Source organism: Ruegeria sp., assembly GCF_040830605.1.
Taxonomy (GTDB): domain Bacteria; phylum Pseudomonadota; class Alphaproteobacteria; order Rhodobacterales; family Rhodobacteraceae; genus Ruegeria.
In genome coordinates, this window is record NZ_JBFOMD010000017.1 from 55,908 (window position 1) to 105,317 (window position 49,410).

The 49,410-nt window shown below is 61.9% G+C and carries 45 protein-coding genes and 1 pseudogene (1 of these 46 cut by a window edge); 30 read left to right on the forward strand and 16 right to left on the reverse strand.

What is annotated here, in order from left to right; genetic code table 11:
• The 3 genes from AB3N21_RS20840 to AB3N21_RS20850 all read right to left on the reverse strand — a co-directional run.
• Positions 1 to 658, reverse strand: partial view of a Re/Si-specific NAD(P)(+) transhydrogenase subunit alpha gene (locus AB3N21_RS20840; protein WP_367937007.1) — the start only. 914 nt of this gene lie to the left of the window's left edge; 658 of the gene's 1,572 nt are visible here — the first part of the coding sequence; it begins with the start codon at positions 656 to 658; the stop codon falls past the left edge of the window.
• A 131-nt stretch (positions 659 to 789) separates the two neighbouring features.
• Positions 790 to 1,239 (reverse strand): isoprenylcysteine carboxylmethyltransferase family protein, encoded by a 450-nt coding sequence (locus AB3N21_RS20845; RefSeq protein ID WP_367937008.1) that lies wholly within the window; start codon positions 1,237 to 1,239, stop codon positions 790 to 792.
• Between the two features lie 193 nt (positions 1,240 to 1,432).
• Complete coding sequence (locus AB3N21_RS20850) at positions 1,433 to 2,383, reverse strand: MBL fold metallo-hydrolase (protein ID WP_367937009.1); 951 nt, start codon at positions 2,381 to 2,383, stop codon at positions 1,433 to 1,435.
• Positions 2,384 to 2,506: 123 nt separating this feature from the next.
• Here AB3N21_RS20850 and AB3N21_RS20855 point away from each other — a divergent pair, with 123 nt between their 5' ends.
• The 3 genes from AB3N21_RS20855 (at position 2,507) to kynU (ending at position 5,165) form a co-directional block, all read left to right on the forward strand.
• Positions 2,507 to 3,259, forward strand: a complete 753-nt coding sequence (locus tag AB3N21_RS20855) for an SDR family NAD(P)-dependent oxidoreductase (protein ID WP_367937010.1) — start codon at positions 2,507 to 2,509, stop codon at positions 3,257 to 3,259.
• Complete coding sequence (locus AB3N21_RS20860) at positions 3,259 to 3,891, forward strand: LysE family translocator (protein ID WP_367937011.1); 633 nt, start codon at positions 3,259 to 3,261, stop codon at positions 3,889 to 3,891. The genes AB3N21_RS20855 and AB3N21_RS20860 overlap by 1 nt, the downstream gene beginning before the upstream one ends.
• Positions 3,892 to 3,971: 80 nt before the next feature.
• Complete coding sequence (gene kynU, locus AB3N21_RS20865) at positions 3,972 to 5,165, forward strand: kynureninase (protein ID WP_367937012.1); 1,194 nt, start codon at positions 3,972 to 3,974, stop codon at positions 5,163 to 5,165.
• Here the strand turns inward: kynU and AB3N21_RS20870 are convergent.
• Positions 5,158 to 5,739, reverse strand: a complete 582-nt coding sequence (locus AB3N21_RS20870) for a TetR/AcrR family transcriptional regulator (RefSeq protein ID WP_367937013.1) — start codon at positions 5,737 to 5,739, stop codon at positions 5,158 to 5,160. The genes kynU and AB3N21_RS20870 overlap by 8 nt on opposite strands.
• A 101-nt stretch (positions 5,740 to 5,840) precedes the next feature.
• Here AB3N21_RS20870 and AB3N21_RS20875 point away from each other — a divergent pair, with 101 nt between their 5' ends.
• The 3 genes from AB3N21_RS20875 to AB3N21_RS20885 all read left to right on the forward strand — a co-directional run bounded on the left by AB3N21_RS20875 (position 5,841) and on the right by AB3N21_RS20885 (position 9,563).
• Positions 5,841 to 6,305: a (2Fe-2S)-binding protein gene (locus AB3N21_RS20875; protein ID WP_367937014.1), complete on the forward strand. Its 465-nt coding sequence runs from the start codon at positions 5,841 to 5,843 to the stop codon at positions 6,303 to 6,305.
• Positions 6,306 to 6,308: 3 nt separating this feature from the next.
• On the forward strand, positions 6,309 to 8,549 hold the full coding sequence (locus tag AB3N21_RS20880) for a molybdopterin cofactor-binding domain-containing protein (protein WP_367937015.1): 2,241 nt from the start codon (positions 6,309 to 6,311) through the stop codon (positions 8,547 to 8,549).
• Between the two features lie 231 nt (positions 8,550 to 8,780).
• Entirely contained in the window at positions 8,781 to 9,563 is a 783-nt protein-coding gene (locus AB3N21_RS20885) for a prephenate dehydrogenase/arogenate dehydrogenase family protein (RefSeq protein WP_367937016.1), read from the forward strand.
• A gap of 64 nt (positions 9,564 to 9,627) precedes the next feature.
• On the opposite strand, the gene AB3N21_RS20890 is transcribed toward AB3N21_RS20885, so the two are convergent.
• Complete coding sequence (locus AB3N21_RS20890) at positions 9,628 to 10,407, reverse strand: gamma-glutamyl-gamma-aminobutyrate hydrolase family protein (RefSeq protein ID WP_367937017.1); 780 nt, start codon at positions 10,405 to 10,407, stop codon at positions 9,628 to 9,630.
• 172 nt (positions 10,408 to 10,579) lie between these two features.
• Between AB3N21_RS20890 and AB3N21_RS20895 the strand changes: the two genes are divergently transcribed.
• Positions 10,580 to 11,536 carry a phosphatase PAP2 family protein gene (locus tag AB3N21_RS20895; protein ID WP_367937018.1) on the forward strand — a complete coding sequence of 319 codons (957 nt, stop codon included), beginning with the start codon at positions 10,580 to 10,582 and terminating at the stop codon, positions 11,534 to 11,536.
• A 3-nt stretch (positions 11,537 to 11,539) separates the two neighbouring features.
• Here AB3N21_RS20895 and AB3N21_RS20900 read toward each other — a convergent pair whose 3' ends face one another.
• Complete coding sequence (locus AB3N21_RS20900) at positions 11,540 to 11,965, reverse strand: heme-binding protein (protein WP_367937019.1); 426 nt, start codon at positions 11,963 to 11,965, stop codon at positions 11,540 to 11,542.
• Positions 11,966 to 12,047: 82 nt separating this feature from the next.
• A complete protein-coding gene (locus tag AB3N21_RS20905; protein WP_367937020.1) occupies positions 12,048 to 14,183 on the reverse strand; it encodes a malate synthase G in 2,136 nt (711 codons plus the stop codon).
• 198 nt (positions 14,184 to 14,381) lie between these two features.
• Here AB3N21_RS20905 and pepN point away from each other — a divergent pair, with 198 nt between their 5' ends.
• The 7 genes from pepN to AB3N21_RS20940 all read left to right on the forward strand — a co-directional run bounded on the left by pepN (position 14,382) and on the right by AB3N21_RS20940 (position 22,415).
• Complete coding sequence (gene pepN, locus AB3N21_RS20910; RefSeq protein ID WP_367937021.1) at positions 14,382 to 16,934, forward strand: aminopeptidase N; 2,553 nt, start codon at positions 14,382 to 14,384, stop codon at positions 16,932 to 16,934.
• 78 nt (positions 16,935 to 17,012) lie between these two features.
• Positions 17,013 to 17,444: a hypothetical protein gene (locus AB3N21_RS20915; protein WP_367937022.1), complete on the forward strand. Its 432-nt coding sequence runs from the start codon at positions 17,013 to 17,015 to the stop codon at positions 17,442 to 17,444.
• Between the two features lie 134 nt (positions 17,445 to 17,578).
• Positions 17,579 to 18,793 carry a hypothetical protein gene (locus AB3N21_RS20920; protein ID WP_367937023.1) on the forward strand — a complete coding sequence of 405 codons (1,215 nt, stop codon included), beginning with the start codon at positions 17,579 to 17,581 and terminating at the stop codon, positions 18,791 to 18,793.
• A gap of 108 nt (positions 18,794 to 18,901) precedes the next feature.
• On the forward strand, positions 18,902 to 20,413 hold the full coding sequence (gene gatB, locus AB3N21_RS20925; protein ID WP_367937024.1) for an Asp-tRNA(Asn)/Glu-tRNA(Gln) amidotransferase subunit GatB: 1,512 nt from the start codon (positions 18,902 to 18,904) through the stop codon (positions 20,411 to 20,413).
• A gap of 291 nt (positions 20,414 to 20,704) precedes the next feature.
• Positions 20,705 to 21,373 carry a hypothetical protein gene (locus AB3N21_RS20930; RefSeq protein ID WP_367937025.1) on the forward strand — a complete coding sequence of 223 codons (669 nt, stop codon included), beginning with the start codon at positions 20,705 to 20,707 and terminating at the stop codon, positions 21,371 to 21,373.
• Positions 21,370 to 21,768, forward strand: coding sequence for a hypothetical protein (locus tag AB3N21_RS20935; RefSeq protein ID WP_367937026.1), 399 nt, complete (start codon positions 21,370 to 21,372; stop codon positions 21,766 to 21,768). The genes AB3N21_RS20930 and AB3N21_RS20935 overlap by 4 nt, the downstream gene beginning before the upstream one ends.
• A 197-nt stretch (positions 21,769 to 21,965) precedes the next feature.
• Complete coding sequence (locus AB3N21_RS20940; RefSeq protein ID WP_171178406.1) at positions 21,966 to 22,415, forward strand: DUF4177 domain-containing protein; 450 nt, start codon at positions 21,966 to 21,968, stop codon at positions 22,413 to 22,415.
• Between the two features lie 230 nt (positions 22,416 to 22,645).
• Here the strand turns inward: AB3N21_RS20940 and AB3N21_RS20945 are convergent, their stop codons facing one another.
• Positions 22,646 to 22,900 (reverse strand): BolA family protein, encoded by a 255-nt coding sequence (locus AB3N21_RS20945; protein WP_367937027.1) that lies wholly within the window; start codon positions 22,898 to 22,900, stop codon positions 22,646 to 22,648.
• Between the two features lie 106 nt (positions 22,901 to 23,006).
• On the opposite strand from AB3N21_RS20945, the gene AB3N21_RS20950 reads away from it, so the two are divergent.
• The 5 genes from AB3N21_RS20950 to AB3N21_RS20970 all read left to right on the forward strand — a co-directional run bounded on the left by AB3N21_RS20950 (position 23,007) and on the right by AB3N21_RS20970 (position 29,184).
• Positions 23,007 to 23,630: a DnaJ domain-containing protein gene (locus tag AB3N21_RS20950; protein WP_171178409.1), complete on the forward strand. Its 624-nt coding sequence runs from the start codon at positions 23,007 to 23,009 to the stop codon at positions 23,628 to 23,630.
• A 508-nt stretch (positions 23,631 to 24,138) separates the two neighbouring features.
• Positions 24,139 to 25,125 (forward strand): cobaltochelatase subunit CobS, encoded by a 987-nt coding sequence (cobS, locus tag AB3N21_RS20955; RefSeq protein WP_367937028.1) that lies wholly within the window; start codon positions 24,139 to 24,141, stop codon positions 25,123 to 25,125.
• A 13-nt stretch (positions 25,126 to 25,138) separates the two neighbouring features.
• A complete protein-coding gene (locus tag AB3N21_RS20960; RefSeq protein ID WP_367937029.1) occupies positions 25,139 to 25,840 on the forward strand; it encodes an aspartate/glutamate racemase family protein in 702 nt (233 codons plus the stop codon).
• A complete protein-coding gene (cobT, locus tag AB3N21_RS20965; protein ID WP_367937030.1) occupies positions 25,837 to 27,714 on the forward strand; it encodes a cobaltochelatase subunit CobT in 1,878 nt (625 codons plus the stop codon). Before AB3N21_RS20960 ends, cobT begins: the two co-directional genes overlap by 4 nt.
• A gap of 303 nt (positions 27,715 to 28,017) precedes the next feature.
• Positions 28,018 to 29,184, forward strand: coding sequence for a winged helix-turn-helix domain-containing protein (locus AB3N21_RS20970; protein ID WP_367937031.1), 1,167 nt, complete (start codon positions 28,018 to 28,020; stop codon positions 29,182 to 29,184).
• A 292-nt stretch (positions 29,185 to 29,476) separates the two neighbouring features.
• Here the strand turns inward: AB3N21_RS20970 and AB3N21_RS20975 are convergent, their stop codons facing one another.
• The gene (locus AB3N21_RS20975) at positions 29,477 to 29,995 is read right to left on the reverse strand and encodes a MarR family winged helix-turn-helix transcriptional regulator (protein ID WP_367937032.1); all 519 of its coding nucleotides are present in this window, start codon (positions 29,993 to 29,995) and stop codon (positions 29,477 to 29,479) included.
• Between the two features lie 79 nt (positions 29,996 to 30,074).
• On the opposite strand from AB3N21_RS20975, the gene AB3N21_RS20980 reads away from it, so the two are divergent.
• The 9 genes from AB3N21_RS20980 to AB3N21_RS21020 all read left to right on the forward strand — a co-directional run bounded on the left by AB3N21_RS20980 (position 30,075) and on the right by AB3N21_RS21020 (position 41,810).
• Entirely contained in the window at positions 30,075 to 30,560 is a 486-nt protein-coding gene (locus AB3N21_RS20980) for a signal transduction protein (RefSeq protein WP_367937033.1), read from the forward strand.
• 30 nt (positions 30,561 to 30,590) lie between these two features.
• The gene (locus tag AB3N21_RS20985) at positions 30,591 to 31,850 is read left to right on the forward strand and encodes a ferric reductase-like transmembrane domain-containing protein (RefSeq protein WP_367937034.1); all 1,260 of its coding nucleotides are present in this window, start codon (positions 30,591 to 30,593) and stop codon (positions 31,848 to 31,850) included.
• A gap of 26 nt (positions 31,851 to 31,876) precedes the next feature.
• A complete protein-coding gene (locus tag AB3N21_RS20990) occupies positions 31,877 to 32,368 on the forward strand; it encodes an enoyl-CoA hydratase (RefSeq protein WP_367937035.1) in 492 nt (163 codons plus the stop codon).
• Positions 32,369 to 32,442: 74 nt separating this feature from the next.
• On the forward strand, positions 32,443 to 33,789 hold the full coding sequence (locus AB3N21_RS20995) for an efflux RND transporter periplasmic adaptor subunit (protein ID WP_367937036.1): 1,347 nt from the start codon (positions 32,443 to 32,445) through the stop codon (positions 33,787 to 33,789).
• Between the two features lie 44 nt (positions 33,790 to 33,833).
• Complete coding sequence (locus AB3N21_RS21000) at positions 33,834 to 36,911, forward strand: efflux RND transporter permease subunit (protein ID WP_367937037.1); 3,078 nt, start codon at positions 33,834 to 33,836, stop codon at positions 36,909 to 36,911.
• Positions 36,848 to 37,264 (forward strand): potassium channel family protein, encoded by a 417-nt coding sequence (locus tag AB3N21_RS21005; protein ID WP_367937038.1) that lies wholly within the window; start codon positions 36,848 to 36,850, stop codon positions 37,262 to 37,264. Before AB3N21_RS21000 ends, AB3N21_RS21005 begins: the two co-directional genes overlap by 64 nt.
• Before the next feature lie 205 nt (positions 37,265 to 37,469).
• Positions 37,470 to 39,254 carry an aminopeptidase P family protein gene (locus tag AB3N21_RS21010; protein ID WP_367937039.1) on the forward strand — a complete coding sequence of 595 codons (1,785 nt, stop codon included), beginning with the start codon at positions 37,470 to 37,472 and terminating at the stop codon, positions 39,252 to 39,254.
• A 78-nt stretch (positions 39,255 to 39,332) separates the two neighbouring features.
• Entirely contained in the window at positions 39,333 to 39,677 is a 345-nt protein-coding gene (locus AB3N21_RS21015; protein WP_367937040.1) for a DUF427 domain-containing protein, read from the forward strand.
• Positions 39,678 to 39,947: 270 nt separating this feature from the next.
• Positions 39,948 to 41,810: an adenylate/guanylate cyclase domain-containing protein gene (locus AB3N21_RS21020; RefSeq protein ID WP_367937046.1), complete on the forward strand. Its 1,863-nt coding sequence runs from the start codon at positions 39,948 to 39,950 to the stop codon at positions 41,808 to 41,810.
• Positions 41,811 to 42,065: 255 nt separating this feature from the next.
• Here AB3N21_RS21020 and AB3N21_RS21025 read toward each other — a convergent pair whose 3' ends face one another.
• Together AB3N21_RS21025 and AB3N21_RS21030 are read right to left on the reverse strand one after the other, a co-directional pair.
• Positions 42,066 to 42,512: a phasin family protein gene (locus AB3N21_RS21025; protein WP_171178440.1), complete on the reverse strand. Its 447-nt coding sequence runs from the start codon at positions 42,510 to 42,512 to the stop codon at positions 42,066 to 42,068.
• A gap of 131 nt (positions 42,513 to 42,643) precedes the next feature.
• Complete coding sequence (locus AB3N21_RS21030; protein WP_367937041.1) at positions 42,644 to 44,446, reverse strand: PHA/PHB synthase family protein; 1,803 nt, start codon at positions 44,444 to 44,446, stop codon at positions 42,644 to 42,646.
• 111 nt (positions 44,447 to 44,557) lie between these two features.
• Between AB3N21_RS21030 and phaZ the strand changes: the two genes are divergently transcribed.
• Together phaZ and AB3N21_RS21040 are read left to right on the forward strand one after the other, a co-directional pair.
• On the forward strand, positions 44,558 to 45,835 hold the full coding sequence (phaZ, locus tag AB3N21_RS21035) for a polyhydroxyalkanoate depolymerase (RefSeq protein WP_171178445.1): 1,278 nt from the start codon (positions 44,558 to 44,560) through the stop codon (positions 45,833 to 45,835).
• 3 nt (positions 45,836 to 45,838) lie between these two features.
• Positions 45,839 to 46,420: a DUF6151 family protein gene (locus tag AB3N21_RS21040; RefSeq protein WP_367937042.1), complete on the forward strand. Its 582-nt coding sequence runs from the start codon at positions 45,839 to 45,841 to the stop codon at positions 46,418 to 46,420.
• Here AB3N21_RS21040 and AB3N21_RS21045 read toward each other — a convergent pair.
• From AB3N21_RS21045 to AB3N21_RS21065, 5 genes and pseudogenes are all read right to left on the reverse strand, one after another.
• A complete protein-coding gene (locus tag AB3N21_RS21045) occupies positions 46,417 to 47,118 on the reverse strand; it encodes an alpha/beta fold hydrolase (protein WP_367937043.1) in 702 nt (233 codons plus the stop codon). The genes AB3N21_RS21040 and AB3N21_RS21045 overlap by 4 nt on opposite strands.
• 69 nt (positions 47,119 to 47,187) lie before the next feature.
• Positions 47,188 to 47,802, reverse strand: coding sequence for a hypothetical protein (locus AB3N21_RS21050; protein ID WP_367937047.1), 615 nt, complete (start codon positions 47,800 to 47,802; stop codon positions 47,188 to 47,190).
• A 17-nt stretch (positions 47,803 to 47,819) separates the two neighbouring features.
• Positions 47,820 to 48,248, reverse strand: coding sequence for a VOC family protein (locus AB3N21_RS21055; RefSeq protein WP_367937048.1), 429 nt, complete (start codon positions 48,246 to 48,248; stop codon positions 47,820 to 47,822).
• Positions 48,248 to 49,240 (reverse strand): alpha/beta hydrolase, encoded by a 993-nt coding sequence (locus AB3N21_RS21060; protein WP_367937044.1) that lies wholly within the window; start codon positions 49,238 to 49,240, stop codon positions 48,248 to 48,250. Before AB3N21_RS21060 ends, AB3N21_RS21055 begins: the two co-directional genes overlap by 1 nt.
• Positions 49,240 to 49,410 (reverse strand): annotated as a pseudogene (locus AB3N21_RS21065) (alpha/beta hydrolase); the annotation flags it as partial. The gene AB3N21_RS21060 and the pseudogene AB3N21_RS21065, both read right to left, overlap by 1 nt.

The following is a 49,410-nucleotide window of genomic DNA, read 5'->3' on the forward strand; positions in this document are numbered from 1 at the left end:
CCTCGAAATCCAGATAGACGAATTCGGCGCCCATGGATTCGACCTGCTCGGCCACTTCGGGGCGCACGTCGAAGGCGTAGGTGATTGCACCCAGCGAGGTCGAGGTGCCGATGGCGGCCAGACCGGCCACACCCGCGCCCACGACCAGAACCTTGGCGGGCGGCACTTTACCCGCGGCGGTCACCTGACCGGTGAAGAAACGGCCAAAGTTGTTGCCCGCCTCGATCACCGCGCGGTAGCCTGCGATATTGGCCATGGACGAAAGCGCGTCCATCTTTTGCGCGCGCGAGATACGCGGCACCATTTCCATGGCGATCACGTTGGCGCCCTTGGCTTTGGCGGCCTCCATGCCCTCTTCGTTTCCGGCCGGATTGAAGAAGGAAATCAGCGTCTTGCCCTTGGTCAGGCGTTTCAGCTCGGTGGCGTTCGGCTGGCGCACCTTGGCGACGATATCGGCCGTCTTCCACAGGCTTGCCGCCGTCTTGACGACCTCGACACCGGCGGCCTTGTACGCCTCGTCCGAGAACCCGGCAGCCGCACCGGCCCCGGTCTCGATGGCGCAGTCATAGCCCAGTTTTTGCAGCTGCAGCGCACTGTCCGGGGTCATCGCCACCCGGTTCTCGCCGTCAAAGATTTCTTTCGGTGTCCCTATCTTCACCAGTCGGGTCCCCCTAATTTTCAGTCAGGCCAAGCAGAAGGTCAGTATTGTTTGCCAAGCAAACATGTATCTCGCGCAAGATTATTTCGCAAGTGCAGCATTCGGAACGTCAGATCATGGTCCGATTTCCCCTACACCCAGCGCCGCGTCTTGCGTTCATAGCGGGCGAAATCGGCCCGGAAACTGCGGCGCAGACGGTCCTCTTCAGGGAGGATAAAGCGGCGTTCCAGCACCCAGGCAAAAACCGGAATCAGTACCAGCGACAGCACCGCGTCAAAGCGCAGGACAAGGCCGGTCAGGATCAGCACGTCCCCCAGATAGATCGGGTTTCGGCTGCGCTTGTAGATGCCGGTCTGCACCATGGCCGACGGTGTTTCATGCGGGATGATGGTGGTGCGGTGGCGGCGGAACTCGACCACGGCAAGGACCATCAGCAGCACTCCGCCGCCGATCAGCAGACCACTGATCAGGTCAGTGAACCCGCCCTCAAGCGACAAACCGGACGGCAGGTGACGTGACTGGAGCCAGGCCAGAACGGCAAAGCCAACCAGCCAGACCGGCGGCAGATCAATTCGGCGCATACGTGGTCTCCGTTGCCCGGATTACGAATGTCTTCAAACCGTTCATGCGGGCCTTCTTATCTGTTTCAGTGGGGGAAGTGCATGTCGCGCGCCGGGGACCGCCAAGAAAAGAACGGTTTTGCCGGACCGGTGGGACAAGCAGGATGATCTCCCGCCGTTGACATAACGGCAGAACACCGGTTTGCCCGTGGGCCTATTCCCACTCCATCTCTTCAAAAACACGCCCCGCATTCTTGGTCGCCAGTTCTTCGAACGTGTCCAGATGGGCCCAGTTGGACTGATCCACATAATAGGCCTCGGCCAGATCACCGCCCGCATCGATATGCGCGCCCACTTTTGCACGCAGGTCCTTGAGATACGCGAGGGTATAGCGCCGCACCTGTGCGAAATTGGTCGGGTGGCCGTGGCCGGGGATGATGTAGGTGGGGGCGATGGGCTCCAGCCGGGTCTCCCAGGTCTCTATCCAGCAACTGGTGCAAGTGTGCTCGAAGATCGGCAGCATGCGCTCGTGAAAGGCGATGTCGCCGGTGATCATGATCTCCCACTGCGGGATCCAGACCTGCGTATCCCCGGGATCATGCGCGGGGCCAAGGTGCAGTGCCTTGATCTCGACCCCGCCCAGAGTGACCACGTACTCATCCTCAAATGTCAGGTTGGCATGTTCGATCCGCGTGCCCTCGGCCCGTTCCTTGTTGTAGCGCTGCATTCCCTGCAGGATGAAATCACCGTTCTCGCGCGTCTCGGCCACCGCGTCCGCATGGGCCAGAACATCCACCCCCTGATCGCGCCAATAGCCGTTGCCCAGCATGGCATGGCCCTGCCCGTTCTCGTTGATGACCAGAACCACCGGCTGATCGGTGACCTGCCGGATCTCGTCATGCAACGCGGCGGCAAGACGGTCAGAGGCGCCGGAATTGATCACCACGACCCCCTCGCCCGTCACGATGAACGAGAGGTTGTTGTTATGCCCGGCATTCTCGTAGGTCGGCGGCGCGGTCGCGCCAATGGCGGAATAGACATGCGGGATCACCTCGACCGGTTTCGAGTACAGCTCGGATTGCGGGTACTGGTCGGCAATGTCTTCGCTGGCAAAGGCCGGAGCGGCGAGTGCGGCCACCAACAGGGCGGACAAGGTTTTGGTCATCTGACCTCCTAAGGGATTCACAATTACATTCGCATCTTTGCATTTAATATGCGCCTGCGGGACGGCGCGTCTTGTCACAGGCGGCGCAACCTATAGGGTGCGGGTCAGCAGAGAGGAGCACAGATGACACTCGACGGGAAACACGCGCTGGTGACCGGTGGCGGCACCGGGATCGGTCTGGCCATCGCACGGGCGCTGGCAGGCGAAGGCGCGACCGTGACCATCACCGGGCGGCGGCAGGAGGTGCTGGATCAGGTCGCAACCGACAGCATCACCGGCATGGCGATGGATGTGCGTGACGAAGAGGGTGTGGTCAAAGGCATCGCCTCGGCGGTTGAGGCGCGCGGGCCGATCCAGATCTGTGTCGCCAATGCGGGCATCGCTGTCGGCAAGACGCTGCAAAAGACCGACATGACGTTCTGGCGCGACATCATGGCTACCAATCTGGACGGCGCGTTCCTGACCATCCGTGAAAGCCTACGCTCGATGCTTGAGACCGACTGGGGCCGGGTGATCTCGGTCGCCTCGATTGCCGGGCTGCGCGGCACCCCTGGGGCCGGCGCTTACGCGGCCTCGAAACATGGGCTGATCGGGCTGACCCGCAGCTATTCCGAGGAATTCCTCGGCTCCTCCTACACGTTCAACGCGCTCTGCCCCGGTTACGTGGACACCCCGATTGTCGAACGCAACATCACCTCGATCTCACAACGGGCGGGGCTGTCACAGGACGATGCGCTCAAGGTCATGACCGATCAGAACCGCCACAAGCGTCTGATCCTTCCGGAAGAGGTCGCGGCGGCGGCCCTTTGGCTGGTCCGCCCCGGCTCGCAGAGCATCAACGGGCAGTGTATCGAGATCGCGGGCGGGCAGACCTGATGGGCACGACCGAGGCCATCTTAGCGTTTCTTGTCGTGAACGTACTGGCCTGGATAACGCCCGGGCCTAACATGATCGCGGTGATCAGCGCCTCGCTCAGCGGCGGTCTGCGGGCGGGACTGGCGACGGCAGCCGGGCTGGCGCTGGCCTCGGTGATCTGGGCGGCGCTGGCGGTTCTGGGCGTTTCGGTCCTGTTCGAGCTTTTTCCCTGGGCGGTGCAGGCGCTGCGGCTGGCAGGTGCCGCCTATCTGCTCTGGCTCGGGGTCCGGTCCCTGCGGTCTGCCTTGCAGGATACGCCGCTGGACGCGCCGGACCGTGCACACCTGTCCGGGCGCAAGGCCTTTCGGCGCGGGCTGCTCGTCAGCATGGGCAATCCCAAGGCGGCGCTGTTTTATGGATCGATCCTGACCGCCTTTGTTCCCGCCCACGCCTCGGCCCCGGTTCTGACCGGCGTGGTGGTGGTCTGCGGCGTGCTGGCCATGCTGCTGCACACGATCACCGCGACGCTGTTTTCGACGCCGCAGGCCATGGCGGCGTTCGCGCGCGGACGGCGGGCCATCGATGCGCTCCTTGGCCTGATCCTGACAGGGCTGGGCGGCGTGGTAATCTGGTCGGTCCTGCGCCGGAGCTGAGGCCACGAGAGTGGACAGACGGCGCCCAATCGGCTAGGTCAGAGAAAATTACTTCAAGCTTAAAATATCACGAGGCCACCATGACCGATTTTGCCGCCACCAAGGCGATGTTCGATCTGCCCGAGGGCGTGCTCTATCTGGACGGCAACTCGCTTGGCCCCCTGCCCCGCGCGGCGCAGGCGAGGGTGCAGGAGATGATGGCGGACGAATGGGGCCAGATGCTGATCACCGGCTGGAACAAGGCCGGATGGATGGCGCTGCCCACAGGGCTGGGCGACCGGATCGGACGGCTGATCGGGGCCGAGCCGGGCCATGTGGTGATGGGCGACACGCTGTCGATCAAGGTCTATCAAGCACTCGCCTCGGCACTGGAGCTGAACCCGGGCCGCAAGGTGGTGCTGTCGGACAATGGCAACTTTCCCACCGATCTCTACATGGCCGACGGGCTGCTGCGCTCGCTGGGCGGCGATTACGAGTTGCGGGTGGTCGACCCGGAGGCTGTCGAGGACGCCATCACCGATGAGATTGCGGTGCTGATGCTGACCGAGGTCGACTACCGCACCGGTCGCCTGCACGACATGAAGCACCTGACCGAAAAGGCACATGCGCACAGGGCTCTCACGGTCTGGGATCTGGCCCATTCCGCCGGGGCCTTTCCGGTGGATCTAGCGGGCTGCAACGCCGATTTCGCCGTGGGCTGTACCTATAAATATCTCAATGGCGGCCCCGGCGCCCCCGCCTTCATCTATGTCGCACCCCGCCACGCGGACAAAGCGCGCCCGGCGCTCTCGGGCTGGCTGGGGCATGAGGCGCCCTTTGCCTTCGACCTCGATTACCGCCCCGGCGCGGGGATCGAGAGGATGCGGGTCGGCACACCGCCGGTGATTCAACTGACCGCGCTGGCCTCGGCCATGGATGTCTGGGACATGGCGGATATCGCCGATGTGCGCGCGAAATCCGTTGAACTCACCGAACTGTTCATCGCCGGGGTCGAGGTCACCTGCCCTGAGCTGCAACTAGCCAGCCCGCGCGATCCGGCGCAGCGCGGCAGTCAGGTCTCGTTCCGCTTTGAAGAGGGATACGCCGCCATGCAGGCCCTGATCGCGCGCAGTGTGATCGGCGATTTCCGCGCGCCGGACATCATGCGCTTCGGCTTCACACCGCTCTATATCGACGAGAGCGACGTGCAGGGCGCCGTCGACATCCTTGCCGACATCATGACCAACCGCCTGTGGGACAAGCCGGAATACAAGATCCGGCAAAAGGTCACCTGACCTCTAACCCCGCCCCGATCAGCGCCGCCAACTGGGCCACGCGTGTCGTGTAGTCGTCATAGCTCGGCACCGCGGCCTTGATCCCCTTGAGCGCGGCGGTGATCGTCGCGGCCACATCCTGCGCCTCGCCGGTCAGCCGCACCCGACCTTGCGCCGCTTCACGCTCCAGCCAGTCCGCATAAAGATCGCGCAGCCGCGCCTCGCCCGTGTCGGAGATATCCGAGGATGTCGCGTTGCTCGCGTCCAGCAACTCCATCCCGTGCGGAGAGCTGAGCATCGCCGCAATTACCTCGCCGCCCTGCGCCGCAAAGGCACGGGCGATCAGATCCCGTATGGTTCCCTCCCCGCCCAACGCCTCGGCCACATCCGCCGCCGCCATGTCGTAATAGTGCTGCGCCAGACTGCGAAAGATCGCCTCTTTGTTCTTGTAATGCAGATACACCGCCGGGCGGGACATCCCCGCCCCGCGCGCTATGTCATCCATCGAGGTCTTGCGGAATCCGTATGCCGCAAAGGCCTGCCAGGCTGACATCAGAATCGCCTTCTGTTTGGGATCGACATCCAGATCTTTCATGATCCGACCTCTGACAGTTCAAACACTATTTGTCAATTGACATGATGACACTTTCAATTAATTATGTCAGCAACCCTAGCTTCAGCGGAGACAAACGCGCCATGGCAACCTCGCTCACCATCAACGGCACAGCGCATCAAGTGGACCTGCCTGACGACGTGCCCCTTTTGTGGGTCCTGCGGGACGAGATCGGACTGACCGGCACCAAATTCGGCTGCGGTGTATCCTCGTGCGGGGCCTGCACCGTGCATATCGACGGCGAGGCGGTGAGGTCCTGCCAGATCGCGCTGTCGGATGTGTGGGGCGAGGTGACCACCATCGAGGGCGTCGGCTCCCCCGACGCCATGTCCGCGATCCAACAGGCCTGGGTCGCGCATCAGGTGGCGCAATGTGGCTATTGCCAGTCGGGCCAGATCATGCAGGCGGCCTCGCTGCTGGCACAGAACCCGGCGCCGACGGATGCCGAGATCGACGAGGCGATGCAGGGCAACCTGTGCCGTTGTGGCACCTATCCCCGCATCCGCGCCGCGATTCATGACGCGGCCGCCAGGATGAAGGAGGCGTAAGAGATGGCAAGCATCGGTAAAATCGTCCGCCGCACCTTCCTGATCGGCTCGGCCGCCATCGTCGGCGGCGTGGCCTTCGGCGCCTACTACGTCACCCGCCCCGCCGCCAACCCGCTGAAACCGGGCGAAGGTGAGGCCGCGTTGAACCCCTTTGTCCTGATCGACCAGAACGGCGTCACCCTGTTCGCGCCGCGTGCCGAAATGGGTCAGGGGGTCAAGACCACCTGGGCCGCGCTGATCGCCGAGGAACTGGATGTAGACCTCGATCAGATCACGGTCCTGCACGGACCGGCGGCGGCGGCCTATTACAACACCGCCATGATCGGCGAGGGCCTGCCCAACAAGGGCTATGACATCTCGAACTTCCAGCATAACCTGGCCGAGGCGCTGGGGGTGATCGGCAAGGTGCTCAGCCTGCAGGTCACCGGCGGCTCGACCTCGATGAAGGACGGGTTCGTGCGCATGCGCGAGGCCGGCGCCTCGGCCCGCGAGACGCTGAAACAGGCCGCAGCCAAGCGGCTGGGCGTGGACCGGTCGCAACTGACGACCGAGGCCGGGCACGTAATCGCACCGGACGGCAGCAAGATCCCCTATCCCGAACTGGCGATGGATGCCGCCAAGCTCGACCCCGTCGAGGCGCATCTGCGCGACCCCAGCGAGTGGCGTTATCTGGGTAAGAACCTGCCCCGGCTCGACATGGTGGGCAAATCCACCGGCACCGCCGAGTTCGGCGTTGACGTGCGCCTGCCAGGGATGAAATTCGCCTCTGTCCGCATCAACCCCAAGCTGGGCGGCGGCATGAAAAGCTTTGACGACAGCGCCGCCAAGTCCATGCCCGGCGTGGAAAAAGTGGTCGATCTGGGTAATGGCGTGGCCGTGGTCGCCTCGAACACATGGCTGGCCATTCAAGCGGTTGAAGCGATTGACGTGGAGTGGGAGGACGCGCCTTATCCGCCCGAGACCAACGCGATCTTTGCCAAGATCGCCGAGGCCTTCGACAAAAGCCCCAACTCGACCATGCGCGACGATGGCGATGTCAGCGTGATGCCCGAGGGCGCTACCGAGATCACCGCCGAATACACTGTACCCTATCTGGCCCACGCCACGATGGAGCCGATGAACGCCACCGCGCTGTTCTCGGGCCGCAAGCTTGAGTTCTGGGGCGGCAATCAGGCGCCCACCTTCATGCAGATGAAGATCGCCTCCGCCGCCAATCTGGACAGCGAACAGGTCGAGGTGCACACCACCTATCTGGGCGGCGGTTTCGGCCGCCGGGGCGAGTTCGACTTCGGCGTCATCACCACCAAGGTCGCCATGGCCATGCCCAACGTGCCGGTTCAGACGACCTGGAGCCGGGAAGAGGACATGCGCCACGACTTCTACCGCCCCGGCGCGATGGCGCGAATGCGCGGTGCAGTCAAAGACGGCAAGGCGGTGCTGATCGACGGTCAGGTGGCCTCGCAATCCTGCACTCACCAGGCAGTGGAGCGGATCACCGGCTTCGCGGGCGGCGGCCCTGACAAGGTGCTGGTCGAAGGCCTGTTCAACCAGCCCTATGCGGTTCCCAACTACCGCATCAGCGGTCATATCGCGGATCTCAACATCCCCGTGGGCTTCTGGCGCTCGGTCGGCAACAGCCATAACGGCTTCTTCCACGAAACCTTCATGGATGAGATGGCCCATGCCGCAGGCCGCGACCCGCTGGAGTTCCGGCTGGAGCTGATGAAGAACGAACACGCCCCCTCGGCAGGCTGTCTTGAAGCGGTGCGCGAGATGTCCGGCTGGACTGGCAAGACACCCGACGGCGTGGGCCGCGGCGTGGCCTTCACCTACAGTTTCGGCACGCCGGTCGCACAGATCGTCGAGGTTGTGGACGAGTCTGGCACCATCCGCATCAACAAGGCCTGGATCGCCTGCGACATGGGGCTGGCGCTGGACCCGGAAACGGTCAAGGCGCAGATGTTCGGCGGCATGATCTATGGCCTGTCGGCGGCCTGCTATGGCGCCATCACCTTTGCGGATGGCGAGGTGGAACAGTTCAACTTCCCCGACTACGACGCGATCCGGATGCATACATCGCCGCAGGTCGAGGTCCGGGTGCTTGAAGCCAACCGCCACATGGGCGGCGCGGGCGAGCCGGGCACCCCACCCTCGATGCCTGCATTGGGCAATGCGCTGTACGATCTGACCGGCAAGCGTGTGCGCACACTGCCCTTTGCCGATCACTTCGACCTGCTGGTCTGACGATGCACACAGGCCTCACCCGGCAACGGGCGGGGCCGCCCCTTTTCTCCGGCTGTTGACTTCGCATGCCCCGATCCGCTATCGGGCAGCCATGAGCAACCGGACCTTCATCCGTAATTTCTATTATACCCCGTCCAGATAACGGCGGGCGCTCACTCATGTTCAACCGCCGCGACAGGCGGTTCGAACGAAACACATCCCTGCATCGCGGCTTTCTCCCGGAGTATCCCGATGCAATCCCGACCCCTCATTCGTTCTGTTGGCCTGATCGGCTTTGGCGCCTTTGGCCGCCTCATCGCCCAGCACCTCGCGCCGCTGACACCGCTGGTGGTGCATGATCCCCGCCCGGTCCCGGGGGATATGTCAGGAGTGTCCTTTGGCACCCTGCCCCAAACCGCCACCTGCGATCTGGTCATCCTCGCGGTACCGGTGGCTCAACTGGAACCCGTCCTGACCTTTCTCGCCCCGCATCTGCGTCCCGGTGCGGTGGTTGCGGATGTCAGCTCGGTCAAGGTCACACCCGTACAGCTCATGGAGCGCCTGCTGCCCGCGCATGTGAGCATCGTCGGCACCCACCCCCTGTTTGGCCCGCAAAGCGCCTCTGACGGGATCGCGGGCCGCAAGATCGCCCTCAGCCGGGTACGCGGAGACGCCTGCCTGACACTCGCCGCCCTCTGCCGCACGCTGCTGGGCCTGCGCCCGCATCTGGTCTCGCCCGAGGATCATGACCGCGAGGCGGCTGTGGTGCAGGGCCTGACACACTTCATCGCTCAGATCGTCGCGCGCATCGACCCTTTGCCCGACCGCCTGACCACGGTCAGCTTCGACAAGCTGCGCGAGGCCATCGACATGGTCCGCCACGACCCGCCCGGCGTGTTCCAAGCCATCGAGCGCGACAATCCGTTCGCCGCCCCGGTCAGGGACCGTTTTCTAAGGGAAGCGCTGGAACTGGCAGGTGACCTGGACCGGCCCATAGCACTTCGCGAAATACCTGAATCACCTGACGCTGCCTGAAATCAAGGATTTCGGGCGCGTCAGGCGATGCCGGATGTATCAAGTTCTTTGCGAAGTTCCGTAATCAGGCAGATTTCTGGAACAACCCGGGGCGCTTGCCCTCGACCCAACCGCGCGCCGCATCGCCAAAGGCCTGAAACAGCGGGCGCGAAACCGGATCGTTGGCCGCATCCCATTCAGGATGCCACTGCACCGATAACGTAAAGCCCGGCGCATCCTTGACATAGGTGGCCTCGGGCGTGCCGTCCTGGGCGTGTCCGTCGATCACGATCCCCTGCCCCGGCACCTTGATCCCTTGCCCGTGCAGCGTGTTGGTCATCACTTCGGGCGCGCCGAACAGACGATGGAACACCCCGCCCTCAGTCAACGTCACCACATGGCGCAGGGCAAATTTCTCTTCCAGCGTGCCATCGGGCGGCATCCGGTGGTTCATCCGACCCGGAAGCTCGCGGATCTCAGGGTAAAGCGTGCCGCCCAGCGCCACGTTGACCTCCTGAAACCCGCGGCAGATGCCCAGAAACGGCTGGCCGCGCTCAACGCAGGCCCGGATCAGCGGAAGGGTTATGGCATCGCGCGCACGGTCGAACTCGCCATGCGCCTCGGTCGCGGCCTCGCCATATTCCTCAGGGTGCACATTCGGCCGTCCGCCGGTCAGCAGGAACCCGTCGCAGATCTCCATCAGTTCGGCAACCGAGACAAAACGCGGATCGGCGGGCACCAGCAGCGGCAGACATCCCGATACATTGGCCACCGCGTCCGAGTTCATCGTCCCCCCCGCATGGGTAGGGTACTGGTCGTTCATCAGGTAGGAGTTGCCGATGATGCCAACAACCGGACGCGCCATTCAATCCTCGTACACAATCAAACCGTTCAGACCTTCATGCCAAAACCAGCCCGGGTTTCAAAGTGCGGTTTCGCAGCCTCGACTGTGAATTTCTCAACAATCCCGCAAAAGTAACAAAGATTGGACACAAAGCCGGTGGAAATTGCGCCAAACAGCAGGAGTGTGGCATCACATGACCGAGGTGTCGGTTCAGCCCAACGTGACATCCCCCGCGCAAGGCGGGCGTATCGTTTTTGACCGGAATGAGCGCGTCCTGCTCGGACTTTTGGCGTGCATGGTTATCCTGTGCGTCGGCCTATCCGTCCTCAAAGAGCAGGCAGTAGCTTGGGGAGCCTTCGGGCTCTCCGTTTTTCCAGCTATGGGTTTGTTGGCTGCCGGCATCTACATACGTCGGAAGAAAAATCAGCCCAACCTTGCCCATCTCGCGATTGGCAACAGCCTTTATCTCGGCTTCACAGGTGCTGCGACCGTGCTGATTTACCTGCGCTTTCCGGTCACTACGGGCTTGTTTGACCAGCAATTGATGCGGATGGATTCCGCGCTCGGCTACTCCTGGCCGGACTTCGTTGAAACAGTAGCAACTTATCCAGAATTTGCCCGAATTCTGGGACTTGTTTACCATAGCTCTTTGCCGCAACTCTTTGCTCTAATTGCATTTCTTGCTCTTACTGGCCGGATCTTAAAACTGCACCGCGCCTTGTTGGCCGGTAGCCTGGGCCTGCTCCTCACCACCCTGATCTGGTGGCTGGCCCCCAGCATTGGCCCCTCGGCGTTCCACAATATCCCGACCGAGACGGCCGAAGCCATGAACCTGGTCACAAATATGCAATATGGCGCGTATCTGAGACAGTTGTTGGATCATGGCCTGCCAGTGATTTCACCGAACGACATCGTCGGCACCATTGCCTTCCCGTCTTATCACACGGTCATGGCGCTGCTGATGATCTGGTATCTGCGGGGCACGGTGCTGTTTCTGCCGGCGCTCGCCCTCAACCTCGCTATGGTGCCTGCGATCCTGTCACATGGCGGCCATTACCTGACGGACATGGCGGGCGGGATCGCGACCTTTGCCATCGCCGCCTGGCTGGCCGGAAAACTGGCCACCGATCCCCGCCCGGCGACGCGTTGATAATCAGATTTCGCCGCTCAGCCCAGCGCCTTGAATCCCGGCCAGAGCAGCAGCCGCATCGTTGTCCGAGGTGTCGCCCGTCACACCAACAGCCCCGATCACGGCGCCCTTCTTGTCGCGCACCAGCACGCCGCCCGGCACCGGCACCACCTGCCCACCATAGACGCCGTTCACCGCAGCCATGAAATACCCCTGCGCCTCGGCACGCTGCATCTGAGCGGTGCCAGCCATGCCCAGCATCACCGAGCCATAGGCCTTTCCATGCGCGATCGCGAACCGCCCCGGCGCCGCGCCATCCTCGCGCTCGAAGGCAATGACATGCCCGCCCGCATCCAGCACCACGACCGAGAGCGGCTTCAACTCCATCTCCCGCCCCTTGTCCAGCGACTTGCGAATGATCGTACGCGCCTTGCGCAAAGAAATCACCATCCCTGCTTCCTTCTTCTGTTCCAAAATATCCTCGGGGGCGCGCGAGGGGGCAGACAGCCCCCTCGTTCCCGTCCCCTGCCACTCAGCCCAAACTGGCCTTCAGTTCCAGACGCCGCCCATGCAAAACCGGCTCGGTATAGCCCGAAGGCTGCACCCGCCCCTTGAACACCAGATCGCAGGCCGCCTGGAACGCGATCCCGTCAAACCCCGGCGCCATCGGCCTGTACGCCGGATCATCCGCATTCTGCCGGTCCACCACGGCGGCCATCTTCTGCATCGCCGCCATCACCTGCGCTTCATCGACCACGCCGTGATGCAGCCAGTTGGCCAGCGCCTGGGACGAAATCCGGCAGGTCGCGCGATCCTCCATCAACCCGATATCGTGGATATCCGGCACTTTCGAACAGCCAACTCCCTGGTCCACCCAGCGCACCACATAGCCGAGGATGCCCTGGGCGTTGTTCTCCACCTCGCGGGTGATTTCATCCGCACTCAGGTTGCGTCCACCCAGCAGCGGTACGGTCAGCAGATCGGCCAGCGTCCCACGAGGACCACCGGCGGCGATCTCCTCCTGCCGGGCCAGCACAGCCACCTTGTGGTAATGGGTTGCGTGCAGCGTCGCGGCGGTGGGCGACGGCACCCAGGCGCAGGTCGCACCCGACATCGGATGGCCGATCTTGGCCTTCAGCATATCTCCCATCCGGTCCGGCATCGCCCACATGCCCTTGCCTATCTGCGCCCGGCCCTTCAGCCCGCAGGCCAGCCCGACATCGACGTTGCGATCCTCGTAGGACGCAATCCAAGGCGTGTCCTTGATCTCACCCTTGGGCAGCATCGGCCCGGCCTCCATCGAGGTATGGATTTCGTCGCCGGTGCGATCCAAAAAGCCAGTATTGATAAAGGCCACCCGCGACTTCGCAGCGCGGATGCACTCCTTGAGGTTCACCGAAGTCCGCCGCTCCTCATCCATGATGCCCAGCTTCACCGTGTTGCGCGGCAGGCCCAGAATGTCCTCGACCATGTCGAAGATCTCGCCCGAGAACGCCACCTCCTCCGGCCCGTGCATCTTGGGCTTGACCACATAGACCGAACCATGGTCCGAGTTGCCGCCCTCACGCCGCAGATCGTGCATCGCGATCATGGTGGTGCAGAGCGCATCTAGCAGCCCCTCACCGATCTCGTTGCCCTCGCCGTCCAGCACCGCCGGGTTGGTCATCAGGTGGCCCACATTGCGCACCAGCATCAGCGAACGGCCCTTGAGCACGCCTGCCGAACCATCGGCGGCGGTGTAGGCCAGATCGCCGGCCAGTTTTCGGGTGAAGGTGGCTCCGCCCTTGGTCACCTCTTCGGTCAGGTCGCCCTTCATCAGGCCCAGCCAGTTGCTGTAGGCCAGCACCTTGTCCTCGGCATCAACAGCGGCCACGGAATCCTCGCAATCCATGATGGTTGAGAGCGCCGATTCCAGCCGCATATCGGCGATACCCGCCGGGTCCGAAGCGCCGATGTTGCTACCTGCGTCGATCGCGATCTGAATGTGTAGACCGTTGTTCTTGAGCAGGACGAAGTCCGGAGCCGATGCCTCTCCGCCGAAACCCGCGAATTTCGCCGGATCGGCCAAGGCAGGTTCCAACACACCGTTCTCGACACGCAGTAGAGTGACATCCGACCAGAACCCGCTGGCCAGCGGCACGACCTCATCGAGGAAGCCTTTCGCCCAAGCGATTACCTGTGCGCCACGGGCCGCATCATAGCCCTTGCCCGCCGGCAGATCGCCCATCGCATCGGTGCCGTAGAGCGCATCATAGAGGCTGCCCCAGCGCGCATTGGCGGCGTTCAACGCAAAACGGGCGTTGGTGATCGGCACCACCAGTTGCGGGCCGGGGATCGCGGCAATCTCGGGGTCGGTATTGGCGGTGTCGATGGCAAAATCCGACCCCTCGTCGACCAGATAGCCAATCTCGCGCAGGAAGGCTTCATAGGCAACAGGGTCATGCGCCTCGCTCCGGCGCGCCACGTGCCAGGCGTCGAGCCGGCTTTGCATCTCCGCACGTTTGGCCAGAAGCGCGCGGTTCTTCGGCGCCAGTTCGGTCACCATGCGCGCCATGCCAGTCCAGAAATCCCCGGCTTCAACCCCGGTCCCGGGCAAGGCATGATTTTCGATGAAATCCACCAGTTCCGAGGCCACCTGCAACCCGCTCCGGTTCTCTCTGCCGCTCATATCCGCCGTCCCTCTTGCCATTGTGTGCGACTGCATGCAGGCCCAATTAGAGCGAAAGTTTCCGATAGGCAACGTGCTCCGCTGCGTCTTGTCCGCCGGAACCCGGGATCCGCGCGCCGACGGCACACCCCCACCCGCTTGCAGCCACCGGGCGAACTCCATAACGTCGCGCCTGAGATCAACGCCAAGAGGCCCCCGATGCGCGACGCTGCCCCCACCACGATCTATCTCAAGGACTACACCCCGTTCGGCTATATCGTGGACAGCGTCCACCTGACCTTCGACCTTGCGCCGAATGCCACCCGCGTCACCTCGCGCATCGCGTTCCGCCCGAACCCGGAGGCCGAAGACAAGGCCTTCTTCCTGCATGGCGAAGAGCTGAAACTGATCCGCGCCACCATCGACGGGCAAGAGGTCGCGCCCGAGATCACCGACAAGGGCCTGACCTGCCCCGCCCCCGACGCGCCTTTCACGTGGGAAGCCGAGGTCGAGATCGACCCGGGCAACAACACCGCGCTCGAAGGGCTCTACATGTCCAACGGCATGTACTGCACGCAGTGCGAGGCCGAAGGGTTCCGCAAGATCACCTATTACCCCGACCGCCCCGACGTGATGTCCACCTTCACCGTGCGCATCAACGGCCCCCACCCGGTGCTGCTGTCGAACGGCAACCCGACCAGATCGGGTGACGGCTGGGCCGAGTGGACCGACCCCTGGCCGAAACCGGCCTATCTGTTCGCCTTGGTCGCCGGAGAGTTGGTCGCGCATTCCGACCGCTTCACCACCCGTTCGGGCCGCGACGTGGCGCTGAACCTCTATGTCCGCCCGGGTGACGAAAGCAAATGCGCCTTCGGCATGGAAGCGCTGAAAAAGTCGATGACCTGGGACGAGAACGTCTATGGCCGCGAATACGATCTGGACGTGTTCAACATTGTTGCGGTGGACGATTTCAACATGGGCGCGATGGAGAACAAGGGGCTTAACATCTTCAACTCGTCGGCCGTTCTGGCAAGCCCCGAAACCTCGACGGACGCCAATTTCGAACGTATCGAAGCCATCATCGCGCATGAGTATTTTCACAACTGGACCGGCAATCGCATCACCTGCCGCGACTGGTTCCAGCTGTGCCTTAAAGAGGGGCTGACGGTGTTCCGGGACGCCCAGTTCACCTCCGACATGCGCTCGGCCTCGGTCAAACGCATCCACGACGTGATCGACCTGCGCGCGCGGCAATTCCCCGAGGATCAGGGGCCGCTCTCGCACCCCGTCCGCCCGGAGAGCTTTCAGGAGATCAACAACTTCTACACCGCCACCGTCTACGAGAAAGGCGCCGAGGTGATCGGCATGCTCAAGCGGCTGGTGGGGGATGAGGCCTATGCCAAGGCGCTGGATCTCTATTTCGACCGCCACGACGGGCAGGCCTGCACCATCGAGGATTGGCTGCAGGTGTTCGAGGATGCCACAGGCCGCGACCTGAGCCAGTTCAAGCGCTGGTATTCGCAGGCTGGCACCCCCCGCATTCAGGTTGAGGAGGGCTGGGCCGACGGCACCTATACCCTGACCCTCAGCCAGAGCACCGCCCCCACGCCGGAGCAGCCCGAGAAGCTGCCGCAGGTGATCCCGGTCGCGGTCGGCCTGGTGGGCCCGAACGGGGACGAGGTGCAGGGCACAAAAATGCTGGAACTGACCGAGGAAAGTCAAAGCTTCACCTTTGATGGGCTGGCCGCCAAACCGGTGCCCTCGATTCTACGCGGCTTCTCGGCGCCGGTGATCCTCGACCGCGAGACCACGGCTACCGAACGCGCCTTTCTGCTGGCCCACGACACCGATCCCTTCAACCGGTGGGAGGCCGGGCGTTCGCTGGCGCAGGACACGCTGTTGCGCATGATCACCGAGGATGCGGCCCCGAATGCCGACTATCTCGACGGCCTGCTCGCCGTGTTGCGGGATGACAGCCTCGACCCGGCCTATCGCGCCCTGATGTTGGGCCTGCCCACCCAGTCGGAACTGGCCGCCGCCCTGCACGAGCGCGGCACAACGCCCGACCCGATGGCGATCTGGACCGCGGTCGAGACCTTGCGGCAGGCCACCGCCCAGCACATGCAGGACCTGCTGCCACGCCTGCACGGCCAATCGCTGTTCGACGCCCCCTACCGGCCCGATGCCGAACAATCCGGCAAACGCGCCCTTGGCAGCGCCGCCTTGGCCCTGATCTCACGCCTCGACGGCGGAGCGCAGGCGGCGGGAGAATACGCCCGCGCCGACAACATGACGCTGCAACTGAGCGCGCTCTCCTGCCTGTTGAAGTCCGGCAAGGGTGAGACGGAACTGGCCGCCTTCTACGACCAGTGGCAAAACGACCGGCTGGTGATCGACAAGTGGTTCGGCCTGCAGGTCGCGCTGGCGGCGCCGGACAAGACGCCGGGGTTGACCAAGACGCTGACCGAACATGCGGATTTCAACTGGAAGAACCCCAACCGCTTCCGCGCGGTGATGGGGGCGCTGGCGATGAACCACGCAGGCTTTCACCATGAAAGCGGCGCGGGGTACGAGTTGCTGACCGACTGGCTGATCCGCCTCGACCCTGTCAACCCGCAAACCACCGCCCGCATGTGCACCGCCTTCCAGACCTGGAAGCGCTACGATGCGGACCGGCAGGACCTGATCCGGGCGCAGCTGACGCGGATTGCTGACACCCCCGATCTGTCTCGGGACACGACCGAGATGATCTCGCGCATTCTTGGTGCCTGAACCGGTGCGCCAGCAAACCCTGATTTCCCGGGCCAGGGCGGGCATCATCGAACCTGCGCCTACCACTGTAACCAGCCGATGACAGAGCCCTTTCGCTTTACCCGCCATAACCGTGCCCCGCGCACAGTAGCGATCCTGATACTGGTCTATGCCGCGCTCATTGCCGCGATCATCCTGTTCGACGCCGCTTGGTGGCTGATGGCGCTGTTGGCGCTGCCCACGCTGCCCGCGCTCTGGGATCTCTATGCCGATACCAGCGCCGGGCTCTCGGTCGAGGACGGAGAGTTGCGCTGGTTCACCGGCAGCCGCAGTGGCGCGGTGCGGCTGGAGGAAATCGAATACATGCGGTTCGACACCCGCTGGGACTTCTCGGTGCGGGTCTCGGCCTGTCTGCACTCGGGCAAACGTATCCGGCTGCCGGATGAAGCCCTGCCGCCACACCGCGCGTTTGAGCAGACGCTGACCGATCTGGGCCTGCGAGTGGTGCGCCATCATTTCAGGGTGTTCTGACCCGAATTCGAACCGCAATTTCACCAAATCCCCCGGTCCCGGCCATCATTCCGCCCTAAAGCCCGGCCACAAATGCCCGCAAGTTGCGAGTGACCTTCCATGCGGGTTTCATGATGATCGGTTTTGCCAGAGACATGCTTGCCAGGCTGACGGCACGGCCTGACCCGCACCCCGCTCTGCCCCCTTCTCCCCTGATCCGCGCCGAAGACCGCCTCTCGATCCCTGTTGCCGAGCGCAATGCCGAGGAACTGGCCGGTCTCGACGCCCTGAAGCGCGGGCGTCATCTGGCCCGGCAAGAGATGTGGGCGGAACTCTCGGTCGAGATGCGGGCCGCCGATCAGACCCGGGCCACCGCCCACGGAGGTATGCCGGTTGCCGAGCTTCTGGCCCTTGGCGCGCACTCGGATGTGACGCTGGCGGTGGACCATGCGCTGGCCGAGGATGTTGACCCCGATGACCCGCGCCTGGTCGCAGGTATAAGGGCGCTGGAAGCGGTGCTCGACGAACATGACGGCGATCCGATGATCGCGCTGGTTGTGGCGCAGGCGCATATGGAGATCGGCGGGGCATGGCGGGGTACCGGCTGGGACACCACCCTGTCACAGCTCAACCGCGAGCGCTGCGCCGCCCATTTCGAACGCGCGGCCGAGATCCTGACCCCTCTGCTTCACGCCGAACCGGACAGCACCGCGCTCGCCTCGGCGCGCTGTACGCTTCTGGCTGGGCGCCCTGCCCCCGACACCAATCTGGCCGACGCATATGAGGCCCTGATCGACCTCGATCCTGAGAACCCCCGGCACATGCGCGCCCTGGGCACGCATCTGCTGCCCCGCCGGTCCGGCAACTATGACGCGTTGGAGCTTGAGGCTCGCCGCACTGCCGCCCGCACGCAGGAGACCTGGGGCGCTGCAGGTTATACCTGGGTGTATTTCGATGCGATCACTCAGGATGAAGAGGCCTGCGCCCGCGTCGATGTGGCGTTCTTTTTGGACGGCCTGCGCGACATTCTGCAACGGCGCCCCGGGCAGGAAACGGTCAACCTGCTTGCAGCCTATTGCGCGATTGCCCTACCCGCCGGGCTGGGCCTGCATGAAGAGGCCGATCTGGTCCGGGTCCAGCTGTGCGAGGCGGAGGACTGGCTGATCCGCAATCACCTGACCGAGCTGCATCCGCTGATCTGGGCCCATGCCACCGAGGGCTTCGACACCACCGCGCGCCTCACCTCGCCCCGCCGCTTTGCCGCGCGCGGGCGGACCGATGCGCTGCAGGCCCTCGCCGCGCATTTCCGCGCCGAGCTGCGCCGGGGACAGCACATCACCTTTACTCCGACCGGTCTGCACTGCGCGTAACCGGCGGCGGGTTGGCCGGGAACCAATGCAAAGCGCCTTTGCCCCTTGCCCCTGTCGCGCGCCGGGCCTAATACGCAGGCTTAGACTTCTGCGGACAAGAGGCGCGCCATGCTCGACCTGACCTATGAAATGCCCAAACCCAAAACCATCGCCGGTGCCAAGCACGATTGGGAACTGGTGATCGGGATGGAGGTGCATGCGCAGGTATCCTCGAACGCCAAACTGTTCTCGGGCGCATCGACGCAGTTCGGGGCCGAGCCGAATTCGAACGTGGCCTTCGTGGACGCGGCGATGCCGGGGATGCTGCCGGTGATCAACGAATATTGCGTGGAACAGGCGGTGCGGACCGGGCTGGGTCTGAAGGCGGATATCAACCTGAAATCGGCCTTTGACCGCAAGAACTATTTCTACCCCGACCTGCCGCAGGGCTACCAGATTTCCCAGCTTTATCAACCCATTGTGGGCGAAGGCGAAGTGCTGGTCGAAATGGGCGACGGCACCGCGCGCAAGGTGCGGATCGAGCGTATCCACATGGAGCAGGACGCCGGAAAATCGATCCACGACATGGATCCGAACATGTCTTTTGTCGACCTGAACCGGACCGGTGTGTGCCTGATGGAGATCGTCTCGCGCCCCGATATTCGTGGGCCGGAAGAGGCTGCGGCCTATATCGCCAAGTTGCGCCAGATCATGCGGTACCTGGGCACCTGTGACGGCAACATGCAGAACGGCAACCTGCGGGCGGATGTGAACGTGTCGATCTGCCGCCCGGGTGATTACGAGAAGTATCAAGAAACACAGGATTTTTCGCATCTGGGCACGCGCTGTGAAATCAAGAACATGAACTCGATGCGCTTCATCCAGCAGGCGATCGAGGTCGAGGCGCGGCGCCAGATCGCTATCGTCGAAGCCGGTGGTACCATCGACCAAGAGACCCGTCTTTATGATCCCGACAAGGGCGAGACCCGCTCGATGCGGTCCAAGGAAGAGGCGCATGATTACCGCTATTTCCCGGACCCCGACCTGCTGCCGCTGGAGATCGAACAAGCCTGGGTGGACGATATTGCCACGCGCCTGCCGGAGCTTCCGGATGAGAAAAAAGCACGTTTCATCAATGACTTCGGACTGACCGACTATGACGCTTCCGTGCTGACCGCCGAGGTGGAATCGGCGGCGTATTTCGAAGAGGTGGCCAAGGGGCGCAGCGGGAAACTGGCGGCGAACTGGGTGATCAATGAGCTGTTCGGACGCCTGAAGAAGGAAGATCACGACATCACCGAAAGCCCCGTGAGCCCGGCGCAGCTGGGCGGCATAATCGACCTGATTTCCTCGGACGCCATTTCCGGCAAGATCGCCAAGGATCTCTTTGAGATCGTCTATACCGAAGGCGGCGATCCTGCTGAAATCGTTGAGAAACGTGGCATGAAACAGGTGACCGACACCGGCGCCATCGAGGCCGCGCTGGACGAGATCATCGCCGCCAATCCAGCACAGGTCGAGAAGGCCAAGGTAAACCCGAAACTGGCCGGCTGGTTCGTCGGTCAGGTGATGAAGGCGACCGGCGGCAAGGCCAACCCGAAGGCAGTGAACCAGTTGGTGAGCCAGAAGCTGGGCCTCTGACCGACCCGAAATCTTCCGTTTTGTACACGCCCGGCAGGCCCCCCTGTCGGGTTTGTACGTTTCGTACATGAGCCGGTTCGGCACCTGAACCGCCGTCGATCCGCTGCCTTCCAGCGCGGGGAAGGCACCCGTCGCAATGGTGGAAAGCCATAGTTGTGACAGAACCGGTTCTGTGGTACCTCAAGGCGTTTTTGAACAGATTTTTATCACTTGGGCGGCCCGCTATTCGCATTTCGACCCGCCCGAAACAAACATTTGAAACCGGTTCCTCTGCAGCCGGGGAGATTGATTATGGGCGACAAAGCCATTGACCTTGTTCACAAGAAGAAAACCAAGCGCATGGATTTCCGCATCGACGGGAAAAAGGGACAGGTCTGGGTCCGGCAGACCTGGAACTACGTCTATGTGACCAAGAAGAAAGCCTCGAAATGGACGCCGAAGGAAAAGAAGGATTTCCACGTCGCGATTGAAAAGACGATCCGGAAAGCCTGGAACGGAAAATTCGTTCTGACGGTCAAGGGCAAGTCCGAGTTTGCCGCGCATTACAAGGGCAAGACCCTGACGGTTCACTTCGACGTGGACCCGGTATCCTCGGGTGCGCATTGGACGGTGACCGCCGCCAAGATCCCGAAGGGCGATTTCCACGGCAGCAAGGTGAACTGGGGCAAGCAGACGATCGAGCTGGATACCGAGGACATGAATCCCGCCAAAAAGAAAGGCGCGCCCAAGGGCGTGACCCAGGACCCGGCGGCGCATGAGTTCGGGCACGCGATCGGCAACGCGACAGGCTCACCGGCCGGGCATGCCGACGAATACAAGAAAACCAGCGCCTACAAGCATCACAAGAAGAGCATCATGAATGTCGGCATGAAGGTGAAGAAACGCCATGCCGACTATCTGGTCATCGAACTCAACAAGATCATTCCCGACACCACCTTTGTTGTGAAGAGCGTCAAGTGACGCCTACCAATCGAGCCATTGCGATGGTGGCCTTGGCCGCCATCACCGCCGGGTGCACCCAGGCGCAAACGACACAGCAGGACAACGGAGACGACACCATGACCGAGCCAGAGATCGTGATGGAGTTGATTACGCAAGACTATGAGGCGGCGGTCGCCAAGCTGGGCCCGCCCGCAACGCAGGAGGATTTCAGACTGTCGCGGGGCGAGACCGAGTTTCGCATCGAGTTGCTGAACTATTACACCGAAGGTCAGTTGAGGGACGCACCGCCCCTGATGCGGGAGGCGACCTGGACCCTGTCGCCCGACAACAACCTGACCATCTGGTTTGCGCAGCGGAACGGGGCTTGGCCGTTCCTGCATTATCAGTCCTGGCATCCCGATGATGACTTTTGATGCCTTGGGCCGGGAGGCCCTGCCTTGGCGGCGCCTGCCCTCTCTGACCCCTGTGCTTCCTGATCCGTTGAGCCATGTGAATGACCGCGAACCGTCGTCCCTCGCGGGTCATTGCTGGTTTCGCGGCGCACAAGACGGCCTCTGGTCTTTGCATCGCAGGTTGCTATAAGCTGCGCGCAAATAACAGAGGCCCGAGCATGACCCTTTACGAATACAAGGTTGTTCCCGCTCCGCAAAAAGGAACCAAGGCCAAGGGCATCAAGACGCCCGAGGCGCGGTTTGCGTTGTCGATCGAGCAGGTGTTGAACCAGTTGGGGCTGGAGGGCTGGGAGTATCTGCGGGCCGAGTTGCTGCCGAGCGAGGAGCGTACCGGGTTGACCGGGTCGACCGTGAACTGGCGCAATGTTCTGGTGTTCCGCAGAACCGCCGAGGACGCCGCCGAGGCCCACGCGCATCCGGTCGAAATGCCCAGCCACACGCCCGAGGGCGTACCGCTGGCCCGGCCGGTGCCCGGGCCTGACGCGGTAGAGGCCCCTGCCCCGATTTCCGAGGAGGCGGAAGACCCGCCATTGTCCTTCAAGAGCGCTCAGGACCCTGAAGCAGCCGACACCGAGACGGACGCAAAGCCCGGGGACAAACCGGAATAGCAGGCCCGGTTGCGCTGCGCGCGGCAATCTTCGAGATCCGTGGTGCACGGCAGAACTGCGTGAGACGCGCTGCGGTGCGGGCGCTGCCTCGCCGATGCCGTCGGGGTCACAACTCCGGCTAATCAGGCCCACTTTGTCGCGTTTCGCCTGACTCACCCAACGTTGCCTGAAATCAAAGATTTTGGGCGCGTCAGGAGATGCTGCGTGTGTGAAGTTTCTCTCGCGGTGCCCTAGTCGCCGATATCCAGCGCCAGCGCGTGGATGCGGGGCACGATGTCGCCCAGCGCCTTGTGCACCGCCCGGTGGCGCGCCACCCGCGATTGCCCTTGGAACGCGTCGGCGCGGATGCGGACGTTGAAATGGCTCTCGCCGCCTTCGCGGTAGCCGGCATGGCCCCGGTGGCTTTCGCTGTCGTCCACCACGTCGAGTTCACGCGGGTTGAAGGCGGAATTCAGCCGGTTGCGGATGTCTTCGGTCAGGCTCATGTCAAAAATGGCGGCAAATAATTTGCCGCCCCCTCTTCTATCTGTCGCCACATAGATTAAACTGCTGCCTCCGAGTCGAAAAGCCGAGTTCGTAAGGATCAGTGCGATGACGAAACCAGACCCGTTCGGGTTCGATATGTCGGTCTCAAGCGCCAAGAAGAAAAACCCGCGCGGGCGGCGGGGCATGTCGGGCGCGTCCGAGACCTCGGTCCGTGTCTGCGATCACGAGGGCTGCCAGGAGGCGGGCAAGTTCCGCGCGCCCAAGGCGCCGGACGTGCTGGATGATTTCTACTGGTTCTGCCAGCAGCATGTGCGCGAGTACAATCAGAAATGGAACTTCTTCGACGGCACCACCGAGGCCGAGCTGAATGCGCAGCGCTCGAAGGACAAGGTGTGGGAGCGCGAGACCAAGCCGATGGGCGATCCCGAGGCGCGCGCCTGGGCGCGGCTGGGCATCGAGGACCCGCATCAGGTGTTGGGCGAGAACGCCACCAAGAATCCGGGCCGCAGCGCCGGCGGCGGGCGGCGGCTGCCTCCGACCGAGCGCCGGGCGGTCGAGATCCTGGAGGCCAAGGACACTTGGACCAAGGCCGAGGTGCGCAAGGCGTACAAGAAGCTGATCAAGGTGCTGCACCCGGACATGAATGGCGGCGACCGCAGCCAGGAAGAACAGCTGCAGGAAGTGGTTTGGGCCTGGGACCAAATCAAGGACAGCAAGAACTTCAAGTAGGGTTTGTCTGCAGGGGCAGGGAAATTGCTCAACGCACCGGCTGAATGGGTGCGACAAGGGCCGCGCCCGACCCTGGGTGGGCGCTTGCGAAACGCAGAAATAGTGCGGATCGTTCAAAACCTGAGCCCTTGTCGGAGATTTACACGACATCGCAAATGCGCCCTCCCGGGGGGAGGGTCGGGCGCGGCCCGGGCTGACGCCCGCGCCAAACAGATGGGACATAGAGTTCTCGAATTGTGCCCCGAGTTTTAAGGCCGGGTTGCAGGCGTCGGAGTTTGTCCACGCTCTGGAGAGCCGCAAGCGGCGTCTTTTTCATGGCCAGGTCTGTTTCGTCCCGGGACCGGACGGCCCTGCATCAGGGCCCGCATGCCGGCTGTGAGTCCAGTTCCCGCTGATTTGCAGGATCAGTTGTGCAGGCGGCGCACTTCCCCTTGCTCTCCCCGGCTATATGTTGCACCACACACGGGTTCAAACCCGGTGAACGGGGCAAAGGATAAGGACGAAACCCATGGCCGACGGATCGATTGATATCAATGCAAAACCCACCGAGGATATCTCGGTCCGCGAAGTGTTTGGCATCGACTCGGACATGGCGGTCAAGGGCTTTGCCGAGCGCAGCGACCGGGTGCCGGTGATCGACCACACCTACAAGTTCGACCCCGAGACCACGCTGGCGATTCTGGCGGGTTTTGCCCATAACCGGCGGGTGATGATCCAAGGCTATCACGGCACCGGTAAATCGACCCATATCGAGCAGGTGGCCGCGCGTCTGAACTGGCCCGCCGTCCGGGTGAACCTGGACAGCCATATCAGCCGGATCGACCTGATCGGCAAGGACGCGATCAAGCTGCGCGACGGCAAGCAGGTGACCGAGTTCCACGAGGGCATCCTGCCCTGGGCGCTGCGCAATCCGGTGGCCATCGTGTTCGACGAATATGACGCGGGCCGCGCGGATGTGATGTTCGTGATCCAGCGGGTGCTGGAGCATGACGGCAAGCTGACCCTGCTGGACCAGAACGAGATCATCACGCCGAACCCGAACTTCCGCCTGTTCGCCACCGCCAACACCGTGGGTCTGGGGGATACGACCGGCCTCTATCACGGGGTGCAGCAGATCAACCAGGCGCAGATGGACCGCTGGTCGCTGGTCTCGACCCTGAACTATCTGAGCCATGATGCCGAGACGATGATCGTGCTGTCGAAGGCGCCGCATTACAACACCGCGCAGGGGCGCAAGACCGTGAGCCATATGGTGACGGTGGCCGACTTGACCCGGACGGCGTTCATGAATGGCGATCTGTCCACGGTGATGAGCCCGCGGACCGTGATCAACTGGGCCCAGAACGCCGAGATCTTCCGCAATGTGGGCTATGCGTTCCGCCTGTCGTTCCTGAACAAGTGCGACGAGTTGGAGCGGCAGACCGTGGCCGAGTTCTATCAACGCTGCTTTGACGAAGAGCTGCCGGAGAGTGCGGCGAGTGCGAGCCTGGGGTGACAGGAGGTCCGCCATGCATATCGGCTTGATTGGCGGGATCGGAGTTGCGGCGACGGTGGTTTATTATCAGCGGCTGAGTGCGGCTGTGGCTGCGCGCGGCAAGCCGCTGGAGCTGACCATCGTGCAGGCGGATGTGCAGGAGCTGATCCGCAACAATCTGGCGGATGAGCGGGAGGCGCAGGCGCAGGTCTATGCGGGGCTAATCGACCGGCTGAAAGCGGCCGGGGCGGATTGCGCGGCGATCACCTCTCTGGGCGGGCATTTCTGTTACGCAGAAACCGTTGCGCGGTCGTCTTTGCCGATGGTCTCGGCGGTCAAACCGCTGGATGCATATTTCGCGTCGCAAGGGTACGGGACCGTGGGGCTGCTGGGCACGCGGGTGGTGATGCGGACGAAGCTCTACGGGCAGTTGGTGCAGACCCGGGCGGTGGCGCTTGAGGACGAGATCGAGACCCTGGGGCAGACCTATCTGGATATGGCCGTGACGGGCGCCTGCTCTGACGCGGACCGGGCGACGTTTCTGAGCGCGGGACAGCGCATGGTGGATGATCTGGGCGCGGATGCCATCGTGCTGGCGGGCACCGATCTGAATCTGGCCTTTGACGGGCAGAGCCCGGGGTATACTGTGGTTGACGCGCTGGATGTGCATGTGGATGTGCTGGCGCGGCTGGCAACCCGTGAGATGACGCTTGAGCAAGCAGGGGCAGACAGATGAGCAAACCCTCCGACAACCCTGCCGATCCGTTCAAGAAGGCGCTGGCCGAAGCCACCAAGGTGATGGCCGACGATCCTGAACTGTCCGTCAGCTATACGGTCGATCCGTCGGGCATGTCGGGCGACTCGATGCGCCTGCCGCAGGTCTCGCGCCGGATGAGCCGCGAAGAGGTGCTGCTGGCGCGCGGGACGGCGGATGCGCTGGCGTTGCAGCGCAAGTATCACGACGATGCGACGCACAACCGCTATGCGCCCCCCGGTGATATGGCGCGCGATCTTTATGAGGCGATGGAGACGGCCCGGTGCGAGGCGATGGGTGCGCGGGACATGCCGGGGACCGCGTCCAATATCGACGTCAAGATCAGCCACGAGGCGATCCGGCGCGGCTATGACCAGTGCAAGCAGCCGTCCGAGGCGCCGCTGCCGGTGGCGGCGGGTTATCTGATCCGGCATCTGGCCACGGGGCGCGATCTGCCGCCAGCCGCCGAAAACGTGATGAACCTGTGGCGCGGCTTCATCGAGGAGCAGGCGGGCGGGACGCTGGAGAACCTGCAGGAGATCCTGTCGGACCAGACCGAGTTCGCCCGGTTCGCCCGGCAGGTGATCGACGATCTGGGCTATGGCGACCAGTTGGGCGAGGACCCCGACGAGCTGGACGAGGATCAGGAGGATCAGGCCGAGGACGACGCCGACGAACAGCCCGATCCCGACAGCACCGGGCAGGACGATCAGGACGAACAGGACGCCGACGCAAACCCCGAGCAGACGCAGGAAGAGCAGCAGGACCAGTCTCAGGCCCAGGTCTCGATGGACGAGATGGCCGAGGACGAGATGGGCGATGAGGCCGAGATGCCCGAGGGCGAGGCGCCGCTGGAGCCGCCTGCCCCGCCGCCCGCCTCCGAGGCCGATCCGGATTACAAGGTGTATCTGAACACCCATGACGAGGAGATCGACGCCGAGGATCTGGCGGAGCCTGCCGAGCTGGAGCGGTTGCGGGCCTATCTGGACCAGCAGCTGGAGCCTTTGAAAGGCGCTGTCAGCCGTTTGGCCAACAAGCTGCAGCGCCGGTTGCAGGCGCAGCAAAACCGGAGTTGGGAGTTTGATCGGGAAGAGGGCATTCTGGATGCAGGCCGTCTGGCGCGGGTGGTAGCGAACCCGACGACGCCGCTGAGCTTCAAGGTCGAGAAGGATACCGAGTTCCGCGATACGGTGGTGACGCTGCTGCTGGACAACTCGGGGTCCATGCGCGGGCGTCCGATTTCCATCGCCGCGATCTGTGCCGATGTTCTGGCGCGGACGCTGGAACGCTGCAATGTGAAGGTCGAGATTCTGGGCTTTACCACCCGGGCGTGGAAAGGCGGTCAGGCACGCGAGGCGTGGCTGAACGATGGCAGACCGCAGCAGCCCGGGCGGCTGAACGATCTGCGCCACATCGTCTACAAGGGCGCGGATGCGCCTTGGCGGCGGGCGCGGCCCAATCTGGGTCTGATGATGAAAGAGGGCCTGCTGAAGGAAAACATCGACGGCGAGGCGCTGGAATGGGCGCATCGGCGGATGCTGGCGCGGCGCGAGCAGCGCAAGATCCTCATGGTGATCTCCGATGGCGCGCCGGTCGACGATTCAACTTTGAGCGTCAACCCCGCGAATTACCTGGAAAAACACCTGCGCGACGTGATCGCCATGGTCGAAAAGCGCAAGATGGTCGAACTTCTGGCCATCGGCATCGGCCACGATGTGACGCGATACTACGACCGGGCGGTGACGATCACGGATGTGGAGCAACTGGCCGGTGCGATGACCGAACAGCTGGCGGCCCTGTTCGACAGCGACCCGCGGGCGCGTGCCCGGGTGATGGGGATGAAAAAGGCCAGCTAGGTTTGCTGGCCCTGCCGTGTCGGGTGGAGCACGAAACTTGAGAGCCATCTGAGCGCGATCTGCATGATCCGGTTGTCCGGTTTGAATTGTAGACCGGCGCGCTTGGGTTTGTGCCTGACGGCGGGATGTCGCAGTAATGCGGTATCGAATGGGGGCATCATTTGGGGGTCTCCTGTCTGGTTGCCTCCAATGTGGCGATCCCCAGGCCTGCCCGCTTGAAGGCGGCCCTGAGAAACGCCCGAGAAACCCTTGGGAAAGCTATTCAACCTTGTGACCCCGGATGAAACGGAGTGTATTCGGCCCATGCGCTATGAATTTGCAGATTGTGTGCTGGACGTCGACCGCCACGTGCTGCTGCGCGGCGGCAAGACGGTTCCGGTAGAGCCGCAGGTGTTCGACCTGCTGGAACTGCTGGCCGAGAGCCCGGGCAAGCTGGTCGCGCGGGACCAGATCATCGAACGGGTCTGGAACGGCCGCTTTGTCTCGGACTCGACGATCAGCGCCCGGATCGCGGCGGCCCGCAAGGCGGTGGGCGATGACGGCAAGGCGCAGCGGATCATCAAGACGGTTGTGCGGCGCGGTCTGCAAATGGCGGCGGAGGTCAGGAACGATGCCGGTCCGGCGCGTGACAGCAACCGGAGCGCCCAGCAACTGAGATATGCGCGCGGCAGTGCCGGTCAGGCGATTGCATTTGCCCTGTCGGGAGACGGCCCGCCGGTCCTTCGGGTCGGCTCGATCGTGTATGATCTGGAGGCCGAATGGCGGCTGACCTCGGAACGCGCCTATCTCAGGGCGATGGAGGCCAGGTTCACCATGCTGCGCTACAACAAGCGCGACCAGACCCATTGGGACGATCCCTGTCACACCAATTACGAAGGCGTGGCCGAGGATATTCTTGCGGTGACCCGGGCTGCGGGGTTTGACCGTTTTGCCATCGTGTCCGAGTTCGGGGGCATATTCTCGGCGCTTCGGTTTGCGACCCAGTATCCGGATCGCGTCAGCAGGCTGGCCATCGTCGGCGGCTGGGCCGAGGGCCGTGACCACCGCGAGGATGTGGAGGGGCCGGATTCGATCCGCACCCTCATCATCGAAGGCTGGAAGGACCCCGGCAGCGGATATGCCGTCGGCTCGTTGCTGAGCTATTTCCCCGAGGGGCCGCTGGACACCGTGCGCGAGATCGTGCGCGAGATGCAGGCGCTCTATTCCGTCGAGCAAAAGCTGTATCAGCGGGACAGCGGGAACACGGCTTCGGTCCTGCATCTGCTGCCTCAGGTGCAATGCCCGACCCTGGTTCTGCACGGGCGCAACAGTGCGGTGCATCCGCTGTCCGAGGCGCGGAAGCTAGCGGCGGGCATTCCCGACGCCTCGCTGGTCATTCTGGAAACCGCAAATCACATTCCGCTGCCGGGCAACGACGTCTACGACACGTATATCGAGACCCTGCAGGAGTTCCTCGGGGGTGGGGAATAGCTTGGTGCCTGGGTTGTGGACTGTTGACGGTCGCGCCAATGAGCCGACGAAGCTGGGTTCTGGATACAGCTACACCGGCTCGTCAGGCAAGCTTGCCCCAAACGTCGAGCTTTTCTGAGCCAATGACCCCTGTAGGGACCATTTGCAAACTGCAGGCGAGTGTCAGGTTCTTTGCTTCTAGCTATCTGGCCGATGCCGTCAAGGTGGCGCCAACCAAGTAACATGATCCACCACGCGTTCCGCTTGACCCCTCATTTCGCGGTTCAAATGATCGCCCTGAAGTTTCGACGCCCTACTCAGGTCTAATGCCGGCGGCCTTTTGGAGCAGTTTCACCACCCTCTGTCGCTCTGCCGTTGTCAGGTCGGATAGCACGTCATCGTTCACCCGCTTGACGATCCTGGGAAGCTCAGAGGCTTTTTGGCGCCCCGCTTCGGTCAGGTAAATCAAAAACGACCGGCGGCTGTTGGGATCAGGTCGTCGCTCGGCGAATCCGGCCTCTACCAGCGCATCGACATTTCGGCTGGTGAAATACTCAGGAAAATTCAGTTTCTCGCCCAAGGACCGCTGGTTGATGCCATCTTCATCCGCCAACAGCATCAAGTTGGCGAAAATCTTGACGTCAACGTCCACTTCTTTCAGCGCCAACTTCATCTTTGCGTCGATGTCGCGGGCAAGCGTCTGGATGAGGAACCCGAAGCTTCCCTCACGAATGTGCTTTGTACTTTTGATTTGCGTCATCAGGAATGCACTCCTGATCATGGCATTAACCCCAATGCTTGCAACGAGCAAGTGTTGCAGTAGATTTTGCATTTACAATTCTTGTAGATGCAAGTATTGCGAAAACAAGTCAAGCACACCTTTGAGTCGAACCATTCGAAAGGCACTGTTCATGAGCAAGAAGATCATCTCCCTGTCCCTGGGCGTATTGCTGGCTGCGCCAACGATACTTGCCGCAGATGAGAATGAAGGGCGCAGGCTGGCAGAGCTGGCCTTTGCATCCGTCGACAGCGCGGAACGCGGTTTCATCGATATGGGCGAATTCACGACTTTCGGGACGGATGTGTTTGCCTCGATGGACGGCGATGAAAGCGGAAAGATCTCGTTCGACGAGTACATGGGGTGGGATTACGGCATGGTTTCGGTCGCCGAAGAGCGTGATCGGATGGATGCCTACGTGACCGCGCTGAGGGTCGTCTTTGCCTTCCGCGATCGTGACGGAGACGGCGAGATCAACAAAACCGAGCATCGCCAATCGATGAACTTCGATTTCCAGCGAGCGGATCTGAATGGGGATGCGGTCCTGACAGAGCGTGAGTTCCTAAATGGGTTCCCCGTCATGGTGGCGTTGAGGGCCGCCCTGGACCCCGATCTTTGATGTGTCGATCAAACAAGAGGAAATGGAGCGATGCTGAGAAGGCAAGGTATTTTTGCAATCATTGGCCTGATTGCACTATTCACGGTTTTGCATCTGGGCTTTGCCCCCGAAACCCATGACCCACGTACGACGGGCACGACCCTTTTGGGCGGGATCGCGTTTCTGCTGATGACATGTGCCATCATCCTGTCCACCCGGGCCGCCATATTTGAGGACTGGCTTGGAGGCCTGGATCGAATGTACCAGGTGCACCGTGTCATCGGCGTTCTGGCGGCCTTGTTTGCACTGGTTCATTTCTTTGGCGTGCCGAAGGCGTTGCCGGCCGGTGCCGATCCGGCGCTCAATGCCATGGTTCCATCAGCACCGTTGGGCATGCTGGGGCTGATCTTTCTGGTGATTGGGCTGTTCATCGCCCTGAACCGAAAAATCCGCTATTCCTTTTGGCGCCCGACGCACAAGATCATGGGGCTGGTCTACCTGCTGATCTTTGGCCATTTCTTCACAGCTCCCCCCGTTTTTGTCCTACAGTTCAGCCCCTCGGGCCTGTTGCTGCTGGCTGCTGCAATCATGGGTATCGTTTGCCTGTTCTACTCGGTGTTTGGAATGAACCGACGTACAGCCATTCCGTTCACCATCGAAGCCGTAAACGCTTTGGAACGGGCGACTGAGGTTGTTTTGAAGCCCTCCGATCGCACGCTGGACTTCAAACCGGGGCAGTTTGCCTTTGTTGAGATATCCGGGAAAGGCTGGAACGAACCGCACCCGTTCACCATTTCCAGCGCGCCGGGAGATGACCGGCTGAAGTTCACCATGAAGGTGCTGGGCGACTGGACCCGCAAGGTACGTGAAGAGTTGCAGACCGGAGGAGAGGTCATGGTGCGCGGACCTTATGGGCGCTTCGACGCCGAAGGCGCTGGTCAGAAACAGATCTGGCTGGCCGGTGGGATCGGATTGACCCCGTTTCTGTCCAAGCTCCGGGCGATGCAACCCGGTGACAAGCGGCAGATTCATCTGGTCTACGCCGCGCGCGAGGAACAGGACGCCATCTTTCTGGATGAGTTAAGGGACCGCGCAGCCCAGCTTGGCAGTGTCACCCTGGTGCCTCTCTTCTCGGACGAAGGCAACTTTGCGCGTGTCGACATGATGAAGCAGAAGCTGCCCGATCCGCTGAACAGCTACGAGTATTTCATGTGCGGCCCCAAGCCGATGGTTGATGGTCTCATGAAAGACCTCAAGGCCGAGGGCGTACCGCGTCGCAAGATCCACACCGAAGCTTTTGAGTTCCGGTAAGCTCCTACAATACAGTTAGAAATCACATGAAAAAACTGCTCGCCTTTGTCGCAGAAATCGGAACCATCATGTATGTGGGCGGCATTCTGTCCCACATCGTGATCGGCGCAATCAATCCGCATCCGGCACCGGAAACCGCGGAATTCATCTACAACTACAAACTGCAAAGTGCCTACATCCTGATCCTGCCGGGGCTGGGCCTGAAGATCTTGATCGATCTGATCCAGTTCTTTGGGTTCGGTGAGCGCGCATGGTGGATGCGTATCAAGCTGGCGATGACCGCCTTTTTGACCGTCAACGCCTTTGTCTTTCTGGTGCCGATGATGCCGCAGCTTCTTGACCTGGCCCAAGCCTCGATTCCCGATGGGAAACTGAGCGATGCATTTCATGCCTTCGAAAACAAAGAAAAAATGGTCGGCATTTCAAACATTGTGCCGCTGATAACCGAGATGGTTATGGGTGCCTTCAAGCCCGGCATTACAAAGGCTGAACGCGCTGGATCCACGAGCACAACCTGACAAGGCGCGTCTCATGAACTCAAGGCTCCGGCAGTTGTCGAACCACGTCTGGCTGACACGAGGAAAGATATGACATGAACCTCCGCCCGTTGCTTTTTCTCCCCCCATTGGCGCTTGGGATCGGCGGTTACATGTGGCTGACCGCGCCCGATCCTGCAGAGCAGGCAACACCTGCTGAATCCGTCACGGTCGTGCGCACGATGACCCTTTCGCCGTCAAAGGCAGTGCCCTCTGCGTCGGGATATGGCCGCGTTGTGGCGCAAGACACCTGGCTGGCCATTTCCCAGGTGCAGGGTCGGGCGGTTTTTGTGGATGAAGATCTGACCGTGGGCAGCGTCCTTTCCGGTGGCACCGGAATTGTCCGGATCGACCCGCGGGATTACGAGATCGCTTTGGCCCGTGCCACGGCCTCGCGCGATAGCGCACAGGCCGAGTTGGACGAGTTGGAAGCGACGGAGAAAAACACGAAAGCAACGATTGAGTTGGAAACCCGGATCGAGGATGTCCGTCGCGCGGAACTGGAGCGGCAGGAAACCCTGTTGGAGCGGGGAAGCGTCGCGCAAGCGGTCGTGGATACGGCCATCCGAGATCTTCTGTCTCAGGAAAAGATGGTTCTCAACCTCGAGAACGCGCTGCGCCTGCTTCCTGCGCAACGCGCATCGCTTCAGGCCACGATTGATACCCGCGTCGTGGAGATCGAAGAAGCGGAGCGCGCATTGGCGAACACGTCCATAAAAACTCCCCTGATCGGACGTGTGATCGCCAAATCGGTGTCACCGGGGCAATTCGTCCGCGTCGGTGACACCCTTGCCACTATCGAAAGCACCAGCGCCTCTGAGGTTACGGCCGAGTTCCAGACCCGGGTGCTGGGCAATCTGTTTACCGTCATCGACGGTATCCGCCCTTTGGATGCAACGCCCGATCTCGGCGCATTAGATGCCTTCGATTTGCTTGAGAGGTTCGATCTGCAGGCCGAAGTGATCATGTCAGCCGGCGGTCAATCCCATGTTTGGCCCGCTGAGCTGGTCCGCTTTGATGGCAGCGCGGATCCGACCACCGGAACCGTCGGGCTGGTTGTTCGCATCGAAAACCCGGGCGCCTCTGATCCGGAACGGCGTGGTCCCCCTTTGACAAACGGCATGTTTGTCGAGGTCCGTCTTTTTGCACCCGAGCCGGTCGAGGCACTGCGAATCCCGCGCGCAGCCATACATTCTGAGGGAGCGGACAGCTTTGTCTATGTGGTCGATGACCAATCTCGTTTGACCCGTCGAAACATCGATATCGGATCGGTTCAGGGCGATCAGGTCGTGGTTCTCGGCGGCCTTTCGGAAAACGATCGTCTGGTGTTGTCCGACCCACGCCCCGCCGTCATCGGAATGTTACTGGAGCCGCTTGAAGTCACTCCGGGTCAAGGCTCATGATTTCGTATTTTGCACGTCACCCGGTCGCGGCAAACCTCGTTCTGTTGGCGGTCTGTTTCATTGGCGTGTCGGCCCTGCTAAAGATGGAACGGGAAAGCTTTCCGGAGTTCACGGCTAGTGAAGTTTCGGTTTCGGTCGAATATCCGGGCGCGTCGGCAAGCGATGTGGATGAACAAGTCTGTCTTGTTCTCGACGACGCGCTTGGTGCGGTGAACGACCTGGAAGACTTTGAATGCCTGTCGGTGGAAAATGCAGCCACCGCGACACTGACCATGGCTGAAAGTGGCGACATCGGCCAGTTCTACAATGATATTTCGTCCGAAGTATCGAGCATCAACGACCTGCCGGACGAAGCAGAATTGCCGTCTGTCACGATCCTGGGCCAAACCGAAGTCATTGCGTCGATCGCGGTTTCAGGGATCGATACGCAAGGCGCGTTGATCCAATACGCAGATGAATTCGCCGACGAACTTGGTGCGTTGCCGATGATTGCGACCGCCGAAGTCACCGGCATCTCTGATGCGGAATACCGCATCTCATTCGATCAACTCGCACTGCGCCGCTTCGGGATCAGCCCACAGGATGTGGCTGACGCGGTCGAAGCGCGCAGCCTTCGCGCTCCACTTGGCACTGTCGTCACCACCGGGCGCGAAGTGACCCTAAGGTATTTCGATGCGCGCCGCTCCGTGAGCGACCTGGAAAACCTTGTGCTTTTGGAAAACCCCGACGGGGGTGTCGTACGCTTGGTCGACGTTGCGCGGGTTCATCTGACGGAAGTGTCCCCGGAGCAGCAGTCCTATATCGACGGAGATCGCGCCGCGATCATTCAGGTCAGCAAAACCAAAAGCGATGACGCGATCAAGGCTTTTGCCCAAGTGGCCGAAAGGATCGCCGAGGAAGAAAACCGGTTTCCAGATCCGTTTCGCATATCGGTTGTGAACAATCTGACGGAAACCGTTGAAACGCGGATCAATCTGGTTTTGAGCAATGCCGGACAAAGCCTTCTGTTGGTCGTGCTGGTCATGTGCCTGTTCTTCTCGATGTCCGAGGCTATCTGGATTTCCTTCTCTCTTCCGTTTTCGTTTCTGGGCGGCATATTCCTCATGGGGGCCGCGGGCGTCACCATCAACACTATCTCTCTGATCGGTCTTCTGATGGCGATTGGCCTGATCATGGATGACAGCATCGTCATCGCCGACAACATAGCAAAATGGCGCCGCAAGCTTGGTCCGAAAGAGGCCGCAATAAAGGGCGCGACCGAGGTAATGCCCGGTGTGATCTCGTCCTTTCTGACGACGGCCTGCGTTTTCGGACCGCTGATGTTTCTGTCCGGTGAGACGGGCAAAGTTCTGCAAGTCATTCCGATCGTGCTGCTTCTCACCATGATCACCAGCCTGGTCGAGGCGTTTCTGATCCTGCCGAACCACATGAGCCATACGCATGCAGATCCGGAGAAAAACGCCGGGAGAATTGTGCCCAGGCTGCTCGATCAGGCCAGAGACAAGATCATCATTCCCATCGCAGCCGCGCTATTGCGCTGGCGCTACGCGACGCTTGGCTCGGTCTTTGCAATCCTGATCCTCAGCATCGGATTTCTGGCATCAGGGTTGGTCAAGGTCGTGGGGTTTCCCGAAACAGAAGACGACACGGTCGAGGTGCGTTTTGCGTTGGCATCCGGGCTGTCTATCGAACACACTCAATCCGCCGTGGCGCAGATCCTGGACGGGCTTGAGCAGGTCGATACCGAACTGACGAAAGACACCGAAGGTGCCCGGCCCCTGGTCGAGCGCGTGCTGGTCCAATACTCAGCCAATCAGGATGTGAAAGACAACGGCGCGTATACCGCGACTGTGACGGCGGATCTCTTGGAAAGCGATCGGCGAAACATCGCTGCCAACGATGTGCTGGCACACTGGAAACAAGCCACGGGCCCCCTGCCCGACCTTGTTCAGATCAATTTCACTCAGATCGCGGCCGGCCCCGGTGGCGATGATTTGGATGTCGAACTCGCCTCGCGAGATCTGGATGAATTGGAAGCCGCAACCAACGCCCTGCTTGAAAGGCTGATCCTGCGTGACGACGTCACCGAGGCTTATCAGGACTTTTCCAAGGGACGCGCTGAGATACGCCTTTCGCTGACCGAGTTCGGCTATGTGATCGGGTTGACGCCGCAGGCAATCAGCAGACAGCTTCGCGCCGCCTTTTCCGGAACCGAGACCGACAGCTTTCGCCAGCAATTGTCGGACGTGAGTATTCGCGTCGAACTGGGTGACACCGTTCCGGCACTGACCGATCTGGAGCAGTTCCCGCTGACGGTCGCCGGCGGAGAACAGGTTGCATTGGGCACCGTTGCCAATATCGAGTTGACGAACGCCTATGCACAGATCACCCGAAAGAACGGAAAAGCCATCTCGCGGATCGTGGGCAAGATTGATCGAAAGGCGACAACCTCAACTGCAATCTCGGCCTTGATCACTGATGAGCTGTCACCGGAGCTACGCCAGCAGTTTCCCAATGTCAGTGTCGGGATTGGCGGCGCGACCGAAGAGCAGCGGAAAACCCAGGCCTCGATTTCCAACGCCTTGCTGATGGGACTCGTTGGTGTCTACCTGATTCTCGCGTTTCAGTTTCACAGCTACACCTTGCCTTTCATGGTGATGCTCAGCATCCCGTTTGCCCTGATCGGTACGATACTTGGTCACTACGCACTGGGTCTCGACATCTCCATGCCGAGCTTCATCGGCTTCGCCTCGCTGGCGGGGATCGTTGTGAACAATGCCATCCTGTTTCTGACGTTCTTCGAGGCTGAGATTGAGGCAGACGATTATATGACTGCCGCTGTCGAGGCTGTTAGGCACCGGTTTCGGCCGGTCATTCTTTCCTTTGCCACAACCTTCGCAGGACTGTTGCCGATGCTGTTTGAAACCAGCCCACAGGCGCAGGTTCTCGTTCCGTTGGTCGCCGCCGTGGCCTTTGGGCTTTTGGCGTCGACGCTGCTGGTGATCTTTGTGTTCCCGAGTGTGCTGGCGATCTATTTCGATATCGCCGATATCAAAAAATGGAAGGAAAACAGACAAAAGCACTCGGCGGATACCCCGGCGCAGCATGTGGCGCCAGCCTGAAGAAACGACGGGTTCGTATAGTGGGCAATTTTCTTCTCAACTATTTCAACCTGTTTCGAGCTTTGGCAAAGGCATTGGTTGATGGCAGGTCCCTACACCTGCTTGCCATGTCCGCGTCGCTGGTGGTGGTCAGCACTACATTCTATGTGCTTGTGGAGGGGTGGAGCATTCTGGACGCCGCCTATTTCTCGGTTATCACCATGTCGACGGTTGGATATGGCGACATTGCTCCGGAAACCCCTGGTGGGAAGATATTCACAATGATCTTCACGATTGGTGGGATCGGGATATTCGTCACGACAATTTCGACGATCGCCGCGATTTTTGTCAGCAGTTTCAAAGTTCGAAAGTAGAAACCCAGGCAACTCGCAAAGCGGCCGTTCATGCTTGCGCTATTATCCGGTACTCTGCGCTCCGTTCCGGCGATTTGCCACAACCACAGGACATCTCGTCCGGATCAGTCTCCGGCTGAAAGGTCAATGTCATCCGACGTTCTGCATGGACATTTGCTGCGGCAGGCCACAGGTTTCGCCGTAGCAAGACAAGAATGAGGCCGTCATGTTTCAGTCCTTCGAAGTAACCGCACGCCCGGAACAGGGACCGCCCCGGCTGGCCGCTTTGCGCGAGGAGATGGCGCGCGAGGGGGTGGACGGGTTTCTGATCCCGCGGGCGGATGCGCATCAGGGCGAATACGTGGCGCCGCGGGATGAGCGGCTGGCCTGGCTGACCGGGTTTACCGGTTCGGCGGGGGTTTGTGTGGCGCTGGCTGACGTGGCGGGGGTGTTCATAGACGGGCGCTATCGTACCCAGGTCAAGGCGCAGGTGGCCGATATCTATACGCCGGTGCCGTGGCCGGATGTGAGCTTGTCCCAGTGGCTCAAGGAGCAATTACCCGAGGGCGGCCGGGTGGGGTTCGATCCGTGGTTGCATGCGGCGGGTCAGATCAAGGCGGCTCAGAAGGAGCTTGAGGGCTCGGGCATCGAGCTGGTGCGCAGTGACAATCTGGTGGATCGGGTGTGGGAGGATCAGCCCGCACCGCCGATGAACCCGGCCAAGGCGCATCCGCTGGAATTTGCAGGCGAAAGTGCTGAGGACAAGATCGCTCGGCTGGCGCAGGAACTCAGCGGAGCGGGGCACGCGGCGGCGGTGATCACGCTGCCGGATTCGATCATGTGGCTGCTGAACATTCGGGGCTCGGATATCCCCCGCAACCCGGTGGCGCATGGCTTCGCCATTCTGCACGGCGATGGCCGGGTGGACCTGTTCATGGCGGCTGAGAAACTTGCGGGGTTGCACCTCGGGGATGGCGTCACGCCGCACGCGCCGGACGACTTTCTGAGCGCCGTGGAGGCGCTGGAGGGGTCGGTGCGGGTGGATCTGGGCTCGGTCCCGCAGATCGTGGCGGACCGGTTGGGCGATCGGCTGGTGGATGGCGGCGATCCCTGCGCCCTGCCCAAGGCGCGCAAGAACGCCGCCGAGATTGCCGGCACCGCCGAGGCGCATCTGCGCGATGCGGCGGCAGTGGTCGAGCTGCTGAGCTGGCTCGATGCGCAGCCTGCGGGCAGCCTGACCGAGACGCAGGTGGTCACGCAGCTGGAGGCCTGTCGCCGCAAGGATAACGCGCTGCGGGATATCTCGTTCGAGACCATCTCGGGCACCGGACCCAATGGTGCGATCATGCATTACCGGGTGACCGAAGAGACCGACAGCCGGTTGCAGGACGGGCATCTGCTGGTGCTCGACAGCGGCGGGCAGTATCTGGACGGCACCACCGACATCACCCGTACCATCGCCATCGGTGAGGTTGGGGATGAGGAGAAGGCCTGTTTCACTCGCGTGCTGAAGGGCATGATCGCCATGTCCATGCTACGCTGGCCGGTGGGGCTGGCCGGGCGTGACATCGAATGCGTGGCGCGGCTGCCCTTGTGGCTGGCGGGACAGGATTTCAACCACGGGGTCGGCCATGGCGTCGGCGCCTATCTGAGCGTGCATGAGGGCCCGCAGCGGCTGGCGCGCACCAGCCATGTGCCGCTGGAACCGGGCATGATCCTGTCGAACGAGCCGGGATATTACCGCGAGGGCGCCTTTGGCATCCGCATCGAAAATCTGGTGGTGGTGGAAGAGGCCCCCGCCCTGTCCGGCGGCGATGCCGAGCGGGCGATGCTGTGCTGGCGCACGCTGACCTATGTTCCGATTGACCGGCGGCTGATTGTGACCGATATGTTGACGCCTGAAGAACGCGCCTGGCTGAACGCCTACCACCGCGACGTTGCGGAAAAACTGGGGCCGAGGGTGGGCCCTGACGCGCGGGTGTGGTTGGATGCCGCAACTGCGCCGGTCTGACACCGGGCTGTTACACTAATAAGTCAGGGGAGACGTTCGGCCCGGGACGAAGGGCCAGAACGAAGGGAAGGAGAAGGAATGACCGATCACATCAGGATTCGCAAAGCGCGCGGAAAATGGAGCGTCCGCTCGGGCGGCGCCATTCTGGGCGAGACCACCAATGCGCTGGAACTCAGCGAGGGTGATCTGGACCCGGTGATCTACTTTCCCCGCGCGGACATCGCGATGGCCTTCCTGGACCGCACCGACAAGGTAACGCACTGCCCGCACAAGGGGGATGCGAACTATTACTCGATCGTCAACATGTCCACGGTGACCGAAAACGCGGTCTGGACCTACGAGAACCCGATCCCGGCGGTGGCGGAGATCAAGGAGTATCTGGCCTTCGAGAAACTGGATTCGGTCAAGGTCGAACGGTTGTGAGATAGCCCTGGTTTAGGGATGAGGGGCCTCCGGTTTCGGGGGCCTTTTCTTATGTGGACGACTGTCGAGCAAACCGGGGTATCCTGCGGGTGCTCAATCCATCCTTGATTGGCGGGATTGGGCCCGAAGCAGGCGTCGGTCTTTCGTCCGGCTATCCAGTCCCTCGTCCTTTTCGCAGTCTCCTCGACGCCACACTCCTCCTTGCGCTTCGCAGTCTCCTCGACGCCACGCTCCTCCTTGCGCTAGGCTGGCCCACAGGAGGCCAATGTGATGGAGCCAGACCATCAGGAACGCAGATTGACAACGATCCTTTCGGCGGATGTCGAGGGTTATTCCAACCTCATGCGGCAAGATGAGGGCGGCACCCTAGCGGCACTGAAGGCACTCCGGAGCAGCGAAATCGACCCTCGGATCGAACGGCACCATGGCCGGACCGTAAAACTCATGGGTGATGGAAGCCTTGTCGAGTTTGCCAGCGTGATCGATGCCGTCAGCTTTGCGGTCGACGTCCAGCACGCCATCGCAGCGGCTCAGGGAGAGCTCCCAGAAGACGACCGGATCCAGTTTCGCATCGGCATCAATGTGGGCGATGTCATCGTCGACGGTGATGATATTTACGGCGACGGGGTAAATGTCGCCGCCCGGATCGAAGGGCTGGCGGAGCCGGGGGGGATATGCATTTCGCGCAGCACTTTTGACCAGGTGAACGAAAAACTCGACCTCACCTTTGCTCCGATGGGGCCGCAGATTGTCAAGAACATCCCCGCGCCGGTGGAGGTCTATCGGATCGAGCTGGACGACCGCTCACAGGCGCTGGCCATGGAAGCCCCACCACCCATAGCCGAACCACAGGGCGCGCCACCGCGTCGCGGGATTCTGCAGTTAGCCATTGCCACGGGACTCGTCATTCTGGCTCTTGTGGCCGGGGTGTATTACTTCCGGTCGGAACCAGTCAAACCGCCCGTGATCGCGGTACTGCCGTTCGAAGACCTAAGCCCCAAGGAACTTAAAGGCATACTGAACGACACGATAGGCGATGGTATCATCACGTCGCTGGCGCGCTACAAGGAATTCACCGTTATTTCGCGTCGCTCCAGTTTCAAGTTCCGTAACTCCGAAGAAGGTATCTCCGAGATTGCCGATCAACTCGGGGCGGACTTCGTTCTGGAAGGTTCCCAACAATACAACGGGGAGCGGCTGAGAGTGACGGCACAGTTGATTGATGCGGATACGGAAACCCATATCTGGGCCGACGAGATCGACGTGCCGCTGGAGGCACTACTGAAAACAAACAGCGAGATCAGTCGGAAAGTCGCCAATGCCGTGGGTGCCAAAGTGGTCGCCACTGCCGAAGCACGTATGACCGAAGGCGATGTCAGCGCCTTGTTGATTGCCAATGCCGCACAAAGCCGGATCATGCGGAATTTCAGCCGCGAGAGCCTGTTGAAAAACATCGAAGAACAGGAGCAGTCCCTCAAAGACTACCCTGATTCCGCGTGGGGCCATCTTGGACAGGCATTGTCGCTTCGCATCGGGCTGCGCTATGGCTGGATTGAAGGCGATGAAAAGGCACTTCGTAAAAGGATGATTGATCTCGCCCGCCGGGGTGTTGAGCTCGACCCCAACAATTTCCTAGCCTACCACGCTTTGGGACGAGCTTTGATGTTCAACCGCGATCTCGACGCTGCCGCTGTCGCTTTTCGTCGTGCAATCGAACTGAATCCATCGTCTTCTTTCGCACGCAGCGCATTGACACTCGCATTAACCCGGCTCGGGAAAACGGACGAGGCTCTTGCAGAAATCGAGGTGACAGCGCGCATTGATCCATTCTACGGACACAGCTTGTATTGGGACAAAGCACTGATCCAGTGGCAGATTGGCGAATGCGAACAGGCGCTGGCAACCTTTAGATCGACGCCCTCGATGCCGGTTGCCGCCAACAAAGTTCTTGCCGCGACATATCAGTGCCTTGGTGAACAGGAGAAGGCGGCCAAAGCGATGGCTGATTTTGTTGCCGAAAACCCCGAATGGTCCGTATCGCGGGAGCGGGATGTCCTGACTGGCATGTGGAGCGCTCCGGGTGCCCTGGACCGATGGCTTGAAGCCATGGAGGCTTCAGGGATGCCGTTGTGAGGCACCGTTCACCGATCATGATTGGAAAGCGGGTCAGCATTTCTTTCGCTGTTCCGACTTACAAACGATATAGGCGATCGGCAGACATGTTCACGCCGCAATCAAGAAACTGGCCATGCCATGCAGCATCGCAACTAAGGTTCGTTTTGTCCTGTATAGGCGACAATGCACCCCAAAAAGAAAAAGGGCAGGTCTGGCGACCTGCCCTTCGCGATTGCACCTGGTTGGGAGGAGAGGGGTGCAAATACGCGGGTCTTACTTGGCTGCCGAAGCTTTCTTGGCAGCGGCGGTCACCTCGTTGGTGGCCTTTTTGACGGCGGCGGTGGCATCTTCGGTGATGTCCTTGCCAGCAGCCATCAGCAGCTCGACGGTGTCCATCTGAACCTTCTTGGCGATCTCGGCGAAAGCGGCCATGTTCTCGGCTGCAACCTCGGCCGATGCCGACGCGAAGTCGGTGGCGGCTTTGGCGTAGTCGGCGGGCTCGGCTTTTGCTTTCGACATGTCCGACAGTTTGGCCAGGGTGTCTTTGGTCCATTTGTTGGAGATCTCGGCCGATTTCTCGGCAGCTTCCAGAGCAACGCCCGACAGCTTTTCGTTCAGAGCTGCGGTCGATTTGAAGGCACCTTCCATGGCGGTGGTGTCAACGGGGAATGCGCCCATCATGTCTTTCATGATCGCGGTAAAGTCTTGGGTCTTTGCCATTGTCCTAATCCTTTTGTGCTGTCCGGGCCCACCCCGGGTTTCATCAGCTTGAGAGGAATATGCTTTCTGCATCGCAGCATTTCAAGTTTTTTGTTGCTGCAATGCAGAAAAAATCTGCTTTCACTTTGAAATCAGCGGCTTGCCTTGACCGTCACATAGCCGCCGGGGGCCGGGGCCAGGCGCGGGTGATCCGAATCGCCGGTATCGCGGGCCGGAACCTGCTTGCCCGAGCGCTTTTTCAGCCAGGCCTCCCACATCGGCCACCACGAGCCTTCGTGGAAATCGGCCTCGTTCAGCCAGGTGTCGGCATCCCCTTTCAGGTCGGGGTTGGTGTAGTGGCCGTATTTCTTCTTGCTGGGCGGGTTGACGATGCCGGCGATATGACCGGATTCCGAGACCACGAAACTCTTGGAGCGTGAGCCCATCTGCTGCACACCGCGATAGCAGTCCTTCCAGGCGGCGATGTGGTCGGTCTCGCAGGTGATCGCCATCAGCGGCACGTCCACGTCGCGTATGTGCAGGGTGTGGCCCATCAGCTCGAACCCGTCGGTGACGAAATCGTTGCCCTGGCACAATCCGCGCAGATATTGCATCGCCATCCGGCCCGGCAGGTTGGCCCCGTCCCCGTTCCAATAGAGCAGATCGAAGGCGGGCGGGGTCTCGCCCAGCATGTAGCTGCGGATCGCGGGCGAATAGATCAGGTCGTTCGAGCGCAGGAAGGACATGGTGCGCCCGATGATCCACGCCTTGAGAACACCGTCCTTGTTCACCTGATCCTCGATCCCGTTGACGAAATCATCCTGCAGGAATGGCGTGAATTCCCCCTGCTCGCCAAAATCCGTCAGCGTGGTGAAGAACGTGGCCGATTTGACCGATTTGTCGCCGCGCTGTTTCAGCAGCGACAGGGTCAGGCTGAGCGTCGTGCCCGCGATGCAATAGCCCACGGCGTTGACCTGCTTGACCTTGCAGATTTTCTTGGCCTCTTCGATGGCAGTCAGGAACCCGTCCTGAATGTAATCCTCCATCCCGATATCGGCATGGGACGTGTCCGCATTGACCCAACTGACGACAAACAGGGTATAGCCCTGCTCGGTCACCCATTTGATCAGGCTGTTCTGCGCCTTCAGGTCGAGGATGTAGTATTTGTTGATCCAGGGCGGAAACAGCACGATGGGCGTTTCATGCACCGTTTCGGTCGCGGGCTTGTACTGGATCAGTTCCATCATCCGGTTGCGATAGATCACATCCCCGGGGGTCGTCGCGATATTCCCCCCGACCTCAAAGGCCGTTTCATCGGCCAGCCGCACCACCAGTTCGCCATCATTGGCCTCGAGATCCGCGACCAGGTTTTCCAGCCCCTTGATCAGGGATTGCCCCTCGGTCTCGACCGCCTTTTCCAGCGCGTCCGGATTGGTGGCCAGAAAGTTGGTGGGCGCCATCATGTCGATGATCTGTTGCGAGAAGTAGGTCAGGCGGCGGCGGTCCTTGTCATCGATATCGTCGACCGAGGCCACCGCCTGCGAGATGGCCTTGGCGTTGGTCTGGTATTGCTGCCGGATGAAGTTGAAATAGGGGTTGGTGTCCCACATCGGGTTGGCAAAGCGGCGGTCCTTTGGCGCGCTTTCATCCGTCTCGATCTCGCCCTTGGCCATCGCCTGCTGCGCCTCGGCGAAGTTCAGGACGGACTTGCCCCAATATTCGATCTGGTGTTCCAGAATCTTGGCGGGATTCTGCCACGCCTCGGCAAAATAAGCCGTTGCTGCCTTTGCGAAAAGCTCTTGATTCGGGCCGTCGAGCGCGGGGGTGTGCGGCGTTTTCCCGGCCATGACGTCGACGAGACGTTTCGAGAGCGCTTCGACTTTTTCCATATTTTCCTTAAGCCGCTCAATATGTTCGTCGGTCACCTGAGGTGTATTGCCGTCACTAGTTGTCATTTTAAGGAATCCCCCCTAACCTCGCTGCTATGCAGAATAACGTCGTGGGCAGGGTGGAGCAAAGCGACGAATGGTCCGAACTCTCAGGCTGATACTCAGGAGGCCCATTTCATGCGCTACATGATGACCTACGACCTGATGGAAACCATGCGCAACACCAACCAGTGGTTGGGCGCGACGGCAAATTCCATGGCATCCTACCCGCTGTTTTCGATGGTGCCGAACCCGGCTTTCAGCTGGATGGCCGCCTGGGGCGAGGTTACCGAGCGCACGTTCCAGCGCATGGTGGTCAAGCCCGACTGGGGCATCCGCACCTTCACCTGCGAAGATGGCAAGGACCATCTGGTCGAGATCGCCACGGTGGTCGAGCGGCCCTTTGGCGATCTGGTGCATTTCAAGGTGCACGGGCGCGAGGAGCAGCCGCGCAAGGTGCTGCTGGTTGCGCCGATGTCGGGGCACTACGCGACGCTGCTGCGCTCGACCGTCAAGAGCCTGCTCGTCAATTGCGAGGTCTACATCACCGACTGGCACAATGCGCGCGACATTCCGGTGTCGGCGGGCAAATTCGATGTCGAGGACTATACGCTCTATCTGGTTGATTTCATGCGCGAACTGGGGCCCGACACCCATGTGATCGCGGTCTGCCAGCCTGCCCCGCTGACCCTGGCGGCCACCGCCTATCTGGCCGAGCTGGACCCCAAGGCGCAGCCCAGCACCCTGACCCTGATCGGCGGCCCGGTGGACCCCGATGCGACGCCGACCGAAGTGACCGATTTCGGCCGCCGCGTGACCATGGGCCAGCTGGAAGAGACGATGATCCAGCGCGTCGGCTTCAAGTACAAGGGCGTCGGGCGGATGGTCTATCCGGGCCTGCTGCAGCTGGCCTCGTTCATGTCGATGAATGCCGAGCGCCATTCCAAGGCATTTTCCGAGCAGATCCAGCGGGTGATGCGGGACGAGGCCTCGGACCACGATGCCCATAACCGGTTCTACGACGAATATCTTGCGGTGATGGACATGACCGCCGAGTTCTACCTGTCGACCGTTGAGCGGGTGTTCAAGAAGCGCGAGATTGCCCGCAACGAGTTCATCGTGGCCGGGCACAAGGTGGATATCGGCAAGATCACCGATGTGGCGGTCAAGTCGGTCGAAGGTGCCAATGACGATATCTCGGCGCCCGGCCAGTGCATCGCGGCGCTGGATCTGTGCACCGGCCTGCCCGACAGCAAGAAGGCCAGCCATGTCGAGCCCGGCGCCGGTCACTACGGCATTTTCGCGGGCCGCAGCTGGCGCGACAACATCCGCCCGCTTGTCATCGACTTCATGAACACCAACTCGCGGCGCCCGGCGCGCAAGCGCAAGCCCGCGAACAAGAACGCGGCGGCCTGATCCATGGCCCGGGGCGCGCAGGGTCCGGTTGCGTTCACCTGTGACTGCGGCAGCCTGAGTGGCCATATCACTCCCCAGGGGCTGAAAAGCGGCACCCATGTGGTCTGCTATTGTCCCGATTGCCGGGCCGGAGAGCTGTATTTCGATCAGCCCGATCCGGCGCCGGGGCCGGTGGACATCTTTCAAATGAGCCCCGACGCGGTGGTCATCGAAAAAGGTGCCGAGCATCTGGCCCTGATGCGGCTGAGCCCCAAGGGGTTGTTCCGCTGGTACGCCAAATGCTGCAACGCGCCGATTGCCACCACCATGCGCTCGGTCAAGCTGCCGTTTGCGGGCTTCAATGTCCGGCGGATTGCCGAGCCCGAGCGTCTGGGCCCGGTTGTCGCCAAGGGGTTCATCCAGACGGAAAGCGGCCACAAGCATGAGAATTTTGGGCGCGCGGCCTTTGCGCTGCTGGGCCGCCTGATCTCGGCCCGCATCTCGGGCCGCTGGCGCAACACACCGTTTTTCAACGCCGAGACCGGTGAGCCGGTGGCCGAGGCCACAATCCTCAGCAAGGAAGAACGGGCGGCGCTTTACCGTTAGGCGGGCATTGCCAGCCAGTGCTGCAGCGCCTCAGTGACAGCCTCGGGGGTTTCCAGCGTGGGCAAGTGGCCGGCATCTTCGATGATCCGCAACTCGGCATTCGGGATCAGTTCGGCCATGAACGTGTGCCGTTTGACCGGCGTCAGCCCGTCATGCGCGCCGCACAGGATCATCGTCGGCACCTTGATCTTGCGCAGCGTGCCCTGCTGGTCGGGGCGGCGCTGCAGGGCGCGCGATTGCCGCACGAAAAGCTCGCCCCCCAGATCGCGCGCCATCGCATAGACGCAATCCAGCACCTCCATACGGCCGGGACCGGGGGCCAGAAACTCGGGCCGCATCGCCTCTTGCATCACCTCGTCCAGCCGCCCTGCCCGCGCGCCCACGATCATCGGCTCGCGCGCGGCGGCGATCTGCGGCGTGTCCGCCAGCGCCTCGGTATCCATCAGGCACAGGCGCGAGACACGTTCGGGCGCGCGGCGGATGATCTCCATGGCGACGATGCCGCCCATGCTGAGCCCGGCCAGCGCGAACCGGTGCGGCAACTGGTCGAGCAGGCCCGAGGCGATTTCCTCGACCCGCTCGCCGGTCGTGATCGGAGCCACCGTCACGGCCCGGTCGCGGGACAGGTGCTGAAGCTGGTGCCGGTAGACCCGGGCATCGCACATCATCCCCGGCAACAAAACCAACGGCTCGATCATGGCAGCTCCTGTTGTGCGGCCCGGAATGCCCGCGCGTTCAGGCGCAGAATGATGGATTTGCAGCCGAGGTCAAGGATAGCGGATGCCCCGGAACGGCGGAAAATCGGCATAGCGGCGGGCCCGCGCGGATAGCGGCTCAGCCGGTTCGGCGCCCGCCGCCAGAAGCCGCCCCCGCGGGGCGATGTAGCTGTCGATCCGGCGCACGGGATTGGGCCGCCAGACCAGGTTGAAGGCGCAGAGCTTGGGAAAGAACCAGATCTCGGAATAATCCAGATGGTCATGCATCCACCAGGCCAGATCGCGCCAGTCGCGCCCGTCCGCATAGCGGTCGGCAAACCACGGGATCACCACCGAAGCACCCGCGATCCGCGCGTCGCCTTCGCCCCGGTCCCAGATATGGCATTCCAGCGGGTGATCGTTGCGGGCGCAGTTGAGCTTGTTCTCATTGCCGAACCGGTTGAGCGAGGGCGAGCGATAGCCCGAGCGCACGGCGATGCGGCCAAAGGTTTCCTCGAGCGGGTCCATCAGGGTTTCGCAAAACGCCCGCCCCGTCTCGATGGCCAGATCGGGGTTTTCCGGGATGTTCTGTTTCTCGTGGAAATTGCCGATCTCGGAATAGAGGAAATCGCGCATGAAGAAATGGCGCGACAGGCGCACGCGGCCAAGGGTTTCGAGGCTCCACATGCTGCCCGGTTTGCGCATCAGCCGTATCCGTTCCAGCGGAACTCACCCTTGGGCCCAAGCGCCGAAAACGGGTTGAAGGCCACCTCCCAGATCGTGCCGTCGGGCGCGCGGAAATAGCCGTGATGGCCGCCCCAGAACACGTCTGCCGCCGGTTTCAGGATCTCGGCCCCGGCGGTTTTGGCGGCGCCCAGCAACGCGGCCACCTCGTCCTTGGTCCGGCAGTTGTGGCTGAGCGTCAGGGCGCCGCGTCCGAGGGTGTCTGCCTCCACCCCGATCTCATCGGCCAGTGCCGAGAGCGGGTAGAGCCCCAGCGTCTGCCCGATCAGATCAAAGGCGATGACCCCGTCGGGGCTGTCGACCCGGGTCCAGCCCAGCCGCTCGTAAAACCCGGCGGCGGCCTCCAGATCCTCGACGCCGATGCTGATGAGGCTGACCCGTTGTTCCATCATTCGATCTCCTGTTCTTTCAGCCAGTTCAGAATGCCCGCCACGGTGGCTTCGTTCTGCCCCGGCGACATGATGTCCCCGGCGATAACATGCGCGTGGGGATCGTCGTTCGACTCCAAAACGACCCTTTGTATGGTCGCCGGTCCACCCCAGTCGCCTGCAATCCGATGGGTGATGTCATGTCGCACGACCTTATCGTCATCCGAGAACCGGAACAGCGCCGGGATTTGCGTCCGGGCGAAATCCAGCGCCACCACCTCTTTGACCAGCGCCGAGAGGGGCACGATGGCCTCCCACGAATAGCGTGTGGTCCAGTAGGTGTTCTTGTCGGGGTGCGGGTCGGGCTCGCCGCGCTCGCCGCCCATGATCAGCGGCAGCCAGTGCCGCGCGCCGGGCAGGGTCGGCACCCAGGCCGCCCCGGAGTTCACACCGAAATTGGGCGAGACGAACACCATGGCGGCGACATCCTTGCTGAGCTCGGGATGCAGCGCCGCGGCGGCGGACAGCGTGCCGCCGGTCGAGGTGGAAATCACCACCACCTTTTCACCCACGGCCCGCGCGGCGGCCAATGCCTCGGCGGCGTCGCGCATCCAGCCCGAGGCCGTACCTTGGGCCATCGCCGCGCTGCCGCGCCCGTGGCCCTGCAGTCGGGTATAGACAAGGTTGGCGCCCAGCGCCTGCGCCACCTTGTCGGGCACCGGGCGGATCTCTTGCGACGTGGCTGAAAACCCGTGGATATAAAGCACCGCATACGGCGTGCGCTGTTCCTCGGCCCCCGGCTGCCAGATCACCCGTTTCTCGACGCCCGGCGTGATGTCGTCAAAACCGGCTTCGATGCTCTCGAAATAGACCTGAACCCCTTCGCCGAATTTGCCGGGATCGAAGGACGGCGACAGGTCGACCTCTTCATAGGGTCCGACCACCCACAGCACGCCACCTACGATCATCAGGGCCAGCAAAAGCCGCCCCAGCAGCCAGCCGAACATCCGCATCAGGCTTCTCCCATCACGTCCAGCACCGCCTGTTCGATCAGGCCGAGGCAGGGCCCGTCGGAAAAGCGGTGGTCGGCATCCTTGACCAGGAGCAGGCGCATGTCGTCGCAGGTGGCATGGTCCACCAGCCGCAGGGCGGTTTCGGTCGAGACGGCGGTATCGGCGGTACC

What these genes read in the sequence shown, in the direction of transcription:
- AB3N21_RS21010 (WP_367937039.1), top strand. Translation starts at nt 37,470, where the DNA reads ATGTTTCAGTCCTTCGAAGTAACCGCACGCCCGGAACAGGGACCGCCC.
- AB3N21_RS20930 (WP_367937025.1), top strand. Translation starts at nt 20,705, where the DNA reads ATGGGCGACAAAGCCATTGACCTTGTTCACAAGAAGAAAACCAAGCGC.
- AB3N21_RS21045 (WP_367937043.1), bottom strand. Translation starts at nt 47,118, where the DNA reads ATGATCGAGCCGTTGGTTTTGTTGCCGGGGATGATGTGCGATGCCCGG.
- AB3N21_RS20915 (WP_367937022.1), top strand. Translation starts at nt 17,013, where the DNA reads ATGACAGAGCCCTTTCGCTTTACCCGCCATAACCGTGCCCCGCGCACA.
- AB3N21_RS20980 (WP_367937033.1), top strand. Translation starts at nt 30,075, where the DNA reads ATGAGCAAGAAGATCATCTCCCTGTCCCTGGGCGTATTGCTGGCTGCG.
- AB3N21_RS21030 (WP_367937041.1), bottom strand. Translation starts at nt 44,446, where the DNA reads ATGACAACTAGTGACGGCAATACACCTCAGGTGACCGACGAACATATT.
- AB3N21_RS21025 (WP_171178440.1), bottom strand. Translation starts at nt 42,512, where the DNA reads ATGGCAAAGACCCAAGACTTTACCGCGATCATGAAAGACATGATGGGC.
- cobT (WP_367937030.1), top strand. Translation starts at nt 25,837, where the DNA reads ATGAGCAAACCCTCCGACAACCCTGCCGATCCGTTCAAGAAGGCGCTG.
- gatB (WP_367937024.1), top strand. Translation starts at nt 18,902, where the DNA reads ATGCTCGACCTGACCTATGAAATGCCCAAACCCAAAACCATCGCCGGT.
- AB3N21_RS20985 (WP_367937034.1), top strand. Translation starts at nt 30,591, where the DNA reads ATGCTGAGAAGGCAAGGTATTTTTGCAATCATTGGCCTGATTGCACTA.
- AB3N21_RS20870 (WP_367937013.1), bottom strand. Translation starts at nt 5,739, where the DNA reads ATGAAAGATCTGGATGTCGATCCCAAACAGAAGGCGATTCTGATGTCA.
- AB3N21_RS20895 (WP_367937018.1), top strand. Translation starts at nt 10,580, where the DNA reads ATGACCGAGGTGTCGGTTCAGCCCAACGTGACATCCCCCGCGCAAGGC.
- AB3N21_RS20905 (WP_367937020.1), bottom strand. Translation starts at nt 14,183, where the DNA reads ATGAGCGGCAGAGAGAACCGGAGCGGGTTGCAGGTGGCCTCGGAACTG.
- AB3N21_RS20885 (WP_367937016.1), top strand. Translation starts at nt 8,781, where the DNA reads ATGCAATCCCGACCCCTCATTCGTTCTGTTGGCCTGATCGGCTTTGGC.
- AB3N21_RS20890 (WP_367937017.1), bottom strand. Translation starts at nt 10,407, where the DNA reads ATGGCGCGTCCGGTTGTTGGCATCATCGGCAACTCCTACCTGATGAAC.
- AB3N21_RS20940 (WP_171178406.1), top strand. Translation starts at nt 21,966, where the DNA reads ATGACCCTTTACGAATACAAGGTTGTTCCCGCTCCGCAAAAAGGAACC.
- AB3N21_RS20850 (WP_367937009.1), bottom strand. Translation starts at nt 2,383, where the DNA reads ATGACCAAAACCTTGTCCGCCCTGTTGGTGGCCGCACTCGCCGCTCCG.
- AB3N21_RS20950 (WP_171178409.1), top strand. Translation starts at nt 23,007, where the DNA reads ATGACGAAACCAGACCCGTTCGGGTTCGATATGTCGGTCTCAAGCGCC.
- AB3N21_RS20990 (WP_367937035.1), top strand. Translation starts at nt 31,877, where the DNA reads ATGAAAAAACTGCTCGCCTTTGTCGCAGAAATCGGAACCATCATGTAT.
- AB3N21_RS20945 (WP_367937027.1), bottom strand. Translation starts at nt 22,900, where the DNA reads ATGAGCCTGACCGAAGACATCCGCAACCGGCTGAATTCCGCCTTCAAC.
- cobS (WP_367937028.1), top strand. Translation starts at nt 24,139, where the DNA reads ATGGCCGACGGATCGATTGATATCAATGCAAAACCCACCGAGGATATC.
- AB3N21_RS20855 (WP_367937010.1), top strand. Translation starts at nt 2,507, where the DNA reads ATGACACTCGACGGGAAACACGCGCTGGTGACCGGTGGCGGCACCGGG.
- kynU (WP_367937012.1), top strand. Translation starts at nt 3,972, where the DNA reads ATGACCGATTTTGCCGCCACCAAGGCGATGTTCGATCTGCCCGAGGGC.
- AB3N21_RS21060 (WP_367937044.1), bottom strand. Translation starts at nt 49,240, where the DNA reads ATGCGGATGTTCGGCTGGCTGCTGGGGCGGCTTTTGCTGGCCCTGATG.
- AB3N21_RS20880 (WP_367937015.1), top strand. Translation starts at nt 6,309, where the DNA reads ATGGCAAGCATCGGTAAAATCGTCCGCCGCACCTTCCTGATCGGCTCG.
- phaZ (WP_171178445.1), top strand. Translation starts at nt 44,558, where the DNA reads ATGCGCTACATGATGACCTACGACCTGATGGAAACCATGCGCAACACC.
- pepN (WP_367937021.1), top strand. Translation starts at nt 14,382, where the DNA reads ATGCGCGACGCTGCCCCCACCACGATCTATCTCAAGGACTACACCCCG.
- AB3N21_RS21050 (WP_367937047.1), bottom strand. Translation starts at nt 47,802, where the DNA reads ATGTGGAGCCTCGAAACCCTTGGCCGCGTGCGCCTGTCGCGCCATTTC.
- AB3N21_RS20920 (WP_367937023.1), top strand. Translation starts at nt 17,579, where the DNA reads ATGCTTGCCAGGCTGACGGCACGGCCTGACCCGCACCCCGCTCTGCCC.
- AB3N21_RS20960 (WP_367937029.1), top strand. Translation starts at nt 25,139, where the DNA reads ATGCATATCGGCTTGATTGGCGGGATCGGAGTTGCGGCGACGGTGGTT.
- AB3N21_RS20845 (WP_367937008.1), bottom strand. Translation starts at nt 1,239, where the DNA reads ATGCGCCGAATTGATCTGCCGCCGGTCTGGCTGGTTGGCTTTGCCGTT.
- AB3N21_RS21020 (WP_367937046.1), top strand. Translation starts at nt 39,948, where the DNA reads ATGGAGCCAGACCATCAGGAACGCAGATTGACAACGATCCTTTCGGCG.
- AB3N21_RS21055 (WP_367937048.1), bottom strand. Translation starts at nt 48,248, where the DNA reads ATGGAACAACGGGTCAGCCTCATCAGCATCGGCGTCGAGGATCTGGAG.
- AB3N21_RS20860 (WP_367937011.1), top strand. Translation starts at nt 3,259, where the DNA reads ATGGGCACGACCGAGGCCATCTTAGCGTTTCTTGTCGTGAACGTACTG.
- AB3N21_RS20970 (WP_367937031.1), top strand. Translation starts at nt 28,018, where the DNA reads ATGCGCTATGAATTTGCAGATTGTGTGCTGGACGTCGACCGCCACGTG.
- AB3N21_RS20995 (WP_367937036.1), top strand. Translation starts at nt 32,443, where the DNA reads ATGAACCTCCGCCCGTTGCTTTTTCTCCCCCCATTGGCGCTTGGGATC.
- AB3N21_RS20975 (WP_367937032.1), bottom strand. Translation starts at nt 29,995, where the DNA reads ATGCAAAATCTACTGCAACACTTGCTCGTTGCAAGCATTGGGGTTAAT.
- AB3N21_RS21005 (WP_367937038.1), top strand. Translation starts at nt 36,848, where the DNA reads ATGGAAGGAAAACAGACAAAAGCACTCGGCGGATACCCCGGCGCAGCA.
- AB3N21_RS21015 (WP_367937040.1), top strand. Translation starts at nt 39,333, where the DNA reads ATGACCGATCACATCAGGATTCGCAAAGCGCGCGGAAAATGGAGCGTC.
- AB3N21_RS21040 (WP_367937042.1), top strand. Translation starts at nt 45,839, where the DNA reads ATGGCCCGGGGCGCGCAGGGTCCGGTTGCGTTCACCTGTGACTGCGGC.
- AB3N21_RS20900 (WP_367937019.1), bottom strand. Translation starts at nt 11,965, where the DNA reads ATGGTGATTTCTTTGCGCAAGGCGCGTACGATCATTCGCAAGTCGCTG.
- AB3N21_RS20875 (WP_367937014.1), top strand. Translation starts at nt 5,841, where the DNA reads ATGGCAACCTCGCTCACCATCAACGGCACAGCGCATCAAGTGGACCTG.